55 protein-coding genes (2 of these 55 running past the window's edge) are annotated in these 56529 nt (G+C 71.8%); 33 read left to right on the top strand and 22 right to left on the bottom strand.

Annotation, left to right across the window (positions count from 1 at the left end):
• From DMA15_RS31970 to DMA15_RS31990, 5 genes are all read left to right on the top strand, one after another.
• On the top strand, positions 1–519 hold the 3' portion of the coding sequence (locus tag DMA15_RS31970) for a hypothetical protein (protein ID WP_125516169.1). 336 nt of this gene lie to the left of the window's left edge; only the last 519 of its 855 coding nucleotides appear in the window; its start codon lies beyond the left edge, outside the window; its stop codon occupies positions 517–519.
• Positions 520–626: 107 nt separating this feature from the next.
• Complete coding sequence (locus DMA15_RS31975) at positions 627–1460, top strand: pectate lyase (RefSeq protein WP_125516170.1); 834 nt, start codon at positions 627–629, stop codon at positions 1458–1460.
• A 177-nt stretch (positions 1461–1637) separates the two neighbouring features.
• The gene (locus DMA15_RS31980) at positions 1638–1844 is read left to right on the top strand and encodes a hypothetical protein (protein WP_125516171.1); all 207 of its coding nucleotides are present in this window, start codon (positions 1638–1640) and stop codon (positions 1842–1844) included.
• A gap of 323 nt (positions 1845–2167) precedes the next feature.
• Entirely contained in the window at positions 2168–4603 is a 2436-nt protein-coding gene (locus tag DMA15_RS31985; RefSeq protein WP_240660308.1) for an alpha-L-arabinofuranosidase C-terminal domain-containing protein, read from the top strand.
• A gap of 37 nt (positions 4604–4640) precedes the next feature.
• Positions 4641–5711, top strand: a complete 1071-nt coding sequence (locus DMA15_RS31990) for a glycoside hydrolase family 43 protein (protein ID WP_125516173.1) — start codon at positions 4641–4643, stop codon at positions 5709–5711.
• 36 nt (positions 5712–5747) lie between these two features.
• On the opposite strand, the gene DMA15_RS31995 is transcribed toward DMA15_RS31990, so the two are convergent.
• From DMA15_RS31995 to DMA15_RS32025, 7 genes are read right to left on the bottom strand one after another with little or no spacing between them, the layout of a single operon-like run.
• Entirely contained in the window at positions 5748–6902 is a 1155-nt protein-coding gene (locus DMA15_RS31995; RefSeq protein WP_164551867.1) for an aldose epimerase family protein, read from the bottom strand.
• Positions 6903–6952: 50 nt separating this feature from the next.
• A complete protein-coding gene (gene mmsB / locus DMA15_RS32000) occupies positions 6953–8185 on the bottom strand; it encodes a multiple monosaccharide ABC transporter permease (protein ID WP_164551868.1) in 1233 nt (410 codons plus the stop codon).
• A gap of 7 nt (positions 8186–8192) precedes the next feature.
• Positions 8193–9779, bottom strand: coding sequence for a multiple monosaccharide ABC transporter ATP-binding protein (gene mmsA / locus DMA15_RS32005; RefSeq protein WP_125518140.1), 1587 nt, complete (start codon positions 9777–9779; stop codon positions 8193–8195).
• A 17-nt stretch (positions 9780–9796) separates the two neighbouring features.
• On the bottom strand, positions 9797–10906 hold the full coding sequence (gene chvE / locus DMA15_RS32010; protein WP_125516174.1) for a multiple monosaccharide ABC transporter substrate-binding protein: 1110 nt from the start codon (positions 10904–10906) through the stop codon (positions 9797–9799).
• A 3-nt stretch (positions 10907–10909) separates the two neighbouring features.
• Entirely contained in the window at positions 10910–11932 is a 1023-nt protein-coding gene (locus DMA15_RS32015) for a hypothetical protein (RefSeq protein WP_125516175.1), read from the bottom strand.
• A 52-nt stretch (positions 11933–11984) separates the two neighbouring features.
• On the bottom strand, positions 11985–12998 hold the full coding sequence (locus DMA15_RS32020; RefSeq protein ID WP_125516176.1) for an alcohol dehydrogenase catalytic domain-containing protein: 1014 nt from the start codon (positions 12996–12998) through the stop codon (positions 11985–11987).
• Positions 12995–14161, bottom strand: coding sequence for a mandelate racemase/muconate lactonizing enzyme family protein (locus DMA15_RS32025; protein ID WP_125516177.1), 1167 nt, complete (start codon positions 14159–14161; stop codon positions 12995–12997). Before DMA15_RS32025 ends, DMA15_RS32020 begins: the two co-directional genes overlap by 4 nt.
• Before the next feature lie 176 nt (positions 14162–14337).
• Between DMA15_RS32025 and DMA15_RS32030 the strand changes: the two genes are divergently transcribed.
• Both DMA15_RS32030 and DMA15_RS32035 read left to right on the top strand, forming a co-directional pair.
• Positions 14338–15111, top strand: coding sequence for an IclR family transcriptional regulator (locus DMA15_RS32030; RefSeq protein WP_125516178.1), 774 nt, complete (start codon positions 14338–14340; stop codon positions 15109–15111).
• 47 nt (positions 15112–15158) lie between these two features.
• On the top strand, positions 15159–16022 hold the full coding sequence (locus DMA15_RS32035) for an SMP-30/gluconolactonase/LRE family protein (RefSeq protein WP_240660057.1): 864 nt from the start codon (positions 15159–15161) through the stop codon (positions 16020–16022).
• A gap of 34 nt (positions 16023–16056) precedes the next feature.
• Here the strand turns inward: DMA15_RS32035 and DMA15_RS32040 are convergent, their stop codons facing one another.
• Genes DMA15_RS32040 through DMA15_RS32065 form a run of 6 tightly spaced genes read right to left on the bottom strand, consistent with a single transcriptional unit; the run spans position 16057 to position 22109 of the window.
• Positions 16057–17052, bottom strand: a complete 996-nt coding sequence (locus DMA15_RS32040) for an ABC transporter substrate-binding protein (protein WP_125516180.1) — start codon at positions 17050–17052, stop codon at positions 16057–16059.
• A gap of 60 nt (positions 17053–17112) precedes the next feature.
• On the bottom strand, positions 17113–17886 hold the full coding sequence (locus DMA15_RS32045) for an ABC transporter ATP-binding protein (protein WP_125516181.1): 774 nt from the start codon (positions 17884–17886) through the stop codon (positions 17113–17115).
• Between the two features lies 1 nt (position 17887).
• Positions 17888–18985 (bottom strand): iron ABC transporter permease, encoded by a 1098-nt coding sequence (locus DMA15_RS32050; protein ID WP_206302884.1) that lies wholly within the window; start codon positions 18983–18985, stop codon positions 17888–17890.
• Entirely contained in the window at positions 18982–20250 is a 1269-nt protein-coding gene (locus tag DMA15_RS32055; RefSeq protein WP_240660058.1) for an MFS transporter, read from the bottom strand. Before DMA15_RS32055 ends, DMA15_RS32050 begins: the two co-directional genes overlap by 4 nt.
• Positions 20247–21086, bottom strand: coding sequence for a DUF364 domain-containing protein (locus tag DMA15_RS32060; protein WP_125516182.1), 840 nt, complete (start codon positions 21084–21086; stop codon positions 20247–20249). Before DMA15_RS32060 ends, DMA15_RS32055 begins: the two co-directional genes overlap by 4 nt.
• Before the next feature lie 30 nt (positions 21087–21116).
• A complete protein-coding gene (locus tag DMA15_RS32065) occupies positions 21117–22109 on the bottom strand; it encodes a pyridoxal-phosphate dependent enzyme (RefSeq protein ID WP_125516183.1) in 993 nt (330 codons plus the stop codon).
• A 174-nt stretch (positions 22110–22283) separates the two neighbouring features.
• On the opposite strand from DMA15_RS32065, the gene DMA15_RS32070 reads away from it, so the two are divergent.
• Positions 22284–23282 (top strand): kinase, encoded by a 999-nt coding sequence (locus DMA15_RS32070; protein WP_240660059.1) that lies wholly within the window; start codon positions 22284–22286, stop codon positions 23280–23282.
• Positions 23283–23320: 38 nt separating this feature from the next.
• Complete coding sequence (locus DMA15_RS32075) at positions 23321–23752, top strand: transcriptional repressor (protein WP_125516184.1); 432 nt, start codon at positions 23321–23323, stop codon at positions 23750–23752.
• On the opposite strand, the gene DMA15_RS32080 is transcribed toward DMA15_RS32075, so the two are convergent.
• The gene (locus tag DMA15_RS32080; RefSeq protein WP_125516185.1) at positions 23709–25658 is read right to left on the bottom strand and encodes a heavy metal translocating P-type ATPase; all 1950 of its coding nucleotides are present in this window, start codon (positions 25656–25658) and stop codon (positions 23709–23711) included. The genes DMA15_RS32075 and DMA15_RS32080 overlap by 44 nt on opposite strands.
• A 100-nt stretch (positions 25659–25758) precedes the next feature.
• Between DMA15_RS32080 and DMA15_RS32085 the strand changes: the two genes are divergently transcribed.
• On the top strand, positions 25759–26127 hold the full coding sequence (locus DMA15_RS32085) for a metalloregulator ArsR/SmtB family transcription factor (RefSeq protein WP_125516186.1): 369 nt from the start codon (positions 25759–25761) through the stop codon (positions 26125–26127).
• A gap of 45 nt (positions 26128–26172) precedes the next feature.
• Here the strand turns inward: DMA15_RS32085 and DMA15_RS32090 are convergent, their stop codons facing one another.
• Both DMA15_RS32090 and DMA15_RS32095 read right to left on the bottom strand, forming a co-directional pair.
• Positions 26173–26934: an NAD(P)H-dependent oxidoreductase gene (locus tag DMA15_RS32090; protein WP_125516187.1), complete on the bottom strand. Its 762-nt coding sequence runs from the start codon at positions 26932–26934 to the stop codon at positions 26173–26175.
• 171 nt (positions 26935–27105) lie between these two features.
• Positions 27106–28335: a cytochrome P450 gene (locus DMA15_RS32095; protein ID WP_125516188.1), complete on the bottom strand. Its 1230-nt coding sequence runs from the start codon at positions 28333–28335 to the stop codon at positions 27106–27108.
• A 134-nt stretch (positions 28336–28469) separates the two neighbouring features.
• Between DMA15_RS32095 and DMA15_RS32100 the strand changes: the two genes are divergently transcribed.
• The 8 genes from DMA15_RS32100 (at position 28470) to DMA15_RS32135 (ending at position 36833) form a co-directional block, all read left to right on the top strand.
• Positions 28470–29303 (top strand): M55 family metallopeptidase, encoded by an 834-nt coding sequence (locus tag DMA15_RS32100; RefSeq protein ID WP_125516189.1) that lies wholly within the window; start codon positions 28470–28472, stop codon positions 29301–29303.
• On the top strand, positions 29296–30660 hold the full coding sequence (locus DMA15_RS32105; RefSeq protein ID WP_125516190.1) for a M20/M25/M40 family metallo-hydrolase: 1365 nt from the start codon (positions 29296–29298) through the stop codon (positions 30658–30660). Before DMA15_RS32100 ends, DMA15_RS32105 begins: the two co-directional genes overlap by 8 nt.
• A gap of 26 nt (positions 30661–30686) precedes the next feature.
• Positions 30687–32672 (top strand): LpqB family beta-propeller domain-containing protein, encoded by a 1986-nt coding sequence (locus DMA15_RS37735; RefSeq protein WP_125518144.1) that lies wholly within the window; start codon positions 30687–30689, stop codon positions 32670–32672.
• The gene (locus DMA15_RS37740; protein ID WP_125516191.1) at positions 32669–33610 is read left to right on the top strand and encodes an LD-carboxypeptidase; all 942 of its coding nucleotides are present in this window, start codon (positions 32669–32671) and stop codon (positions 33608–33610) included. The genes DMA15_RS37735 and DMA15_RS37740 overlap by 4 nt, the downstream gene beginning before the upstream one ends.
• Positions 33611–33768: 158 nt before the next feature.
• Positions 33769–35553: a CocE/NonD family hydrolase gene (locus DMA15_RS32120; protein WP_240660060.1), complete on the top strand. Its 1785-nt coding sequence runs from the start codon at positions 33769–33771 to the stop codon at positions 35551–35553.
• A gap of 121 nt (positions 35554–35674) precedes the next feature.
• Positions 35675–35920 (top strand): hypothetical protein, encoded by a 246-nt coding sequence (locus DMA15_RS32125; RefSeq protein ID WP_125516193.1) that lies wholly within the window; start codon positions 35675–35677, stop codon positions 35918–35920.
• A complete protein-coding gene (locus tag DMA15_RS32130) occupies positions 35917–36228 on the top strand; it encodes a hypothetical protein (RefSeq protein WP_240660061.1) in 312 nt (103 codons plus the stop codon). The genes DMA15_RS32125 and DMA15_RS32130 overlap by 4 nt, the downstream gene beginning before the upstream one ends.
• A 41-nt stretch (positions 36229–36269) precedes the next feature.
• Entirely contained in the window at positions 36270–36833 is a 564-nt protein-coding gene (locus DMA15_RS32135) for a GNAT family protein (RefSeq protein ID WP_125516194.1), read from the top strand.
• Here the strand turns inward: DMA15_RS32135 and DMA15_RS32140 are convergent.
• A complete protein-coding gene (locus tag DMA15_RS32140) occupies positions 36822–37163 on the bottom strand; it encodes a DUF6204 family protein (protein ID WP_125516195.1) in 342 nt (113 codons plus the stop codon). The genes DMA15_RS32135 and DMA15_RS32140 overlap by 12 nt on opposite strands.
• 155 nt (positions 37164–37318) lie before the next feature.
• Between DMA15_RS32140 and DMA15_RS32145 the strand changes: the two genes are divergently transcribed.
• Complete coding sequence (locus DMA15_RS32145) at positions 37319–39307, top strand: DUF5107 domain-containing protein (RefSeq protein WP_125516196.1); 1989 nt, start codon at positions 37319–37321, stop codon at positions 39305–39307.
• Between the two features lie 15 nt (positions 39308–39322).
• Here the strand turns inward: DMA15_RS32145 and DMA15_RS32150 are convergent, their stop codons facing one another.
• Complete coding sequence (locus DMA15_RS32150) at positions 39323–39679, bottom strand: VOC family protein (RefSeq protein ID WP_125516197.1); 357 nt, start codon at positions 39677–39679, stop codon at positions 39323–39325.
• Positions 39680–40066: 387 nt separating this feature from the next.
• Between DMA15_RS32150 and DMA15_RS32155 the strand changes: the two genes are divergently transcribed.
• Complete coding sequence (locus tag DMA15_RS32155) at positions 40067–40579, top strand: phage holin family protein (protein ID WP_125516198.1); 513 nt, start codon at positions 40067–40069, stop codon at positions 40577–40579.
• 85 nt (positions 40580–40664) lie between these two features.
• Here the strand turns inward: DMA15_RS32155 and DMA15_RS32160 are convergent, their stop codons facing one another.
• Positions 40665–41762, bottom strand: a complete 1098-nt coding sequence (locus DMA15_RS32160; protein WP_125516199.1) for an enolase C-terminal domain-like protein — start codon at positions 41760–41762, stop codon at positions 40665–40667.
• 482 nt (positions 41763–42244) lie between these two features.
• On the opposite strand from DMA15_RS32160, the gene DMA15_RS32165 reads away from it, so the two are divergent.
• Positions 42245–44092 (top strand): transketolase, encoded by a 1848-nt coding sequence (locus DMA15_RS32165; RefSeq protein ID WP_125516200.1) that lies wholly within the window; start codon positions 42245–42247, stop codon positions 44090–44092.
• A gap of 103 nt (positions 44093–44195) precedes the next feature.
• Here the strand turns inward: DMA15_RS32165 and DMA15_RS32170 are convergent, their stop codons facing one another.
• Positions 44196–44660 (bottom strand): hypothetical protein, encoded by a 465-nt coding sequence (locus tag DMA15_RS32170; protein ID WP_125516201.1) that lies wholly within the window; start codon positions 44658–44660, stop codon positions 44196–44198.
• Positions 44661–45014: 354 nt separating this feature from the next.
• Here DMA15_RS32170 and ligD point away from each other — a divergent pair, with 354 nt between their 5' ends.
• The 12 genes from ligD (at position 45015) to DMA15_RS32225 (ending at position 54458) form a co-directional block, all read left to right on the top strand.
• The gene (gene ligD, locus DMA15_RS32175) at positions 45015–46004 is read left to right on the top strand and encodes a non-homologous end-joining DNA ligase (RefSeq protein ID WP_125516202.1); all 990 of its coding nucleotides are present in this window, start codon (positions 45015–45017) and stop codon (positions 46002–46004) included.
• Positions 46005–46053: 49 nt separating this feature from the next.
• Positions 46054–46377 carry a gas vesicle protein gene (locus tag DMA15_RS32180; protein WP_125516203.1) on the top strand — a complete coding sequence of 108 codons (324 nt, stop codon included), beginning with the start codon at positions 46054–46056 and terminating at the stop codon, positions 46375–46377.
• An 82-nt stretch (positions 46378–46459) separates the two neighbouring features.
• Positions 46460–46891 carry a gas vesicle protein GvpJ gene (gene gvpJ, locus DMA15_RS32185; protein WP_125516204.1) on the top strand — a complete coding sequence of 144 codons (432 nt, stop codon included), beginning with the start codon at positions 46460–46462 and terminating at the stop codon, positions 46889–46891.
• The gene (locus DMA15_RS32190) at positions 46888–47628 is read left to right on the top strand and encodes a GvpL/GvpF family gas vesicle protein (RefSeq protein ID WP_125516205.1); all 741 of its coding nucleotides are present in this window, start codon (positions 46888–46890) and stop codon (positions 47626–47628) included. The genes gvpJ and DMA15_RS32190 overlap by 4 nt, the downstream gene beginning before the upstream one ends.
• Before the next feature lie 4 nt (positions 47629–47632).
• A complete protein-coding gene (locus tag DMA15_RS32195) occupies positions 47633–47878 on the top strand; it encodes a gas vesicle protein GvpG (RefSeq protein WP_125516206.1) in 246 nt (81 codons plus the stop codon).
• Positions 47875–48555: a DNA primase gene (locus DMA15_RS37745; protein ID WP_240660062.1), complete on the top strand. Its 681-nt coding sequence runs from the start codon at positions 47875–47877 to the stop codon at positions 48553–48555. The genes DMA15_RS32195 and DMA15_RS37745 overlap by 4 nt, the downstream gene beginning before the upstream one ends.
• Positions 48548–49762 (top strand): SRPBCC family protein, encoded by a 1215-nt coding sequence (locus tag DMA15_RS32200; RefSeq protein ID WP_240660063.1) that lies wholly within the window; start codon positions 48548–48550, stop codon positions 49760–49762. The genes DMA15_RS37745 and DMA15_RS32200 overlap by 8 nt, the downstream gene beginning before the upstream one ends.
• A complete protein-coding gene (locus tag DMA15_RS32205; RefSeq protein ID WP_125516208.1) occupies positions 49759–50118 on the top strand; it encodes a gas vesicle protein in 360 nt (119 codons plus the stop codon). Before DMA15_RS32200 ends, DMA15_RS32205 begins: the two co-directional genes overlap by 4 nt.
• Entirely contained in the window at positions 50102–50959 is an 858-nt protein-coding gene (locus DMA15_RS32210) for a GvpL/GvpF family gas vesicle protein (protein WP_240660064.1), read from the top strand. Before DMA15_RS32205 ends, DMA15_RS32210 begins: the two co-directional genes overlap by 17 nt.
• Positions 50956–51144, top strand: a complete 189-nt coding sequence (locus tag DMA15_RS32215; protein WP_030789793.1) for a gas vesicle protein — start codon at positions 50956–50958, stop codon at positions 51142–51144. Before DMA15_RS32210 ends, DMA15_RS32215 begins: the two co-directional genes overlap by 4 nt.
• Positions 51145–51216: 72 nt before the next feature.
• The gene (locus tag DMA15_RS32220; RefSeq protein ID WP_240660310.1) at positions 51217–51480 is read left to right on the top strand and encodes a gas vesicle protein K; all 264 of its coding nucleotides are present in this window, start codon (positions 51217–51219) and stop codon (positions 51478–51480) included.
• A 59-nt stretch (positions 51481–51539) separates the two neighbouring features.
• Positions 51540–54458: a hypothetical protein gene (locus DMA15_RS32225; RefSeq protein WP_125516210.1), complete on the top strand. Its 2919-nt coding sequence runs from the start codon at positions 51540–51542 to the stop codon at positions 54456–54458.
• A gap of 34 nt (positions 54459–54492) precedes the next feature.
• Here DMA15_RS32225 and DMA15_RS32230 read toward each other — a convergent pair whose 3' ends face one another.
• Together DMA15_RS32230 and DMA15_RS32235 are read right to left on the bottom strand one after the other, a co-directional pair.
• The gene (locus DMA15_RS32230) at positions 54493–55302 is read right to left on the bottom strand and encodes a methyltransferase domain-containing protein (protein ID WP_125516211.1); all 810 of its coding nucleotides are present in this window, start codon (positions 55300–55302) and stop codon (positions 54493–54495) included.
• Between the two features lie 93 nt (positions 55303–55395).
• Positions 55396–56529, bottom strand: partial view of a bifunctional phosphatase PAP2/diacylglycerol kinase family protein gene (locus tag DMA15_RS32235; RefSeq protein WP_125516212.1) — the 3' portion only. 384 nt of this gene lie beyond the right edge of the window; 1134 of the gene's 1518 nt are visible here — the last part of the coding sequence; its start codon lies beyond the right edge, outside the window — the gene reads right to left on this strand; the stop codon is at positions 55396–55398.

The following is a 56529-nucleotide window of genomic DNA, read 5'->3' on the forward strand; positions in this document are numbered from 1 at the left end:
CCCCGCGAACCGGCCGGCACGCCCGCCACGCCCCCCGCGTCCGGGGCGCCGAAGTCCGGCAAGCCCTCGCCGCCCGCCGATCCGCCGCCCGCCGATCCGTCGCGCGGCGCGAGGACCGTGCCCGCGGCCGAGCTGCTGTGGGCGGACGGCTCGATCGACCCGGGCTCCAGCACGTACTGGTCGCAGAGCGACATCACCGTCAAGGCGAAGAAGCCGCTGACCGCGCTCGCCGTCGAGCTGCGCGTGGCGCGCGGCGGTGAGGTCGCCGACACCGGCAACTGGCGCTCGCTGACCGCCGCCGACTTCGACGTGACGGTGACGGAACGGGGCGGCTTCCTCGTCTACCGGTGGACGCTCAGGGCGGGGCGGACCGTACCCGCCGGCGAGCACGTCTTCGCCGGGCAGTACAACCACCCCGGAGGAGCGCGCGACGCGCACGGCGACCGCTACACGGTCCGGGCGGGCACGGGGGACGAACGGGCCGAGTGGAAGGGCGACTTCGCGCCGAGCGCGGACTGATCGAAAGTCGGCGAAACTGATTCCGTTTACGGGGCAACCCTTCCGCGCGCGGTGGCGACCAGAAGACGCACTCTTCTGTTCACCCTGTCCCCAGAAGGAATCCGGACATGACTTCAACTTCGAACGGGCGCGTACGCCACCGCCGCAGCCACCTCCGGCGCCGCGCCGTCATCGGCGGCGTCGCCGCGCTCGGCCTGACCGGCGCCGCGCTCGTCACCACCTCCCTCATGTCGACCGCGGGGGCGGCGGCCACCGGCTGGCCCGAGGCGAGGGGAGAGCAGGCCGTGCCCAAGACCATCGAGGTCTCCGGCAGCCGTGACGGCGGCCTCAAGCGCTACTACGGCAGCGGCGAACTCGGCGGCGACGGTCAGGGCGAGGGCCAGGACCCGATCTTCAAGCTGAAGGACGGGGCGACCCTGAAGAACGTCATCATCGGCGCGCCCGCCGCCGACGGCATCCACTGCCAGGGCAGCTGCACGCTCCAGAACGTGTGGTGGGAGGATGTCGGCGAGGACGCGGCGACCTTCAAGGGGACCTCGGCGGGATCGACGTACGCCGTCCAGGGCGGTGGCGCGAAGAAGGCCGAGGACAAGGTCTTCCAGTTCAACGGCGCGGGCAAGCTGGTCGTCAACAAGTTCCAGGTCTCCGACTTCGGCAAGCTCGTGCGGACCTGCGGCAACTGCTCCAAGCAGTACCAGCGCCACATCGTCGTCAACGACACCGACATCACCGCCCCCGGCAAGTCGATCGTCGGCATCAACACCAACTACGGCGACACCGCCGCGCTGCGTGCCATCCGCATCCACGGCGACGGCAACAAGAAGATCAAGACGTGTCTGCGCTACACGGGCAACAACACGGGCGCCGAGCCGGTGCAGACCGGCAGTGGGCCTGACGGCACGTACTGCAAGTTCACGGCGTCGGACATCACCTACAAGTAGAGGTCCACAGGGGAGGTGAGGTGCTGACCTCGGGCGCTCCGCCCGAACGGGTGTCGTAAGGGCCGCCCGTTCGGGTGACGTCGTGCTGTGGGGTCGTGTCGAGCGGGGCCGGGCAGTGGGCGTTTCAGGAATGTCTACACGTACCGCTGTACCGGAATCTCTGTTTCAAGGAGACACATGCGTCGCATTGCGATCACTCTCGCCGCCCTCACCGCTGCGGGGTTCCTGTCGGCCGCCCCCGCGGTCGCCGATGACGCCCCGTACAGGGGTGGCTTCTCCTACTACAACATCGGCGGTCAGGACGGGCTCACCGCCGCCGACGGGTACCACCACGGTTCGCGCGGCAACGGCTTCTCCCACCACCTGAACACGAACAACCGCTGACAACGACGGCCTGCCTGAAGCCGCCGCGGAGCCCCGGCCGGGAGATCGGCCGGGGCTTCGGCGTGTGCCGGCCGACGGGTCATAGCGTCGAACTCCTTGCGCGTCAACGCTTTGCGCGGGGTTGGCCCGAGGTGGCACGGGGTTGGTCCCAGGCGTTGACGCGAGATCCCTTGAGTTCCTAAATTTCCGTTCGAAGTATTGACCAACGTCCGGTATTTCGAACGACTGGGGATGGCGTGGCATACAAGCGCGTGGCACACAGGCGCACGGCACGGAGGCGGGGGAGCCTCGCTCTCGTCGTCGGCTCTCTCACCGCCGGAGCCCTGCTGGCCGGCACGCTCGGCGCGGGGCCCGGCGCGGCGGCCGAGCCGACCGACTACACGATCGACGTCGACACGGCCCGCACCGGCGCGAAGATCGACGACTCGATGTACGGGGTCTTCTACGAGGACATCAACCGCGCGGCCGACGGCGGGCTCTACGCCGAGCTGGTCCAGAACCGCTCCTTCGAGTACGAGCCCGCGGACAACCGCTCCTACACGCCGCTGACATCGTGGGAGACCAAGGGCTCCGCCAAGGTCCTGAACGACGCCGGCCGGCTGAACGAGCGCAACCGCAACTACCTCTCCCTGGCGGCCGGTTCCTCCGTCACCAACTCCGGCTACAACACCGGCATCGCCGTCCAGCAGGGCAAGCGCTACGACTTCTCGGTCTGGGCCCGCGCCGACCGCTCCGGCGCGCCGCTCACCCTCACGCTGCACGACGCCTCGGGTGAGCTTGCCGCCGCCCGCCGGGTCACCGCGCGCGGCGGCTGGTCCCGGTACAAGGCGACCTTCACCGCCACCAGGACCTCGGCCGCGGGCCGCCTCACGGTCGCCTCGGGCGCCCCGGCCGCGCTCGACATGATCTCGCTCTTCCCCCGCGACACCTACAAGGGCCGCGAGAACGGCCTGCGCAAGGACCTCGCCGAGAAGATAGCCGCCCTGAAGCCCGGCTTCCTCCGCTTCCCCGGCGGCTGCCTGGTCAACACCGGCAGCCACGAGGCGTACGACGAGAAGTCCGGCTGGCAGCGCGCCCGCTCCTACCAGTGGAAGGACACCATAGGCCCGGTCGAGCAGCGCGCCACCAACGCCAACTTCTGGGGGTACAACCAGAGTTACGGGCTCGGCTACTACGAGTACTTCCAGTTCGCCGAGGACACCGGCGCCATGCCGCTGCCCGTCGTGCCCGCCCTGGTGACCGGCTGCGGCCAGAACAAGGCCACCGACGACCCGGCCCTGCTCAGGCGGCACATCCAGGACACCCTCGACCTCATCGAGTTCGCCAACGGCCCGGCGAGCAGCGAATGGGGCAAGAAGCGCGCACGGATGGGCCACCCCAAGCCGTTCGGCCTCACCCACCTCGCGGTCGGCAACGAGGAGAACCTCCCCGAGGAGTTCTTCGCCCGCTTCAAGAAGTTCCGCACCGCCATCGAGGCCGAGCACCCGGAGATCACCGTCATCTCCAACTCCGGCCCCGACGACAGCGGGGCGGTCTTCGACAAGGCCTGGCAGCTCAACCGCGACGCGCATGTCGCCATGGTCGACGAGCACTACTACAACAGCCCGCAGTGGTTCCTGGAGAACAACGACCGCTACGACTCCTACGACCGGCGCGGCCCCAAGGTCTTCCTCGGCGAATACGCCTCACAGGGCAACACCTTCGGCAACGCCCTCTCCGAAGCCGCGTTCATGACCGGCCTGGAGCGCAACGCGGACGTCGTCAAGCTCGCCTCGTACGCCCCGCTGCTCGCCAACGAGGACTACGTGCAGTGGAAGCCCAACATGATCTGGTACGACAACGACCAGTCGTGGGGCTCGGCCAACTACGAGACGCAGAAGCTCTTCATGCGCAACGTCGGCGACGAGGTCGTCCCCTCCAAGTCCACAGGGACTCCCGCCACTTCGGGTCCGATCACCGGTGCCGTCGGCCTCTCCACCTGGGCGACGAGCGCCGCGTACGACGATGTCTCGGTCATCGGCGCGGACGGCAGACCGCTGTTCTCCGACGACTTCTCCGCCGGTGACGGCAAGTGGACCAAGGCGGCCGAGAAGGGCGCGTGGGCCGTCAAGGACGGTGCGTACGTCCAGTCCGACGAGAGCGCCGAGAACACCCTGGTCACCGCGGGCGACAAGGGCTGGCAGAACTACGACCTCAAGGTGCGGGCCACCAAGAAGTCCGGCAAGGAAGGCTTCATGGTCGCCTTCGGCGTCAAGGACACCGGCAACCACTACTGGTGGAACCTCGGCGGCTGGAACAACACCCAGTCCGCAGTGGAGAAGACCGTCGGCGGCGCCAAGCAGACGGTGCTCCAGGACTCCACCAGGATCGAGGCGGGCCGCAGCTATGACCTGCGCGTCGAGGTGCGCGGCCGCCAGGTGACGCTCTTCCTCGACGGAAAGAAGTGGGGCTCCTTCACCGACGACAAGCCCGCCGAGCCGTTCCGCCAGGTCGTCACGCGCGACAAGGCGACCGGCGACCTCATCGTGAAGGTCGTCAACGCGCAGGCGGTACCGGCCCGCACGAAGGTGAACCTCGGCCAGGGGGCGAAGGTCGCCCCGAAGGCGCGGGTGACCACGCTGACGGCGGACCCGGCCGCCGAGAACACCAAGGACAAGGCGCCGGTGAAGCCCGTCGGCTCGGTCTTCACCGGGGTCGACGACTCCTTCTCGTACACCTTCCCCGCCTACTCCGTGACGTTCCTGAGGATCACGTCGTGAGCGGCTCCGGCAACCCCACCCACGGAAAGGCCGACCGATGAAGCACGGCAGTGAACACCCCGACCGCAGACTGCTGTTGAAGGGAACGCTGGCCGCAGGCGCCGCCGCGACGGGCGCCCTGACCGCCGCACAGGGCAGCGCCCGCGCCGCCACCCCGCGCGCCGCCACCAACCCCCTCGTCCGGCACCGCGCCGACCCCCACATCCACCGCCACCACGACGGCCGGTACTACTTCACCGCCACCGCCCCCGAGTACGACCGCATCATCCTGCGCCGCTCCCGCACCCTGCGCGGCATCGCGACGGCCGAGGAGGCCGTCGTCTGGCGGCGGCACACCAGCGGTGACATGGCCGCGCACATCTGGGCGCCGGAGATCCACCACATCGACGGCAAGTGGTACCTCTACTTCGCCGCGGCCCCCGCCGACGACGTGTGGAAGATCCGCATGTGGGTCCTGGAGAACGCCCACCGCGACCCGTTCAAGGGGACGTGGGTCGAGAAGGGGCGGATCGCCACGGCCTGGGACACCTTCTCCCTCGACGCGACCACCTTCACCTACGAAGGGGCGCGCTATCTCGCCTGGGCGCAGAAGGATCCCGGCGAGGACCACAACAGCGCGGTCTTCCTGTCGAGAATGGCCGACCCATGGACACTGACGGGTCCTCAAATACGGCTCACCACGCCGGAGTACGACTGGGAGCGCGTGGGCTTCAAGGTGAACGAGGGCGCCTCGTTCCTCCAGCGCAACGGGCGCGTCTTCATGACGTACTCGGCGAGCGCCACCGACGCCAACTACTGCATGGGGCTGCTCACCGCCCGGGCGGGCAGTGACCTGCTGGACCCGAGGTCCTGGACCAAGTCGCCCCGGCCGGTCTTCACCAGCAATGACAGGACCAAGCAGTACGGTCCCGGCCACAACTGCTTCACCGTCGCCGAGGACGGCCGCACCGATGTCCTCGTCTACCACGCCCGCCAGTACAAGGACATCGTCGGCGACCCGCTGAACGACCCCAACCGCCACACGCGCATCCAGCGCCTGGGCTGGAAGGCGGACGGCACCCCCGACTTCGGTGTCCCCGTGGCGGACGGGCCGCTCCCGGCGCGCTGAAAGACGCAGTGCTCAGCGCGCCGGGAGCGGTCGGGCTCAGCGCGCTGAGAAACTGTGCACCGTGCTCGACCGGTAGGTCTCGCCGGGCCGCAGCACCGTCGAGGGGAACGACGGCTGGTTCGGCGAGTCCGGGAAGTGCTGGGTCTCCAGGCAGAGGCCGTCGCCCTGGCGGTAGGTGCGGTCCGAGGGGCCGGTCAGGGTGCCGTCGAGGAAGTTCCCGGAGTAGAACTGCACGCCCGGCTCGGTCGTCGCGATCTTCATCGTGCGGCCCGAGCCGGGGTCCCGGAGCGTCGCGAAGTGCTCGGGGCGGTCCGTGATCCCCTTGTCCAGGACCCAGTTGTGGTCGTAGCCCTTGGCGGTCACCAGCTGGGGGTGCGCGACGCGGATGTCCTCACCGATGGTCTTCGCCCGCCGGAAGTCGAAGGGCGTGCCCGCCACCTTCGCCAGCGCGCCCGTGGGGATCAGGCCGGCGTCGGTCGGCGTGAACCTCCCGGCCTTCAGGGTCAGTTCGTGGTCGTAGACGCCGCCGCTGCCCTCACCCGCGAGGTTGTAGTACGTGTGGTTGGTGAGGTTCACGACCGTCGCTCTGTCGGTCGTGGCCGCGTAGTCGATCCGCCAGTCGCCGTGCGCGGTGAGGGTGTACGTCACCTTCACGCGCAGCGTCCCCGGGTAGCCCATCTCGCCGTCGGCGCTGACGTAGCGCATGACGAGGCCGACGCCGGTCGCGTCGGTGAACGGCTCCACGTCCCACACCCGCGTGTTGAAGCCCTTCGCCCCGCCGTGCAGGCTGTTCTCCCCGTCGTTGACGGAGAGCTGGTGGGTCCTGCCGTCCAGGGTGAAGCGGCCGCGGGCGATGCGGTTGCCGTAGCGGCCGATCAGCGCGCCGAAGAAGGTGGTGCCCGCGGCGTACTCCTCGATCGTGTCGTAGCCGAGGGAGACATTGGTGAACCTCCCTCGCCGGTCGGGCAGTTCGAGGGACTGCACGATGCCGCCGTAGGAGAGGACCCTCATCCGTGTGCCGCCGTTCGCCAGCGACCAGCGGTGCACCTTCGTGCCGTCGGCGAGCCTGCCGAAGAGTTCCTTCGTGGGGCGCCGCCCCGCTGTGGCGTGCGCGGTGCCCGCCCCGGCCGCGGTCGCGGCGATCCCGGCGGCGGCCGCCGCCGTGAGGACGGTGCGTCTGCTCGTTTCCATGTACGACTCCAATAGAGAGGAGGGACGAGGGGCTGGGCCGTGTCCGGCGCCTAGCGGCCGACCTTGCGCTTGTTCCAGACGTCGAAGCCGACCGCCGCGAGCAGCACGAGCCCCTTGATGACCTGCTGGTAGTCCGTGCCGATGCCGACGAGCGACATGCCGTTGTTGAGGACGCCGAGCACCAGGCCGCCGATCACGGCGCCCATCACCGTGCCGACGCCGCCGCTCATCGACGCGCCGCCGATGAACGAGGCCGCGATCGCCTCCAGTTCGAAGTTGAGGCCGGCCTGCGGGGTGCCCGCGTTGAGGCGCGCCGCGTACACACAGCCCGCGAGCGCCGCGAGCACGCCCATGTTGACGAAGACCAGGAAGGTGACGCGCTTGTCCTTGACGCCCGAGAGCTTCGCGGCGGCCTTGTTGCCGCCGAGCGCGTACACATGACGGCCCACGACCGCGTTGCGCATGACATAGCCGAGGGCGATCAGCAGCCCGCACATGATGAGCATGACGACCGGCACGCCGTGGAAGCTGGCCAGCGTCAGGGTGAACGCCACCACCGCCGCGGTCATCGCCACACACTTGGCCACCCACAGGCCGGTCGGCAGGACGTCGAGCTCGAACGCCAGCTGCCGCTTGCGGTCGCGCCATTCACGGAAGAGGAGGAAGGCGATGGTGGCGAGGCCGAGCAGCAGGGTGGGGTTGTGGTACTGCGTGTACGGGCCCATCTCCGGGATGAAACCCTTGGCGATGTTCTGGAACCCGTCGGGGAAGGGCGCCAGCGACTGCCCCTCCAGGACGATCTGGGTGAGACCGCGGAAGAGCAGCATGCCGGCCAGCGTCACGATGAACGACGGGATGCCGACGTACGCGATGAAGAAGCCCTGCCAGGCGCCCGCGACCGCGCCGATCAGCAGCGACAGGACGAGGGCGAGCACCCACGGCATGTCGTGCTTGACCATCATCACGGCCGACATGGCGCCCACGAAGGCCACCAGCGAACCGACGGACAGATCGATGTGGCCCGCGATGATGACGATCATCATGCCGATGGCCAGGATGAGGATGTAGCCGTTCTGCTGGATCAGATTGGAGACGTTGTTCGGCAGCAGCAGCGTGCCGTCGGTCCATATCTGGAACAGCACGACGATGAACGCCAGGGCGATGAGCATGCCGTACTGGCGCATGTTGGCGCGCATGCTCTCGATCAGCAGCGCACCGGCCGACCGCGCGGCGGGCCGTGGCGCGGAGGACGAGTCCCGTGGGGGAGTGGTCGTGGTGGTCATGGCGGCCTCAGCTCTTGCTTCTGGTCTTGGTCATATGGCGCATCAGGACTTCCTGGGTGGCCTCCGCGCGCGTGACCTCGCCGGTCAGGCGGCCCTCGGCCATCGTGTAGATCCGGTCGCACATCCCGAGCAGCTCGGGCAGCTCCGAGGAGATGAAAAGGACCGCCTTGCCCTGCGCCGCGAGCTTGTCGATGACGGTGTAGATCTCGTACTTGGCGCCCACGTCGATGCCGCGCGTCGGCTCGTCGAGGATCAGCACCTCGGGATCGGCGTGGATCCACTTGCTCAGGACGACCTTCTGCTGATTGCCGCCGGAGAGCCTGCCCACCTGCTCGAAGACGGTGGGCGCCTTGATGTTCATCGACTTGCGGTAGCGCTCGGAGACCTGCCGCTCGTGATGCTCGTCGACGAAGCCGACGAAGCCGACGAAGCCGCCGAAGCCGCTGAAGCCGCCTGCGCCGCGCCGCCGCATGCCCGGCAGCGAGGCCAGGGAGACATTGCGGTTGATGTTGTCGATGAGGTTCAAGCCGTAGCGCTTGCGGTCCTCGGTGACGTACGCGATACCGGCGTCGACCGCGGCCGGGACCGTCTTGGTGACCACCGGACGGCCGTTCACCGCCACGGTCCCCGCGACGTACTGCCCGTAGGAGCGCCCGAAGACGGACATCGCCAGCTCGGTGCGGCCCGCTCCCATCAGGCCCGCGATGCCGACGATCTCGCCGCGCCGCACGGTGAGCGACACGTCGTCGACGACCGTGCGCTGATGGTCGACGGGGTGGCGCACCGTCCAGCCCGACACGGCCAGGGCAAGCTCGCCCGCGTCGGCGCCCTCGTACGGCGTGCGGTCGGGGAAGCGGTGGTCGAGGTCGCGGCCGACCATGCCCCGGATGATCCGGTCCTCCGACAACCTTGCCTCGTCCGACGGTGCCTGACGTACCGTGAGGGACTCGATGGTCCGCCCGTCGCGCAGGATGGTCACGGTGTCGGTGATCTGCCGGATCTCGTTCAGCTTGTGCGAGATGATGATGCACGCGATGCCCTGCCCGCGCAGCTCCACGATCAGGTCGAGCAGCTTCGCGCTGTCGTCGTCGTTGAGGGCGGCCGTCGGCTCGTCGAGGATCAGGAGCTTCACCTCCTTCGACAGGGCCTTGGCGATCTCCACCAGCTGCTGCTTGCCCACGCCGATGTCGGAGACCGGCGTCTGCGGCTTCTCGCGCAGCCCCACCCTCTTGAGCAGGGCGCTCGCCCGGCGCAGAGTGTCGTTCCAGTCGATGAAGCCGCGCCGGGTCTGCTCGTTGCCGAGGAAGATGTTCTCGGCGATCGACAGGTAGGGGACGAGCGCCAGCTCCTGATGGATGATCACGATGCCGTGGCGCTCGCTGGCGCGGATGTCCTTGAAGGCCATCGGCTCGCCCTCGAAGAGGATCTCGCCGTCGTAACTGCCGTGCGGGTGAACGCCGCTGAGCACCTTCATCAGCGTCGACTTCCCGGCGCCGTTCTCACCGCAGATCGCGTGGATCTCCCCGGGCCGCACGGACAGGTGCACATCGGAGAGCGCCTTGACGCCGGGGAACGTCTTGGTGATCCCGCGCATCTCCAGAAGGGGCGCGCTCACCCGAGCTGTCCCGCCGTGAAGTACCCCTCGTCCACCAGGAGCCGCGTGTTCGACTTGTCGACGCTCACCGGCTTCAGGAGGAAGGACGGCACGGTCTTCTCGCCGTTGTGGTAGTCCGTGGTGTTGTTGACCTGGACCTTCTTGCCCCTGAGGACCGCGTCTCCCATCTTCACCGTCTGCGCGGCGAGCTTGCGCGTGTCCTTGAAGACGGTCTGCGTCTGCTCGCCCCGGATGATCGACTTCACCGACGCCAGCTCGGCGTCCTGCCCGGTGATGACGGGAAGCGGCTGGCTCTTCGACCCGTACCCCGCGCTCTTCAGCGCGGAGATGATGCCGATGGAGATCCCGTCGTACGGCGAGAGCACCGCGTCCACACGCTTGTCGCCGTAGCTCTTGCTGATCAGGTCGTCCATGCGCTTCTGCGCGGTGCCGCCGTCCCACTTCAACGTCGTGGCCTGCGTCAGCCGCGTCTGCTTGCTGCGCACGACGAGCTGCCCGCTGTCGAGGTACGGCTTCAGCACCTTCATGGCGCCGTTCCAGAAGTACTTGGTGTTGTTGTCGTCCGGGTCGCCCGCGAACAACTCGATGGAGCGCGGCTCATCGGAATTCTCGCCGGGTTTGCCGAGCTTCAGCTTGTCGACGACGTACTGCCCCTGGAGCCGCCCCACGCGTTCGTTGTCGAACGACGCGTAGTAGTTCACGTTCTTCGTGCCGAGGATGAGGCGGTCGTACGAGATCACCGGGATGCCCGCGTCCTTCGCCCGTTTCAGTACGTCGGTGAGCGCGGAGCCGTTGATCGCGGCGATCACCAGGAGCCGGTGCCCCTTCGTGATCATGTTCTCGATCTGGGCGACCTGGTTCTCCACCTTGTCGTCGCCGTACTGGAGGTCGGTGTCGTAACCGGCCTTCTTGAACTGCGAGGCCATGTTCCTGCCGTCGGCTATCCACCGCTCGGAGGACTTGGTGGGCATGGCGAGGCCGATCGTGCCGCCCTTGCCGTTGTCGGGTTTGTAGCGGCTGCCGCCCTTGGCCTCCTGGCCGCAGGCGGTCAGCGAGGCGGCGAGCAGCGCGGCGGCGGTGGCGATGCCGAGAGTGCGGGTGCGCATGGGTCAGTCCCCTTCCGGGACGGCGAAGCGGCGCAGCTCACCCGGCAGCCGCGAACCGAGCGGTGACATGCCGCCGTCCGCGCCGTGCCGGGCCAGCAGATCCAGGGCGAGGCGGCCGCGCCTGACCCGTTCCCGGGCCGTGGCGAGGGCATGGTCGCGCACGTGGGCGCCGTAGGGGTAGATGCCGGTGGCCTTCGAGAGGCCGAACTTGACGTACAGCGGGGCGCCGCGCCGGATCAGCTCGGCGACCTCGTACATCCGGATGTAGCCGCCGAGGTCGTCGGGCGCCTCGACGTACATGTCCATGGGGGCCCGGCTGACCCGGCGGATCTCGGTGAGGTGGGCCGGGCTCAGATCGGACGGCACATTGAGGGAGTCGGCGCCGAGACGCTCGTACACCTCGTACGAGGCCGGGTTGACGGGACCCGTCAGCGCGGACAGCTTGAAGGTGGTGTCGGCGGGCAGGACCCCGGCGGCGCGGAGCCTGTGCAGGGTCCACAGCACGCCCTCGTCGGCGACGAGCAGGCACTTCACGCCGAGCCCGGTGGCGCGTACGGCGTCCTCGACGCAGCCCGCGAGCGCGTCGTGTCCGCGGGCGCGCAGGCCCGCGCCGCCGGAGTCGGTGCGGGTGGAGGCGCCGATGTCCCAGGTGCCGCGCGGCCCGGTGAACAGGCACAGCTCGATGTCGCGCGCGGCGCAGGAGTCCACCATCTCGGTGATCTCGACGTCGGTGAGCATCCAGACGCCGCTGCCCTGGCTGATCCGGTGGACGGGCACGTCGAGGCGGGCGCTCTCCTTCAACACCACGGCCAGGGCCTCGGGCCCCTCGACCGAGGGGATCTCGGTGCGCCAGGTGCCGCCGTCGGGGAACGCGTGGGGCGAGGCGGCGGCCGGATCGACGGCGGGCAGGGGGTGCCCGAGCCGGGCGAGGGCGTCGGCGCCGGGGCGCCGGGGGGCTGACGGGGCGGTCACGTTACTCCCATTTCGTGAGGGGGCGCCTCGGTAAGGGGCGCGGGGCTGGAACATGTGCGGCTCCGCCGCGTGGCGCGAGCGGCCACCGGCGGCCCGCGGCTAAGACTCAGGGCGACAGCAGCACTTTCCCGGTCTTGGGGTCACCCCCACCGACCAGGGCGACGGCCTCCCCGAACCGCTCCAGCGGAAACTCGTGGGTGATCAGCGGGGCAGGGTCCAGCAGCCCGAGTCCGAACGCCCGCACCGCGTCCGACCAGGCGGAGGACGGCGCCCCGAAGACGGAGCGCACCTCCAGCTGGCTGAGGGAGAGATGCACCGGGTCGATGCCGACCGCCCCCGCCGTGAACATGCCGGTGAGCACGACCCGGCCACCCCGGCGGGCGAGCAGGCACGACGAGGCGGCGGTGGTCGCCGCCCCCGCCGTCTCCACGACCAGGTCGAAGGAGCCGTTGACGGATTCCGCCTCGGAAGGGGAGAGCGCCGCGGTCGCCCCGAAGCCCAGCGCCAGCTGTCCGCGGGCCGCCCGGGGATCGACGACGGCCAGCTCGGCGGGGTTCGACGCGGCGAGCAGCTGCACCGCCAGCTGCCCTAGCGTGCCCGCGCCGACCACCGCGACGCGCTCGCCGGGGCTCGGTCGGCCCGTCCGCACCGCGGCGGCGATCACCGCGGACGGTTCGAGGAGGGCGGCCGCGCGCAGGTCCGCGTCATCGCGCAGCGGGTGCAACAGCCGCGCCGGTACGGTCAGATGGTCGGCGAAGGCACCCGGCTCGGTGAACCCGGTCTCGGCGTAACCGCCGGTGCACAGGCTGGTCTCCCCGCACCGGCAGCGCTCGCAGACGCCGCACGCCCGGAACCCCTCGGCGACGGTCCCGCGGCCGACGAGCGCGGGGTCGACACCCTCGCCGACCGCCGCCACGGTCCCGGACCACTCATGGCCCGGGACCACCGGGTAGCGGACGTAGGCGGCGTCGCGATGACCGTCGTACACCTCGCGGTCGCTCATACAGATCCCCGCCGAGGCCACCCGGACGAGGACTTCGCCGGGCCCGGGTACCGGGACCTCCCCGGTGACCAGCCGGTGCTCGCCCGGCCGGTCGACGACGATCGCGCGACTGCTCAACTCTTCGCCCCGCCCGGCGCACGCTTCTCCCAGCCCTCGGCCCACAGGTCGAACCGCGCCTGCTGCTGGGGGAATTCGGCGGCGGCGTCGATGTCCAGCTCGACGCCGAGGCCCGGCGCGTGGGACAGCTCGAAGCAGCCCGTCTCCGGATCGACTCGCGGCGCGCCCTTGACGACCTTCTTGATGTCGGCGTCGGCGAAGTCGTTGAAGTGCTCCAGGATCTTGAAGTTCGGTGCGGTGAAGCCGACTTGGAGCGAGGCGGCGGTCAGCACGGGGCCGCCCACGTTGTGCGGCGCGATCAGCATGTAGTGCGTCTCGGCGGTGGCCGCGAGCTTGCGGGTCTCCCAGATGCCGCCGATGTGGCCGACGTCCGGCTGGAGGATGTCCGCCGCCTGGCTCTCGAACAGCTCGCGGAACTCGATCCGGTCGTGGATGCGCTCGCCGGTCGCCACCGGCATCTCCACCTTCGCGGCGACCTTCTCCAGGGCCTTCAGGTTCTCCGGCGGCACCGGCTCCTCCAGCCAGGCGGGGCGGAACGGCGCGAGGTCGCGGGCGAGGCGGATCGCCGTGGCGGGCGAGAACCGGCCGTGCATCTCCAGCATCAGCTCGGCGTCGGGACCGATCGCGTCGCGCACGGCCTCGATCAACGACACCGCGTACAGGCTCTGTTCGTGGTCGAGTTCGTAGTGGCCGGTCCCGAAGGGGTCGATCTTCAGCGCGCGGTAGCCGCGCTCCATGACGCCCCGGGCCGCCTTGTGGTACGCCTCCGGGGTGCGCTCGGTGGTGTACCAGCCGTTCGCGTACGCCTTGACGCGGTCGGTGACCTTGCCGCCGAGCAGCTGCCAGACGGGGACGCCCAGCGCCTTGCCCTTGATGTCCCAGCAGGCCATCTCGATGACCGCGATGCCGGACATCACGATCTCGCCGGCCCGGCCGTAGTCGCCGTACTTCATCCTGCGGACGAGGTCCTCGACCGCGAACGGATCGGACCCGGCGATGTGGTTGGCCTCCGCCTCGCGGAGGTAGCCGATGAGCGCGTCGGTGTGGCCGAGCATGCGCGTCTCGCCGACTCCGGTCAGGCCCTCGTCGGTCTGCACCTGGACGTAGGTGAGGTTACGCCAGGGCGTTCCGACCACATGCGTGCTGATTCCCGTGATGTGCAAGGCAGTTGCCCCTTGACTTGTTCGGTATTTCGTCACACGTTCGAAATGTTGGCGTGACGGTATTCACGGTGGCCGGAAGGTGTCAATGGGTCGCGCGGAACGGTCTTGGGCGCCTAGCCTGTGTTCGTCATATCGATCAGCGGCCGAAGTTTCGGACGCACAGGGTGGGAGGCCTCATGGGACGACTCGTTCCCGCGGTGACCAGGTCGCTGGACATACTCGAACTGTTCCTGGAAGGGGACGGGACGCTCTCCGCGCCCGAGGTGACCCGCAAGCTCCAGCTCCCGCGCACCACCGTGCACGAACTGCTCACCACCCTGGCGGCCCGTGCGTACCTCGTCCAGATCCCGGACCAGCCGGGCCGCTACCGCCTGGGCGTACGCACCTACCAGCTCGGCAGCCGCTACGCCGAGCAGCTGGACCTCGCCGCAGAGGGCCAGCAGGTGGCCCGCGAGGTCGCGGAGACCTGCGACGAGACCGTCCACGTCGCCGTCCTGGAGGACACGGACGTCATCTACATCGCCAAGGTGGACTCCACGCACGCCGTGCGCATGGTCTCCGCGGCGGGCCGCCGCCTCCCCGCGCACTGCACCTCCGTCGGCAAGATGCTGCTCGCCTCGCTGCCGCCGGACGAGCTGGAAACCCGCCTGCGCGACAGGGAGTTCACCGCGATGACGCCCGCCAGCATCACCGATCCGGACGAGCTTCTCGCCGCGCTCGCCGCGGTGCGCGAGCGGGGTGTCGCGGTCGAGCACCGCGAGTCCAACCCGGACGTCGGCTGCGTGGCCGCGCCCGTGCGGGACAGCGCGGGGCGGGTCGTCGCGGCGCTCTCCATCTCCGTACCGATGATCCGCTGGAGCGAGGAGCGCGAGCGGGAGCTGGCCGAACTCGCCGCCAAGGGCGCCGGCGACCTCTCGGTCCGCCTCGGCCACCGCGAAGACGTGCGATGAGAGCCGCGTACGTGAGGGGAGCGGCGTACGTAGGGGGAGCCGCGTACGTGAGGAGAGCCGCGTACGAGGTGGCGGTCCGCGAGCAGGCGCTGCTCGGCGAGGGCCCCACCTGGGACGCGGCCGCCGGACACCTCGTCTGGGTCGACATCCTCGCCTCACGCGTCCATACGTACGACCCCGCCGACGGCCGCCGCACGGTCATGGCCACCGAGCAGCACGTCGGCGCGGCGAAGCCCCGCGCGGGCGGCGGCCTGGTCGTCAACCTCCGCGACGGCATCGGCCTGTACGGCCCCGGCGGCTCGGCCTTCTCCTGGCTGGTGCGCGACCCCGTTCCGGGCCGGCGCGGCAACGACGCCGCCGTGGCGCCCGACGGCGCGCTCTGGGCGGGCACCATGCGCTACGACGAGGCGCCGGGCGGCGGCGGCCTCACCCGCGTCGCCCCCGACGGCACCGTCACCGGGCAGTCCGGCCCCCTCGGCGACGTGGCCGTCAGCAACGGCACGGGCTGGAGCCCCGACGGGCGGCTCATGTACTACGCCGACAGCCCGACCCGCCGCGTCGACGTCCTCGACTTCGACGGACGGCACGCGCGCGACCGGCGCCCGTTCGCGGTGATCGAGGACGGCGCGGGCGACCCCGACGGGCTCACCGTCGACGCGGACGGCTGTGTCTGGGTCGCCCTCTGGAACGGCGGAGCCGTCCGCCGCTACACCCCCGACGGACGGCTCGACCTGACCGTGAACCTCCCCGTGCCCCGCCCCACCGCCTGCGCCTTCGGCGGCCCCGGGCTGCGCGACCTCTACATCACCACGGCCCGCGCGGGCCAGGAGCGCCCGCACCCGCTGGCGGGCTCGGTGCTCGTACTGCCGGACGCGGGCCGCGGACTGCCGGGCACGCCCTTCGCGGGCTGAACCGCGCAGGGACGGGCAGAGGCGGACCACCGGGTCAGCGCTTCAGCTCCCGCAGGTACTTCCCGAACTTCTCCAGACCGTCGATGTTGCGCGGCCCGCTGATGCCCTCGTTGTAGTCGAGGACGAAGAAGTTGTTCTTCTTGACCGCGGGCAGCTCCTTGGTGTGCGGGGACTTCTTCAGGAACTCGATCTTCTTCTTCGCGGGCTGGTCGCCGTAGTCGAAGATGATGACGACCTCGGGCTCCGCCTTGGTGACGGCCTCCCAGTTGACCTGCGTCCAGCGCTCGTCGAGCTTGTCGAAGACGTTCCTGCCGCCCGACGTCTTGATGATGTCGTTCGGCGGGACCTGGCTGCCCGCGGTGAAGGGCTGGTCGGTGCCGGAGTCGAAGAGGAAGACGGGCACGGGGTCACCCTTGGGCGCCTTCTCCTTCACCGCCGCCACCCGCTTCTTCAGCTTCCCGACGACCTCATCGGCCTTTTTCTCGACACGGAAGATCTTCCCGAGCCGCTCCAGGTCCCTGTAGAGGGCGTTGAACGGCGTCACCTTCTGCGGGTGGCCCGGGTAGTTGAAGCAGCTCTCGGTGTGCATGAAGCTCTGGATGCCGAGCTTGTCGAGGATCTTCGGGGTGATGCCGCGCTGGTCGCTGAAGCCGGAGTTCCAGCCCGCGACGACGAAGTCGGACTTGGCCTCGACGACGATCTCCTTGTTGAGCAGATCGTCGCTGAGCATCTTCACCTTGGCGTACTCCGACGCCCAGGGCGACTCGCTCACCGGCGGGTTGGCGGGCGGCATCACATACCCGTGGACGTGCTCGGTCAGGCCGAGGCTGAACAGCTTGTCGGCGCTGCCGCCCTCGTACGCCACGGCGCGCTGCGGGACCTTGTACGAGACGGGCTCGCCGCATCTCTTGACGGTGACCTTCTCGGACGCCTTGGCGGCGCCGTCGGAGTCGACCTCGGCGCCGCAGCCGGCGAGCAGCAGCGTGGCCGTGAGCGCGGAGCCCAGGGCGAGGGAACGGGTGTGGGACATGGGGGAGTCGGTGCCTTCCGATGAGGTGCGGGCGGGGATTCAGAGGGGCGGGCGGAGCGGTCAGAGGGACGGGTGGAGCGAATAGAGCAGTTGCGGGTCACCGGTCAGCGGGTGCGGTACGACGGTCGCCTTGACGCCGAACACGTCGGCGACCAGCGCCTCCGTCAGGACGTCCTCCGGGGTTCCGGACGCCACGAGGCGCCCCTGGGACAACACGCCGATCCGGTCGCAGGCGGCGGCCGCCAGATTCAGGTCGTGCAGCACGACGAGGACGGTGAGCCCGGCGCCGCGCAGATGCGAGAGGACCTCGATCTGGTGGCGTACGTCGAGGTGGTTGGTCGGCTCGTCGAGCACCAGGATCTCCGGCTCCTGGACGAGGGCCCGGGCCAGCAGGACGCGCTGGCGCTCCCCGCCCGACAGGGTCAGGACGCCCCGCTTGGCCAGGTGGCGGATGTCGAGCCGTTCCATCGCCCGTGCGCACAGCTCCCGTTCGCGTCCGGTGAGGGCCTGGTTGCCGCGCTGGTGCGGCGCCCGGCCGAGCGCGACGACCTCCTCGACCGTGAAGTCGAGGTCGACCGCGCCGTCCTGGGTCATGGCGGCGACCAGCTGCGCGCTGCGGCGCATCGGCAGACGGGAGAGGTCGTCGCCGCCGACCCGGACGGTGCCGCGGGCGGGGCGCAGCGCGCGGTAGACGCAGCGCAGCGCGGTCGACTTCCCGCTGCCGTTCGGGCCGACGAGGCCGACCACCTCGCCGCCGCCCACGTCGAGCGACAGCTCCTCCACGAGGCTCTTGCCGTCGATGACGACACCGAGCTTCTCGATGCGCAGGTCCATCTCAACGCCCCCCGAAGACATAGCCCTTGCGGCGCATCAGCGCGATGAACACCGGCACGCCGACGAGCGCGGTGATGACACCCAGCGGCAGTTCGCGCGGGGCGACCACCGTCCGGGAGAGCAGATCGACCCAGACCATGAAGACCGCGCCGACGAGCGGGGCGACGGCGAGGACGCGGGCGTGCCCGGCGCCGACCACCATGCGCACCAGGTGCGGCATGACGAGCCCGACGAAGCTGATGGCGCCGCTCACCGCGACCATCACGCCGGTGATCAGCGAGACGACCACGAGCAGGAACCTGCGGTGCCGGTCGGGGCTGTGGCCGAGGCTCGCCGCGGTCTCGTCGCCGAGCGCGAGCACGTCGAGGGCCCGGCCGTGGCGGTGGAGCACAACGAGGCCGAGCAGTACGACGGCCGCGACGACGGGCAGCGCGCCCCAACTGGCCGCGCCGAAGCTGCCCATGGTCCAGTACAGGACCATGCTGGTCGCCTCGCTGTCCGGCGCGAAGTAGATGATCACGCTCATCACGGCCTGGAAGCCCAGCGACATGGCGACGCCCGTCAGGACGAGCCGCAGCGGCGAGAGCACACCCCGGGTCGACGAGGCCGCGTACACGAGGAACGACGCGACGAGCGCCCCGATGAACGCCCCCGTCGACACGGCGTAGACACCGAGCGCGGCGAGGCCGCCGGTGACGGTCACGCCGACCGCGCCCACCGACGCGCCCGAGGAGACGCCGAGGACGAAGGGGTCGGCGAGGGCGTTGCGCACCATCGCCTGGATGGCGACGCCCACCGCGCTCAGCCCGGCCCCCACCAGCGCGGCGAGCAGCACGCGCGGCGTGCGGATCTGCCAGATGATCTGGTACGTCGTCGTCTCGTCGGCGCCGATCCGCCCGCCGGTGAGCGCCGCCCACAGATAGCGGGCGGTTTCGGCGGGCGTCACGAAGGCGGCGCCGAGCCCGATCGCCACGACGATGGAGGCGAGCAGGACGAGGAAGAGCGCGGCGCAGGTCAGGACCAGGGCCCTGGGGGAGGCGAGCCGGTCCCGCACGGTGGCGCGGGCTTGCGGAGGTGCCACCTCCGCGACGGTGGTCACGGTGCCTCGGCCTCCGTTTCGTCGTCGGTTCGGGACGCGCGCGGCACCAGTACGGCCGCGCCGAGCGCCGCGACGACCAGGGCGCCGAAGACGACGGCGACGCCGGGGTAGCCGGCCAGACCGAGGCCCGCCCCGCCGAGCGCAGCGCCGACGAACACGCCGAGGCTCTGGCCGGCGGCGTTCAGGCTCAGCGCCGAACCGCGCAGCGAGGTCCCGCAGCGCCGCACGATGAGGCTGACCACGCACGCGGCGACGATCGCGTGGCTCGCCGCGTGCAGCGCGGTCATGGCCAGGGCGAGCGGCAGCCAGTGCGTGAAGTAGAAGCCGACGACGGAGACGAGGGCGGCGGCCAGGCCGATGGCGAGCATCCGCTCCGTGCCGACGCGCGGCCGGGCGGAGTTGGTGAGCCGGCCGGTGAGCAGATTGCTGACGAAGAACGACGCGCCGCTCAGCGTCCATACGAAGGCGAAGAGCCCGGCGTCGAGGTCGAACCGCTCCTCGTAGAACGCCGCGAGATACGACAGGTACCCCATGAACACGGCGGTGCGCAGGAACCCGATCAGGAGCAGCGGCACCACGCCGCGCACCGCGGCCAGCGCCTTGAACGAGGCGAGATAGCCGAGGCGTTGCCCGGCGGGAGCCTCACTCGCCGACGCCTGCTTCTCGCGCCGGGCCACGAAGACCACGGCGAGCAGCAGCGACACCACCGTCACGCCGTACAGGTCGCCCTGCCAGCCCCAGAACAGCGCGGGCAGCGCGATGACGGGCGCCGCGAGCATGGCGGTCATCGACTGGGTGGCCGTGACCAGGGTCGCCGCGCGTCCGGCTGCCTTGCCGGTGCCGAAGCGGTCGGCGGCCGCGGCGGTCAGCGCCGGGTTCAGCACGGACGTACTCGCGCCGACGAGCAGGCAGAACACGGCGAGCAGGACGAAGTCGCCGCTGGCGCCGAGCGCCGCCGAGAGGCCGAGCGCGACGAGGGCGCCCGCCGCCGCCCACTCCTTGGGCACCCGGTCGATGAGCGGGGCGAGCGCGGTGCCCACCAGGAGGGCGGCGAGACCGCCGAGGCCGCGCAGGCCGCCCATCGCGGCGACGCCGCTGCCCGCCTCGTCGGCGATCGGCACGAGGTAGGTGCTGAAGACGGTGAAGGGGAGCAGGCCGACCGCGGAGGCGAGCAGGACCGGCCACAGGGTGCGGGCCATGCGCAGATCGCCCGGTATCGGCTCCTCCGCGCTGTCTTTGGTGTCCTTGGTGGTGTCGACGCTCACGTGGCCGCTCCGTTCGGGGCGAGGGCGGCGCGGTAGCGGTACATCGGTGTGGCGTCGGCGCTGAACTGGGAGAACGTGAAGGGCTCCGCGTTCAGCCCGGTGACGCCCGCGCCGAGGAAGGCACGGGCGACGGCGCTGCCGCTCTGGGCGTAGACGGTCAGCGGCACCCGGTGCTCCACGCAGTGCTGCAGGATCAGGTCGAAGGTGCCGTTGCTGAGCGTCATGCCGGTGGCGACGACCGCGTCGGCCTGGGCGAGGACTTCGGTCATGTCGTCGGTGACGGGGTCGCCCCAGGCGGTCGTGCGCAGGTTGAGGTCGCAGGGCAGGCAGACGCCGCCCCGCTCCTTTATCGCCGCGACCAGCGGATTGACCACGCCGATGAGGGCGACCTTGGCGCCGGGGGTGATGTCGAGCAGCCCCGCCACGGCGGCGTCACGGGCCTGGGCGCGGACCTCCGGGGTGCCGGTGGGCAGCATCACGCGCTCGGCGTCGTCGGCGTCGCGGTGCGGGCGCACCCGCGCCAGATAGGCGTCGAGGGCGGCGGTGCGCACCGGCGTCGACTCGTCGCGCAAGAGCTTGTCCAGGGAGTGGCCGGAGGCGTTCTCGCAGAACTGCGGGGCGAGTTCGCCCGCCTCGAAGGAGCAGGCGCCGAAGGAGTCGCCGACGCGGAGCAGCAAGTAGTGGTTGTGGTAGGTGACGTCGCCGCCGGCCAGCCGGGTGGTGTTGTAGAGCCAGAACGCGCTGGTGACGGTCAGTTCGGCGGGGTCGGGGCCGTGGGCGCCCGCCAGGACGGCCTCGGTCAGCTCCGCGACGGTGTGGGGTGTGGGGTGTGACATGTGGGTTCTCTCTGGGATCGCGGGGGTGGTTCAGGAGGTGACGGGGGGCCAGGCCGTGGTGGACCAGGGGTGCTTCAGCTCGTCCAGCGAGGTGATCTCGTGCGGCTTCAACGTGTCGATGTCCAGGGCCTGTCGGTGCCGGGCGTAGGCGCTCTCGACGTAGCGGTGGCCGGTGTCGGCGGCGATGAACACGTACGTACGCGTGTCGTCCCGCCGCCGCTCCCACAGCGCGCTCAGGTACGAGGCGCCCGCCGAGAGCCCGGCGAAGATCCCGCTGGTGCGCAGCAGGCCGACCGCTCCGGAGACGGCGCTGTCGAAGTTGACCCAGTGCACGCGGTCGTACAGCTCGTGCCGGACGTTCTGGAACACGATGGCGCTGCCGATCCCGGCGATGATCATGTCCGGGTCCGCGACGTGCTCGGAGCCGAAGGTGACGCTGCCGAAGGGCTGGACGCCGACGAGTGCGACGTCCCGCCCGGCCTCGCGCAGATACGTGCCGACGGCGCCGGTCGACGCGCCCGACCCCACGCCGCCGACCAGCGCGAGCGGACCCGCCGGAATGGCCTCGTCGATCTGCTCGGCCACCTCGCGGTAGCCGTGGTAGTGGATCGCGTCGTGGTACTGCCGCATCCAGTGGTACGAGGGGTTGGCGGCCAGGATCTCGGCGATGCGGCGCACCCTCAACTCCTGGTCGAGGCGGAGGTTCTTGGAGGGCGCGACCTGCTCCAGGGTGGCGCCGAGTATCTCCAGCTGGACCCGTGTCGAGCGGTCGACGGTCGTGGAGCCGACGATGTGGCACTTCATGCCGTAGCGGTGGCAGGCGAGGGCGAGGGCCTGGGCGTAGATGCCGCTGGAGCTGTCGATGAGGGTGTCGCCGGGCTTGACCGCTCCTGTTTCGAGGAGGTGGCGGACGGCTCCGAGGGCCGAGTAGATCTTCATGGTCTCGAAGCGGAGGCAGGCCAGATCCGGTTCGAGGGATATGAGATCGGGTTTCTTCACCGCTTCGGCGATATGTGCGTGCATGACGAGGACCCCCCGTAGGGACGTGAGAGCAGGAGAGGCCGGGGGGCGAGCGGTCCCCGGGACGCCGAGAGCATCACACTAGATGAAAATGATTGTCAAGACCGAGTAAGCTCGGCACACTGGTTCCGGCGGGGTGCCGAGACGTGTGTGCCCCGCTGTGTCGAGAGGAGTCGCGTGAAGCTGTCCCAGGAGGCCGGAGCGAGGACCGGGGTGGGCACCGCCTTCGGTACCTTCGGTGAGCTGCTTCAGGGGGTGCTGCCGGACGAGGGCGGGGACTTCCTCGTGACGCTGCCGGTCGCCCGCTGGACCATGGCCACCTTCCGGCAGGGGTCCGACTCGGGGGGCCTTGAGGTCTGGCCACCGCACAAGAAGAAGGCGCTCCAACTTGCCCGGATGATCGTGGACTTGGCGCCGCGTGGGACGCGGTCGGCGGGCGGTGGGGTGCTCACCGTCAGCAGTGTGATCCCGGAGGGCAAGGGGCTCGCCAGCTCCTCGGCCGACCTGGTCGCCACCGCGCGGGCGGTCGGCCGGGCCCTCGGCATCGCCATGCCGCCCGCCCGGATCGAACGGCTCCTGGCCCGCATCGAGCCCACCGACGGCGTCCTCTACCCCGCGATCGTCGCCTTCCACCACCGCAGCGTGCGGCTCCGCGCGGTCCTCGGGTCGCTGCCCGCGATGGCGGTGGTCGGCGTCGACGAGGGCGGCTCCGTCGACACGGTGGACTTCAACCGCATCCCGAAGCCGTTCACCGCCGCGGACCGGCGTGTCTACGCCGAGCTGCTCGCCCGCCTCTCCGACGCGGTGCGCGCCCGGGACCTCGCGGAGGTGGGCCGCGTCGCGACCCGCAGCGCCCTGATGAACCAACGCCTGCGCCACAAGCGCCTGTTGGAGCCGGTGCGGGCCATCTGCCGGGAGGTCGGCGGCCTCGGCGTCGCCGTGGGCCACAGCGGTACGACCCTGGGGATCCTCCTCGACGCCACCGACCCCGCGTACACGCGCCGCGTGACGGCGGCGGCCCAGGCGTGCGGCGAGCTGGCGGGCGGCGTCTCGGTCTACCGGACGCTGAGCTTCCCCCACATGTCGTACGGCACGCCGGCCGGCCCCCCGCCGGGGCCCTCCTCGGAGGTGCCCGCCGTGCCCGGGGCCGTGACGGCGGGCGAGGGGGTGTCATGAGGGGCGGGGCGAGCGGTGCCCGGCCAGGAGGTGCCGTGATGGGTGGCGTACGGCGGACTCCGCAGCGTACCGCCGTGCTCGAAACCCTGGGCCGGTGCCGGGAGTTCGTCTCCGCGCAGGAGTTGCACGCCCTGCTCGCCGGGGGCGGCAGTGCCGTCGGGCTGACCACCGTCTACCGCGCGCTGCGGGCGCTCGACCGCGCCGGTCTCGTCGACGTCGTACGGGACGAGACCGGCGAGCGGCTCTATCTGCGGCGGCCCACCGACGAGCACCGGCACTACCTCATCTGCCGCCGCTGCGGCCGCAGCCAGCCGGTCGACGCGCGGGACGTCGAGGCCTGGGCGGAACGCCTCGGCGAGACGACCGGCTTCGCCGAGCTGGAGCACACCCTGGAACTCAGCGGAGTCTGCCGGCCGTGCCGCCGCCCTACTGCCGCCACGCCGAACGGCGCAGCAGACGCAGGCCGTTGAGCCCCACCAGGATCGTCGACCCCTCGTGGCCCGCGACACCGAGGGGCAGCGGCAGATGCCCCGCCAGGTCCCAGACCACCAGGGCGCCGATGCACACCGAGGCGATGACCAAGTTCTGCTTGACCACGCGCCGGGCCCGCCGGGAGAGCGCCACGACCGCGGGTACGGTGGCGAGTTCGTCCCTGACCACCACCGCGTCGGCCGTCTCCAGCGTCAGATCGGAACCGGACCTGCCCATGGCGATGCCGCTGTGCGCGGCGGCGAGCGCGGGCGCGTCGTTCACGCCGTCGCCGACGACCAGGACCCGCTCTCCCCGCGCCTCCCACTCCCGTACGGCCGCCACCTTGTCCTGCGGGAGGAGCCCCGCCCGCACGTCCTCGATCCCCGTCTCCTCCGCGAGCCGCGCGGCGGCCTGCGGGGTGTCGCCGGTCAGCAACACTGGGGTGGAACCGGTGAGTTGACGTAGTTCCGCGACGGCCTCGGCGGCTCCGGGGCGCGGCAGGTCGGTCAGGCGCAGCAGGGCCGAGGGGGTGCCGTCCACCACGACGACGACGGTGGTCAGGGCGTCGTCGTCCGCCACTGCCTCGTGTGACTCGGCGTCCCCGAGGAGCCTGGCCGGGCTGCCCACCTGGACCACGCGGGCCCCGACGACCGCGCGGACCCCGCGCCCGGGAGCGGCGGCGAAGTCCCGCGCGCTCTCCAGCGCCAGCCCGCGCCCGCGGGCGGCGGCGACCACGGCACGGGCGAGCGGATGCTCGCTGGGGTGCTCGGCCGCCGCGGCGAGGGCCAGCACCTCGTCCTCGGTGAGGTCCGTGCCCGGCAGCGTACGGATCTCCGTGACGCGGGGCGCACCCTCGGTGAGCGTGCCCGTCTTGTCGAGGGCGACCTTGGTCACCGCACCGAGCCGCTCCATCACGACCGCCGACTTGACGAGCACGCCGTGCCGCCCGGCGTTGGCGATCGCCGAGAGGAGCGGCGGCATGGTGGCGAGCACCACCGCGCAGGGCGAGGCCACGATCATGAACGTCATCGCCCGCAGCAGCGTCTCGGTGAACGCGGCGCCGAACGCGAGAGGCACCCCGAAGAGCGCGAGGGTGGCCACCACCACGCCCACCGAGTACCGCTGCTCGACCTTCTCGATGAACAGCTGCGTGGGCGCCTTGGTCTCGCTCGCCTCCTCGACCATCGCCACGATGCGGGCGATGACGGAGTCCGAGGGGTCACGGCCGACGCGCACGCGCAGCGCGCCCGTGCCGTTGAGCGTGCCCGCGAACACCTCGTCGCCCGTTTCCTTGGCCACCGGCAGCGGCTCACCGGTGATGGTGGCCTGGTCGACCTCGCTGCCGCCGTCGAGCACGGTGCCGTCGGCGGGCAGCCGCTCACCGGGCCGTACGAGGACGGTGTCGCCGATCCGCAGTGCCTCCGCCGCCACCCGCTCCTCACCGCCCTTCTCGGTGAGCCGCAGCGCCATCGCGGGGGCGAGGTCCAGCAGGCCGCGCACGGAGTCCGCCGTGCGCCGGGTCGCGAGCGCCTCCAGCGCGCCGGAGACCGCGAAGATCACGATGAGCAGGCCGCCGTCGAGGAACTGCCCGATCGCCGCGGCGCCGAGCGCCGCGACCACCATCAGCAGATCGACGTCCAGGCTCCGCTCCCGCAGCGCCTGGATCCCCGCGACGGCGGGCTCCCAGCCGCCCGCCGCGTAGCACAGGGCGTAGAGCGGGCCCCACGCCCAGGCGGGGGCCCCGGCGAGGTCGAGCGGGAAGGCGAGCAGGAACGCGGCCGTGGCCAGCGCGGCCCAGCGCACCTCGGGCAGGGCGAGGAGCCGGGTGCGGCGCGCCGGTGCGGGCGCGGCCGGGGTGGAGGCGGAGGCCGGGGTCGGCCGGTCGCCCACCAGAGCGGAAGACATCGGAGCACACCTCGTGGTCGGAGGATCCCAGGGGTCGGAGGAGCCACCATAACGGAACACATGAAGAGGTCTTCAAGTGTACGACGAGTAGGATTGCCGCATGGGACACGGAGTCGACAGCAAAATCACCCCTGCGACGCACCTCGACGCGGACTCCGCCGCCACGATCGCCGCCACCCTCCAGGCGCTGGCCACCCCGTCCCGGCTGATGATCCTCACCAAGCTGCGCCAGGGCCCGTGCGGTGTCGGCGCGCTCGCCGAGGCGGTCGGCATGGAACAGTCCGCGGTCTCCCACCAGTTGCGCCTGCTGCGCGCCCTCGGCCTGGTCACCGGCTCGCGGCAGGGCCGCCGCATCGTCTACAGCCTCTACGACAACCACGTCGCCCAACTCCTGGACGAGGCCGTCTACCACATCGAGCATCTGCGCCTCGGCGCGCGCGACCTGCCCGCGCGGGACGTCCTCGACTGAGCGGCGCCGCGAGGGCAGGGTGGTGCGGCGGGGGCCGAGGGATCGTCAGCGGTGTACGCCGACCCCGGAAAGTCCCGGCGCGAACCGGGGCCGCAGCACCAGATCCTCGTCGTACGCCCCGCCGTTCTCGTGGCGGAACGGCAGCGGCGGCGTGGCCTCCAGTGTGCGCAGACGCTCGCGCAGGGCCTCCGTGCTCCGGGCGTGCCCGGCTTCCGTGAGCCGGTCCGCGCCGTACACCGCGAACGGCGGGAGCGCGGCGATCCCGGTGTACCAGAAGGTGCCGTGCAGCAAGGGGAACAGCACCTCGTCCAGCTGCCCGTGGATGCCCCGTGGGCCGAAGCCGGACTCCCGGGCGCCGACCGAGGTGACGATCAGCGCGCGCTTCCCGGCGAGGCCGCCTTCGCCGTACCGCAGGGTGCGGCCGTCGGGCCCCTTGATGCCGAATCCGAAGCCCTGCACCAGTACGCGGTCGAACCAGCCCTTGAGGATCGCGGGCGGCCCGAACCACCACAGCGGGAACTGGAAGACGAGCGTGTCCGCCCAAGTGATCTTCTCCTGCTCGCCGCGGATGTCCGCGCTCAACTCGCCTTCGTCATAGGCGCGTTCTTGTGCGGCACCGACGAAGAGGCGTTCGTCGGGCGAGGCGCCGAAGTCGTCGGCGTCCACCACGGCCTTCCAGTTCATGGCGTACAGATCGGAGACGCGGTGCTCGTGTCCGAGCGCCTCCAGCGTGCGAAGCCCCTCGGCCATCAGGGAACCGGCCAGGGAGCGCTGTTCGGGGTGGGCGAAGATCCAGAGAACGTTCATGCCCCGATCCTGCGGGGCCCGTCCCGGCGGTCGCGAGTGGCCAGATGGACGCGGCCCGAAAGGATCTGGCCACGCGGAGAGGCGGCCCGCGCCGCCCTCCTCGACCCCGGCCGGACGGCGACGCTCCGGCCGCGTACCCCGCTGCTGCACCAGGACGAAGCCTGCTGCCTCTCAGGGCCGCAAACGGACCGGCAGGGACCGGTGGCCGTTGCTTATCAGTGACGGGAGTGGCCGCAACTCCGCCACCGGCGCCGCGAGTTCGATCTCCGGGAACCTCTCGAAGAGGGCCCGCAGAGCGGTGGTCACCTCCAGGCGGGCGAGCGGGGCGCCCAGGCAGAAGTGCACGCCGTGGCCGAAGGCCAGGTGTTCCTTGGAGAGGCGGGTGGCGTCGAAGCGGTCGGCCGTCGGGCCGTGCCAGTCGGGGTGGCGGTTGGCGGCGCCGTAGGAGGCGAGGATCGCCTCGCCCTTGGCGATCCTCCGGCCGTCCGGCAGGGGAATGTCCGTGATCGCGAAGCGCAGCGGCAGGTGCTTGACGGCGGGCTCGTGCCGCAGGGTCTCCTCGACGACGTCGTTCCAGTCGGCGCGCCCGGCCCGCAGGTGGGCGAGGTGCTGGGCGTCCGTCAGCAGGGCCGTCACGGCCTGGTCGATGACGTTGACCGTGGTCTCGTACCCGGCGCTGATCATCAACAGCAGCGTGTCGCGCAGCTCGGCATCCGTGAAGCCGCTGCCGTCGCCCTCCTCGTCGCGCGCGGCGATGAGCAGGGAGGTCATGTCGTCGCCCGGCTCCGGTTCGGCGCGTTTGGCCGCGATGAGCCGGTCGAGGGCCTCGTACAGGGAAGCGGCGTTCGCGGCCGCCTGCTCGGCGGTGAGAGTGGTGGAGAAGACGTTGTCGACCAGGCTGCGGAAGCTCTCGCGGCGGCTGTCGGGGACGCCCATGAGGCGGCCGATCACCGCGATCGGCAGCGGGTAGGCCAGGTGCTCGCGCAGATCCACGCTCTCCCCGGCCGGGCGGGACGCGAGAGCGTCGAGGAGCGAGTCGACGATTCCCTCCACGGCGGGGCGCATGGCCTGGACACGCCGGGAGCTGAAGGCCGGGGCGACCATGCGGCGCAGCCGTCGGTGGTCGTCGCCGTAGGCGGTGAACATGTTGTTCACGGCCACCCACAGGGCGAGCGGCCAGGTCGGTACGGTCTCGGCGAAGTCCGGCCAGTGGGCGCGCGCGTCCTTGGAGACCTGCGGACTGTTCAGGAGCTGCTTGAGCAGCTGCGGGTCGCTGATCGACCAGGCGGTCACACCGAGAACGTCCACACGCGAGGCCGGCCCCCGGGCGCGCAGCGCCTCGTGCTCGGCGTGGTGGTCGGAACTGGCGGGATCCAGGACGAGTATGGACTGTTCGGGCACGGGGGCTCCTTCGGAGAGGGCTGGCACGGGCGTCCCCTTACACTCACGCTGCGGCGTAGCCCGGCAACTGATGTCGACGGGTGATGTCAGTGTGAGCTGTTTGGGGCTCAGACCCGAGGGGATGGTGGAAACTTGTGAAGATCCTCATCAGCGCCGACATGGAGGGCGCCACCGGCGTGACCTGGCCCGCCGACGTGCTGCCGGGCACCGCGCGGTGGGAGCGCTGCCGGACGATGTTCACCTCGGACGTGAACGCCGCCGTGCTCGGATTTTTCGACGGCGGCGCCGACGAGGTACTCATCAACGAAGCGCACTGGGACATGCGCAATCTGCTCCTGGAGGAGCTGGACGAGCGGGCCCAGATGCTCACCGGCCGGCACAAGTCGCTGTCCATGGTGGAGGGCGTGCAGCACGGCGACGTGGACGGCGTCGCCTTCCTCGGCTACCACGCGGGCGCCGGCATGGAGGGCGTCCTCGCGCACACCTACCTCGCCAACCAGATCACCGGCGTGTGGATCAACGGCGTCCGCGCGAGCGAGGGGCTGCTCAACTCCCATGTCGTCGCCGAGTACGGCGTCCCCGTGGTGCTCGTCACCGGCGACGACCTGGCCTGCGAGGACGCCCTCGGCTACGCGCCCGGCGCGCTGAAGGTCGCCGTCAAGGACCACGTCTCGCGGTACGCCGCGGTCTGCCGCACCCCCGCCCGCACCGCCGCCGACATCCGCGCGGCGGCCAAGGACGCCGCCGCGCTCGCCGTGCGCCACGAGCCGGTGGTGGGCGGCCCGTTCACCGTGGAGGTCGAGTTCGACGCCGAGCACCTGTCGATGGCCACGACCATCGTGCCGGGAGTGCGCCGTACGGGGGAGCGGAAGGTCGCGTACGACAGCGAGACGATGTACGAGGGGATCCGTACCTTCAAGGCGGTTACGACGATCGCCTCCGCCGCCGTGGAGGAGCAGTATGGCTAGCCAGCAGCAGGACCAGGAGCAGGAGGCCGGGCATCGGTCCCCGGTGGACGCGCGGGCCCTCGACGAGGTCGTCGCGTTCACCTCCGAGCTGATCCGCATCGACACCACCAACCGCGGCGGCGGCGACTGCCGCGAGCGGCCCGCCGCCGAGTACGCCGCCGAACGCCTCGCCGACGCCGGCCTGACCCCGACGCTCCTGGAGCGCACCCCGGGCCGCACGAACGTCGTCGCCCGCATCGAGGGCACCGACCCCGGCGCCGACGCGCTGCTCGTCCACGGTCACCTGGACGTCGTACCCGCCGAGGCGGCCGACTGGAGCGTGCATCCGTTCTCCGGGGAGGTCCGCGACGGCGTCGTCTGGGGGCGCGGCGCGGTCGACATGAAGAACATGGACGCGATGATCCTGTCCGTCGTACGGAACTGGGCGCGCGCCGGTGTACGGCCGAGGCGGGACATCGTCATCGCCTTCACCGCCGACGAGGAGGCCAGTGCCGAGGACGGCTCGGGGTTCCTCGCCGACCGGCACGCCCCGCTCTTCGAGGGCTGCACGGAAGGCATCAGCGAGTCGGGCGCCTTCACCTTCCACGACGGGCGCGGCAACCAGCTCTACCCGATCGCGGCGGGGGAGCGCGGCACGGGCTGGCTCAAGCTGACCGCGCGCGGCAAGGCGGGCCACGGCTCCAAGGTCAACCGCGCCAACGCCGTGAGCAGGCTGGCCGCCGCCATCGCCCGCATCGGCGAGCACCGCTGGCCGCTGCGGATCACCCCGACCGTGCGCGCCTCACTCGTCGAACTCGCCGCGCTCTACGGCCTCGAACCCGACCCCGAGGCACCCGGCTTCGACGTCGACGCCTTCCTGGAGAAGCTCGGCCCGACCGCCGCGCTCGTCGAGGCGACCGTCCGCAACAGCGCCAACCCGACGATGCTCCAGTCGGGTTACAAGGTCAATGTGATCCCTGGGGAGGCTGTGGCCTATGTCGACGGCCGCTTTCTGCCCGGCGGCGAGGAAGAGTTCCGCCACACGCTTGACCTGCTCACAGGCCCTGACGTCGACTGGGAGTTCCACCACCGCGAGGTGGCGCTCCAGGCGCCGGTCCACTCGTCGACGTACGCGAAGATGCGGGCGGCCGTCGAGGAGTTCGCACCCGAGGGGCACGTCGTGCCGTACTGCATGTCGGGCGGCACCGACGCCAAGCAGTTCTCGCGGCTCGGCATCACCGGCTACGGCTTCTCGCCGCTGAGGACACCGGAGGGCTTCGACTACCAGGCGCTCTTCCACGGAGTCGACGAGTGCGTCCCCGTCGACGCGCTGCACTTCGGCGTCCGTGTCCTCGACCGCTTTCTGCGCACGGCCTAGGGAAAATGGGGGAAGTAAAGGACATGATGCAGACCCGGCCGTACGGATCATGGCCGTCGCCGATCGACGCCGAGCTGGCCGCCACCCACGACGGCGCTCCGGGGTACGTGGGCTTCGTCGGCGCCGAGGCGTGGTGGACCGAGCCGAGGCCCATCGAGGGCGGGCGCCGCGCGCTGGTGCGGCGGCTGCCCGACGGCGAGGAGCGCTCGGTGCTGCCCGCGCCGTGGAACGTGCGCAGCCGCGTCGTCGAGTACGGCGGCCGCCCCTGGGCCGGGGCCGACCGCCCCGAGGGCCCGCTCCTCGTCTTCGCGAACTTCACCGACCAGCGGCTGTACGCGTACGAACCCGACGCCCCGGACGCCGAGCCCCGGGCGCTGACCCCGCTCTCGTCCGTGGGCGGCGGACTGCGCTGGGCCGACCCGGTGCTGCGCCCCGAGAGCGGTGAGGTCTGGTGCGTCCTGGAGGAGTTCACCGGCGAGGCGCCCACCGACGTGCGCCGGGTCATCGCCGCGGTGCCGCTCGACGGCTCCGCGGCCGAGGACCGCGCCGCCGTGCGTGAACTGTCCGACGGTGCCCACCGGTTCGTCACCGGGCCCCGCCTCTCCCCGGACGGCACCCGCGCCGCCTGGATCGCCTGGGACCACCCCCGCATGCCGTGGGACGGCACGGAGCTGGTGCTCGCCGAGGTGCGCGGCGACGGCACCTTCGGCGCCGCACGCACCTTCGCGGGCGGCCCCGAGGAGTCCGTCGCGCAGGTCGAATGGGCCCGGGACGGGCGGCTGTTGTTCACCAGCGACCGCACCGGCTGGTGGAACCTGTACCGCGCGGCCCCCGACGACGCGCGTCACGTCCAGGCGCTGTGTCCGCGCGAGGAGGAGTTCGCGGGCCCGCTGTGGCAGGTCGGCCTCAACTGGTTCGCGCCCCTGGAGACCGGGCTCATCGCCGTCGTGCACGGCAAGGGCGCCACCGCGCTCGGCATACTCGACCCCGAGACCGGCGAGGTCGTCGACGCGGCGGGCCCCTGGACGGAGTGGGCCTCGACCCTCGCCGCGCACGGCCCCCGCGTGCTCGGCGTCGCCGCGAGCCCGCGCAGCGCCTACGAAGTCGTGGAACTGGACACGGGCACCGGCCACGCCCGCGTCGTCGGCGCCGCCCACGACGACCCGGTGGACCCCACGTACTACCCCGAACCCCAGATCCGCGCCTTCTCGGGCCCGGCCGGGCGCACCGTCCACGCGCACGTCTACCCGCCCCACCACCCCGGCCACATCGCGCCCGACGACGAGCTGCCGCCCTACGTGGTGTGGGCGCACGGCGGCCCCACCGGCCGCTCGCCCCTCGTGCTCGACCTGGCCATCGCTTACTTCACCTCGCGCGGCATCGGCGTCGCGGAGGTCAACTACGGCGGCTCCACCGGCTACGGCCGCGCCTACCGCGACCGGCTGCGCGAGCAGTGGGGCATCGTGGACGTCGAGGACTGCGCGGCCGTCGCCCTCGCCCTGGCCGACGAGGGCACCGCGGACCGCGCCCGGCTCGCCGTCCGGGGCGGCAGCGCGGGCGGCTGGACCACGGCCGTCTCGCTGACCACCACCGACGTGTACGCCTGCGGGACGATCATCTACCCGGTGCTCGACCTCGCCGCGTTCGCCTCCGGGGAGACCCACGACCTCGAATCGCGCTATCTGGACTCCCTCGTCGGACCGCTCGACGAGGTGCCCGGACGGTACGGGGAGCGTTCGCCGCTGGAGCACGCCGACCGCGTCACCGTCCCCTTCCTGCTCCTGCAAGGCCTCGACGACGTGGTCTGCCCGCCCGCGCAGTCCGAGCGGTTCCTCGCCCGCCTGGAGGGGAGTGGCATCCCGCACGCCTACCTCGCCTTCGAGGGCGAGGGACACGGCTTCCGCCGCGCCGACACGATGGTCCGCGCCCTGGAGGCCGAACTCTCCCTGTACGCCCAGGTGTTCGGGATCGATCTGGCGGGGCCCGTGCCGACCCTGGAGCTCGGCAAGTGAGAGCCCTCGCCCGGCCCGCGCGCCTCATACCCGGCGCGCGGGTGGCCGTCGTCGCGCCGAGCGGCCCCGTCCCGCCGGAGCGGCTCGAAGCGGGCCTGGACATCCTGCGCGGCTGGGACCTGGAACCCTTCGCCATGCCCCATGTGCTCGATGCGCACCCGGAGTTCGGCTACCTCGCGGGGACCGACGCCGACCGCGCCCGAGACCTGGAGCGGGCGTGGTGCGACCCGTCCGTGGCCGCCGTGTTCTGCGCACGCGGCGGGTACGGCGTCCAGCGCATGGTGGACCTCGTCGACTGGGCGGCGCTGCGGGACGCGACCCGGGCGGCCGGTCCCAAGGTGTTCCTCGGCTACAGCGACATCACCGCGCTGCACGAGGCGTTCGCCACGCGGCTCGGGCTCGCGACCCTGCACGGCCCGATGACCGCGGCGGCCGACTTCCTCAAGAACGCGGCGGCCCAGGAGCACCTGCGCACCACCCTGTTCACCCCGGAGGCCGCCCAGGTCATCACCGCGCCGCGGCGCGCGAGGGCGCTGGTCGGCGGCCGGGCCCGGGGCGTCACGCTCGGCGGCTGCGTCTCGCTGCTCGCCTCCGATCTCGGCACACCGGGCGCGCGGACGTCCGCGCGCGGCGGCCTGCTCTTCCTGGAGGACATCGGCGAGGAGCCGTACCGCCTGGACCGGACCCTCACCCAACTCCTGCGCTCCCGCTGGCTGGAGGGCGTCGCCGGGATCGTGCTCGGCTCGTGGCAGGAGTGCGGGCCCTACGACGAGGTGCGGGCGCTCCTCGCCGACCGGCTCGGCGGACTCGGTGTGCCCGTGGTCGAGGAGTTCGGGTTTGGACACTGCGACGGGGCGCTGACCGTGCCGTTCGGGGTGCCGGGGCGACTGGACGCGGACGCGGGCACGGTGACGCTGGACGTACCGGCGCTCGTCTGACGCGCGCCGACCGCCGTCCGGGGCCGTCGGGGCGCGCCCCTGCACGGAATCTCCCGCCAGAAACCGCCGTCACGGTCGTTGACCGTGCTCTGACACGTGTCACACCATGAGCGGGGCCGGTACGTACCAGTCGGTAGCCCCTCAGCGTGGAGGTTCCCTTGTCCCGTCGCCGTGCCCTGACCCTCGCCGCAGCGGCGGCGCTCGCCGCGCCGCTCGCCGTCGCCGCGCCCGCCCCCGCGGACGCCCCCGCCGCCGGAGCGAGGGGCGAATTCACCGTCACCGCGCTGAAGTTCACCGTCGAGGCGGGCGGCCGGAGCTGCACGGTCGACGCCGACCTGTACCGCCCCGCCGGGGTGGACGCGGCGCATCCGGCGCCCGCGGTGCTCTCCACCAACGGCTTCGGCGGCAGCAAGTCCGATGGGTCGACCGCCGCGGCCGGCAAGGCCTTCGCGGCGCGCGGCTATGTCGGGCTCGTCTACTCGGGCCTCGGCTTCGGCAAGTCCGGGTGCCTGATATCGCTCGACGACCCGCGGATCGACGGCAAGGCCGCCTCCGCGCTCGTCGACTTCCTCGCGGGTGAGCGGGCCGCCGACGACGGCACGAGGGCGGACTACGTCACCGCCGACGGCGAGGGCGACCCGCGCGTCGGCATGATCGGCGGCTCCTACGGCGGGGCGATCCAGCTGGCGACCGCCGCCGTGGACCACCGCGTCGACGCCCTCGTACCGATGATCACCTGGCACGACCTGGCGTACTCCCTCGACCCGAACAACGCCGCCGACCGCGAGGTGCCCGGCGCCGCCAAGTGGCAGTGGATGAACGGCTTCTACCTCATCGGCGAGGGCCAGCCGCTGCTCGTCCCCAACCTCGACCCCTCCCGCATCAACCGGCTGGACTGCCTGCACTTCGTCACCAAGGCCTGCGAGACGATCCGCACCCTCAACTCCGGCCGCTATCCGGCGGACAGGACCAAGGCGCTCCAGGAGTTCGCGCGCGGCGTCTCCCCGGTGTCGTACCTGAGCGAGGTGAAGGCGCCGACGCTCCTCGTGCAGGGCCAGGCCGACAGCCTCTTCAACCTCAACGAGGCCGAGGCGACGTACAAGACGCTCAAGGCGCAGGGCACCCCCACGAAGATGATCTGGCAGTCCTGGGGCCACAGCGGCGGCGTGCGCGACGCCGCGTCCGGCGAACTGAACCTGGAGGCGGGCAACTTGGAGACGTCGTACGTCGGCCGGCGCGTCCTCGCCTGGTTCGACCGCTACCTCCACCGGAAGAAGGACGTCGACACCGGCCCCGCCTTCGCGTACTACCGCGACTGGATCGACGACCCGGCCCATACGTACGCGACCGCGTCCCAGGTGCCCGCGCCCCACCGGAAGCTGTACCTCTCCGGAGACGGCAAGCTCGTCGACGACCGCGCGAAGGTGGCGCGCGGCAGCCGCGAGTACCGCAACTGGCTGGTGCCCACGAGCCATTCGGAGTCCTCGCTCGCCGGCATGCTCGGTCTGCCCGACCCCGCCCCGTACGACACCAAGGGCACCTACCTCGACTGGACGACCGAACCCCTCACCGACGCGGTGGACGTGGTCGGCGTCCCCAGGGCGACCCTGAAGGTGCGCTCGCCGCGGACCGAGCGGGTGCAGCACTCCGGGGACGCGGCCGACAAGCTGGTCCTCTTCGCCAAGCTGTACGACGTCGCGCCGGACGGCACGAAGACCCTGGTCCACCGGCTCGTCTCGCCCGTGCGGGTGCCGGACGTGACGAAGCCGTTCACCGTCTCGCTGCCCGGCATCGTGCACCGCTACGAGAAGGGCCACCGGCTGCGCTTCGTGGTGGCGGCGAGCGACGGGGCGTACCTCGGCAACAAGGGCGTCAAGCCGGTCACGGTGACCAGCGAGCCGCGGGACACCGGCGTCCTGGAGCTGCCCGTGGTCGCCCGCTGACGTCACCCGCATGGCCCACCGCCCCACCCCGGAGGCACACCCACCGCGCGCGAACCCGGCCCGGCCACCCATGCTGGTGCCGGGGGAGGCCGGACGTACCTCCGACGGAAGGGTCCACATCATGAGCCCCAACACCTCCACGGGCGGCTCCAGGAGCCGCGGCTCGGGCGGCGGGCTGATGACACCCGGCAGGGTCGCCGTCGCCGCCGTCGCCGTCCTCACCCTGGTCTTCATCTTCGAGAACACCCGCAGCACCAAGATCCGGCTGCTGATCCCCGAGGTGACCATGCCGCTGTGGATGGCCCTGCTCGGCACGGGACTGATCGGCGCCCTGTGCGGGGCCTACTTCATCGGGAGGCGCAAGTGAGGGTGCGGTTCCAGCGGGCGGGCGTGATCGCGGGCGGCGCGCTCGCCGCGACCGTCATGACGGTCACCACCGCGGCGGCGGGCCCGCCGATGCCGGATTTCCGGGGGCGGGGCCTGGTGCACGTCTTCTCGACGCTCGACTACCGCACCCGCGTCGACGTCCATGACGTCAGCGGCTACCACCGCACCGTGCTGTGGCCCCTCAACTGGAAGGTGTGCTCCCAGTCCCCGGCCGCGGGCCGTCAGCTCAACGGGCAGGCCGTCACGATCGGCGTCGTGAAGAAGAGCGAGCGATGCCCCGGGAAATGACCCGGGGCCGGACCTCCGCGCCGCCCGGATAGCGTGGCCCGATGCCCGACAGCACCACATATCTCGCCGAAGGCCCCCGCGTGGGCATACGCCACTTCGCCGCCGCGGACTCCGCCGAGTTCACCGCCCGTACGCGCGAGAGCCGGGCGTTGCACCGCCCCTGGCTCTTCCCGCCCTCCTCGGACGACACCTATCGCGCGTACGCGGCGGCGCTGAACGAGGACCCGGCCAGAGCGGGTTTCCTCGTGTGCGAGCGCGACAGCGGGGCCATCGCCGGATTCATCAACGTCAACAACATCGTCCGGGGCGGCTTCCGCAGCGGGGCCCTCGGCTACGGCGCGTTCGCGCACGCCGCGGGGCGGGGTCTCATGCGCGAGGGACTCGGGCTCGTCATGGCTCACGCCTTCGGGGAGCTGCGGCTGCACCGCCTGGAGGCCAACATCCAGCCGGGCAACGCGCCTTCGATCGCCCTCGTGCGCGGCCGGGGCTTCCGCCTGGAGGGCTTCTCGCCGGACTTCCTCTACGTCGACGGGGCCTGGCGCGACCACGAGCGCTGGGCCGTCACCGCCGAGATGGTGCCGGACGCGGGAGGCTCAGCGGCGTGACGGTTTGCGGTTGATCTTCATGGTGTCCATGTCCGTCACCGTCGACCGCAGGTCCCGGAAGCCGTGGCCCGCCTCCCTCAGCCGCGTCTCGGCCTCCTCCTCGGCGAGCGCCGCCGCCATCTCCTCGCCGTCCTCGGCGTCCGAGAGCAGTTCGTAGCGCAGCGAGAAGTGCTTGAGCGCGCGGTCGTAGGTGAGGGTGCCCTCGGGGGTGAACTTCATCTGGGCGAGGCCGTGTTCCTCTACCTCCGCGAGGAGCGCCGCGCGCGACGCGTCCGTCAGCTCGTCCCACGTACCCCGGACGATGACTCGGTAGGTGTGCTGCGTGCCCATGTCCTCGCGCTCTTCTCTCTCGCTTGCAGGTCCACGGCCGAAGGCGGCCGTCGAAAGATCCAGCGTACGGCGCCTCCGAGGGCGGCGTCCTTGGGAGGTCTTTGCGCAATCCTGACCCGAAGGCCCCCTGGGCGGCGCCTCCTTGACCGTGTTCCATGGTGATCGTGAAGACCACCGTGCGCCGTGACGAACTGACCCTGCCCGTCGCCCCCACCGGTCCCGAGAACCCCCTGCCCCCACTGCGCCCCCTCGGCGACACGCACACCCTGGACGAGCGCGCCAAGGACGGCCTGCCGCGCGACATGGCACGCCAACTCGCGTACGAGCCACTGCGCAGCCTCCTGCCCGTGCGCCTCCTCGACGGGTACGGGCGCGAGCGGACCGACACGCGCCTCGACACGCTCGTCATCGAGAACGACCGGCTGCGCGCCACCGTCCTGCCCGGTTACGGCGGCCGGGTCCACGCCCTCTTCCACAAGCCGACCGGACGCGAACTGCTCTACCGCAACCCGGTGTTGCAGCCCGCGAACCTCGCGCTCAACGGCGCCTGGTTCTCCGGCGGCATCGAGTGGAACATCGGCGCCACCGGCCACACCACCCTCTCCTGCGCGCCCGTCCACGCCGCGCGCGTGACCGCACCCGACGGCGGCGACATGCTGCGCCTGTGGGAGTGGGAGCGGCTGCGCGACCTGCCCTTCCAGGTGGACCTGTGGCTGCCGGAGGGCTCCGACTTCCTCCACGTCGGAGTGCGTGTGCGCAACCCGCACGAGAAGGCCGCGCCCGTCTACTGGTGGTCGAACATCGCGGTGCCCGAGCAGCGCAGGGTGCTCGCCCCGGCCGACGAGGCCTGGCGGTTCGCGTACGGGGGCGGTCTGCGGAAGGTGCCGGTGCCCGAGTCCGACGGCGCCGACCGCACCTACCCGCCGCGCAGCGAGTACCCCGCCGACTACTTCTACGACGTGCCGGACGGCGCCCGGCGCTGGATCGCCGCACTCGACGAGGACGGGCACGGGCTCGCGCAGACCTCCACGGACCTGCCGCGCGGCCGCAAGCTCTTCGTCTGGGGCACCGGCAGCGGCGGCCGGCGCTGGCAGGACTGGCTCACCGAGCCCGGCACCGGGGGCTACGCGGAGATCCAGTCGGGCCTCGCGCGCACGCAGCTGGAGCACGTACGCCTGGACGCCGAGGCCGAGTTCAGCTGGCTGGAGGCGTACGGGCCGCTGTCCGCGCGGGCCGGTCTCGTGCACGGCGACTGGGCGGACGCGCGCGGCGAGACCGAGGCGCGGCTCGCCGAAGCCCTGCCCAGGGAGGCCGTCGACGCCGCGTACGAGGCCTGGCTGGCCTGCGCCGACAACGAGCCGGGGGAGGTGCTCGCGGTGGGCTCCGGCTGGGGCGCGCTGGAGGTTCTGCGCGCCCGGCACAAGTTGCCCGGCACGCCCTTCGACGAGTCCACGCTCGGCCCCGAACAGGCGCCGTGGCTCGAACTGCTGCACTCCGGGGCCGTCCCGGAGCCGCGCGAGGCCGCGCCGCCCGGGCCGACACTCGTGGCACGGCACTGGCGCGACATGCTGGAGACCGCGCCCGCACGCCCGCTCACCGAGTACCACCTGGGAGTCGCCCAGTGGCACGCGGGCGACCGGGCGCAGGCCGTACGCAGCTGGGAGCGGGGCCTCGAACTCGCCTCCTCCCGCTGGCCGTTGCTGCGCTGCCTCGCCGTCGCGGACAGTGTCGAGGGCCACCTGGAGCGGGCCGCCGACCGGTACGCGGAGGCGTTCGACGACCTGTGCGATGGCCTGGGCGAGGAGCGGCGCGACGACGGTGCCGACTGGACGGCGGCGACGGCCGCGCTCGGCCGGGAGGCGATCTCCGCGCTGCTCGCCGCGGACCGCCCGGAGGCGGCGCGCGCGGTGTGGAACCGCCTCCACGCGACCACCCGCGCCGAGGGTCGCTTCCGCCTGGTCGAGGCCCAACTCCTCTATGCCGAGGGAGACATGGCGGCGGTGCGCGCGGTCTTCGACGAGGGCTTCGAGGCGGCGGACCTGCGGGAGGGCGCCGAGACCGTGGGCGACCTGTGGAAGGCGGCGACGGGCGGCGAGGAGATCCCGGCGCGCCACGACTTCGGGATGCGGCCGCCGGGGGAGTGAGGGGCCACTCGGATCTCAGGTCGCGGTGACGCGGCGGTCCGCGTACTCGAAGACGGCGCCGTCGGGGTGGATCGCGATGAGGTTGCGCCCGGCGGGGGTGGGGACGGGGCCCGCGATGACACGGGCGCCGGACGCGTTCAGTACGGCGTACGCCTCGTCCACGTCCTGCACCGCGATGGTCGCCGAGACCTTGCGGAGGATCTCCAGCTCCTGCTCCGGGCCGCTCATCAGCAGAAAGCAGCCGATCGCGGCCACGGAGACGCCGCCTCGTTCGAAGCGCATCGCCTTGCCGCCCGCGAGGCGCTCGTAGAAGGCGACCGAGGACTCCAAGTCCTCGACGCAGATGCGCAGCGTGGTTCCCAGGATCTCCATGATTGGAACGCCCTCACCTCTGTGGCCTGCCAACGGCTCCGCAACGATTTCATGATTGCCCGCTCCCTCGCCACCGTCTCCGCATCCGCGAGCAGGAGGGCGGCACCGTCCGGTGCCGCCCTCCTGTCGTGATCCGTCGCCGGTCGCCCTTCGTCAGGACTGGGGACGGCTGCCGTGGTTCGCGCCGTTCTTGCGGCGGGCCTTCTTCTTGCGACGTCGCTTCGAGGACATGGATACCTCCGTGGTTCGGGTGGTGCTTCCCGGGTGCGAACCCAGGCGATCATGCGCCGCCTACCCAAGGGGTGATCCCGTTATGGTGTGGCCTGCGTCACACCGCGTGGGGCGGTGTGTCGTTACCCGCCGCGCGCGCCGGGTACCCGGGACTTCATGACTGGCTTCGAGAAACCACTGACCGGCCTCGACAAGCAGCCGTTCGACAAGGCCCTGACCGACGAGCTGGTCCGTACGATCCGCAGCGAACTGCGGGAAGAACTGCGGAAGGAATTCCGTGAGCAGACCCGGAAGCAGCGGCGCAAAGCGGCGTTCTACGCCGGGTCCGGTGCCACCGCGTTCTACGCGGGCGCCGCGGTCGCTCTGGCCGCGGGCCTCGCGCTCACCCTGGTGCTGCCCGACTGGGCGGCGGCCCTGATCGTGGGTGCGCTGCTCGCCCTCGCGGCGGTGCTGCTGCGCAACGCGGCGCGCCCTGCGGTGCCTCAGGCGGCTTCCGCTCCCTACGGGGATCCGGCGGGGTCTGCCGGAGCAGCGGGGGCAGCCCCGGCCGTCCCCCCGGGCGGCCCCGCCGTGCCCGCGCCGCCGCCGATGCCGCCCACGGTGCCTGCCGTGCCCGCAAGGGGCCCCGAGGTGCCGGGGGCGAGGGGCGGGGAGCGCGGACAGCACTGAGAGGGTGCCTCCAGGTGCCGGCCAAGGCAAGCGCAGCGCACGCCCAAGGGGGGCCCCGCGAAGCGGAGGCGCGGAGCCGGGGCTCTCACACCACCCGGAACTCCTCGACCTCGTCCGTGCGCAGCTCAAGACCGTGCCCGACGCCCCCCTCCGGGCGGACGACACCGCCGGTAGGGTCGAGCGCCCCGGCGAAGAACATCGACTCGATCCGCACATGGTCGTGGAACCACTCGACGTGCCGCAGATTCGGCACGCACGCGGCGACCGCCGCATGCGCGTGCGGCGCGCGGTGCGCCGAGACCTCCAGGCCGTGCGCCTGCGCGAGGGCCGCCGCGCGCAGCCACTCGGTGAGGCCGCCGCAGCGCGTGGCGTCCACCTGCAGACAGTCCACGGACGGGATCATGCGCGCGAAGTACGGCAGGTCGTAGCCGTACTCGCCCGCCGTCACGTCACACACCAGCGCGTCCCTGACCAGCGCGAGGCCCCGCAGGTCGTCCGACGACACCGGCTCCTCGAACCAGCCCACGCCGTATTCGGCGAGCACCCTGCCCACCCGTACCGCCTGCTTGCGCGTGTAGCCGCCGTTCGCGTCGACGTACAACTCGGCCTGGGGGCCGATGACTTCACGCGCGGTGCGCACCCGCGACACGTCGCGGCCGGCCTCCCGGCCCCACCCCTCGCCGATCTTGATCTTGACGCGCGGGATGTGCTGGCCGTGCACCCAGCCGTTGAGCTGCGCCGCCAGATGGGTGTCGTGGTACGTCGTGAAGCCGCCGCTGCCGTAGACGGGAACCTCGTCGCGGGCCGCGCCGAGCAGCCGTACGAGGGGCAGTTCAAGGAGGCGGGCCTTCAGGTCCCACAGGGCGATGTCGACGGCCGAGATCGCGCAGCCGGCGGCGCCGGGGCGGCCGGTGTCGCGCACCGCCTTGGTCATGGCGTCGTGGGCGGCGGGGATGTCGAGGGCGTCCCGCCCCAGGACGGCCGGGGTGAGCTGCTCCTCGACCAGCGCGGCGACGGAGGCGGGCGCGTACGTCCAGCCGGTGCCCGTCGCGTCGCCCGCGGTGATCTCGGCGATGACGACCGTCGTGGTGTCCCAGGCGAAGGTGCCGTCCGCCTCGGGTGCGTCCGCGGGCACCGTGTACGCGGAGACGACGGGCCGTTCGATCGCGACTGCGTCCTTCATCTGGGACTTCCTCGGTTCGTGGTGCGGGTGGGGCTCCGGGGGTGTGCGTACGGGAGCGGGGCCGCGCAGCGCGCGGTGGCCGGAGGCAGGGGGATGCGTCTCCGGTGCGTCGGTGGGAGCGGGGTCGGATACGGCTCCGGGTAACCCTGAGACGCCGTGACAAACGGTCTCCGAACGCCGCCGGACCTCGGATTTCGGCCTGCCCCTTGGCGCCCCCGCCCCCGGAGTTTGCCGTGCGCCGCGCCCGGGCACGCGGGAGGTTCCGACCCCCGTCCGGAGGCACAGAGGCACACCATGAGCCGAGTCCTCAAGCACGGCCGCCCCCGGGTGGCCATGCCGGGCGAGCGCGTCCGGCGCGCCGCAGACTGGCTTCTGGACGCCGAACCGCCGCCGGAACGTACGGCCCGGCCCGGCCCGCTCGTCCCCGCTGTCAGCGGACCCCGCGGTCCCGCGCCACGCCCGCACAGCCAAGGAGAACCCCGATGACCAGCAATGACCTCGCCACCCTCGCCCAGCAGCTGCGCGTCGACTCGGTCCGCGCCGCGGCCGCCGCCGGCTCCGGGCACCCCACCTCGTCGATGTCCGCCGCCGATCTGATGGCGGTGCTCATGGCCCGCCATCTGCACTACGACTTCGACCGCCCCGACCATCCGGGCAACGACCGCTTCATCCTCTCCAAGGGCCACGCCTCACCGCTGCTCTACGCGACGTACAAGGCGGCGGGCGCGCTCACCGACGACGAACTGCTGACCTTCCGCAAGGAGGGCAGCCGCCTCCAGGGCCACCCGACGCCCCGCGCCCTGCCGTGGGTGGAGGTCGCCACCGGTTCGCTCGGGCAGGGCCTGCCCGTCGGCGTCGGCATGGCCCTCTCGGGCAAGCGGCTCGAACGCATCCCCTACCGCGTCTGGGTGCTCTGCGGCGACAGCGAGCTGGCCGAGGGCTCCGTCTGGGAGGCCGCCGAGCACGCCGGGTACGAGCATCTCGACAACCTCACCGTGGTCGTCGACGTCAACCGCCTCGGCCAGCGCGGCCCCACCCGCCACGAGTGGAACCTGAAGGCCTACGCCGACCGCTTCCGGGCGTTCGACTGGCACGTCGTCGAGACCGACGGGCACGACACCGACGCCATCGACCGCGCATTCCAGGAGGCGGCCTCCACCGCCGGGCAGCCCACCGTCGTCCTCGCCCGCACCCTCAAGGGCAAGGGCGTCGCCTCCGTCGAGAACCGCGAGGGCCTGCACGGCAAGCCGCTGCCGGACGCGGAGTCGGCCATCGAGGAGCTGGGCGGCGTACGCGACGTACGCGTCGAGGTGCGCAAGCCGGCCGCGGCGCGCACCCTGCACGCGGAGCGCGCCGGGCATCTCGAACTGCCGCGCCACGAGGTCGGCGAGGACGTCGCCACCCGTGACGCCTACGGCCAGGCGCTCGCCGCGCTCGGCACGGCGCGCGGCGACGTGGTCGCCCTCGACGGCGAGGTCGGCGACTCGACCCGCACGGAGTACTTCGCCAAGGAACACCCCGACCGCTACTTCGAGTGCTACATCGCCGAGCAGCAACTCGTCGCCTCCGCCGTCGGCATGGCCGCGCGCGGCTGGGTGCCGTACGCGTCGACGTTCGCGGCGTTCCTCACCCGCGCCCACGACTTCGTACGGATGGCGGCGATCAGCGGCGCGGGCATCAACCTCGTCGGCTCCCACGCGGGCGTCGCGATCGGCGAGGACGGCCCCTCCCAGATGGGCCTCGAAGACCTCGCGATGTTCCGCGCGGTGCACGGATCGACGGTCCTGTACCCGTGCGACGCCCACCAGACCGGGCGGCTCATCGCCCAGATGGCCGAACTCGACGGCGTGCGCTATCTGCGTACGTCACGCGGCGCCTCGCCCGTCATCTACGGGCCGGGCGAGGAGTTCCCCATCGGCGGCTCCAAGGTCCTGCGCTCCTCCGACGCCGACCGGCTGACCCTCGTCGCCGCCGGGGTGACCGTCCACGAGGCGCTGTCCGCCGCGGAGTTGCTGGCGGGCGAGGGCATTCCGGTGCGCGTGATCGACCTGTACTCCGTCAAGCCCGTCGACCGCCACACCCTGCGCGAGGCGGCCACGCAGACCGGGTGCCTGGTCACCGTCGAGGACCACCGAGAGGAGGGCGGCCTCGGCGACGCGGTACTCGACGCGTTCACCGACGGCGGCCCGGTGCCGCGCCTGGTCCGGCTCGCGGTACGTACGATGCCGGGCTCGGCGTCCCCCGAGGAGCAACTGCGCGCGGCGGGCATCGACGCCCAGTCGATCGCGGCGGCGGCGCGGCTGCTGGTGGAGGAGGCGGTGGTGCGGTGACCTCGCGGGACGCGTGACGCCGGCCCCGCGCCACCGGCGCCCGGGGGCTCAGCTCCCTCGGCCGAGGTCCTACCGGGCGCCGCCCCGGCGCAGACGCGAGGGGTCACCGTCTCGCCGTCTTGAACCAGGCGTTCGCCGCGGGGCGGAACATCAGGACCACCGCCGTCAGCACCGCCGCCAGATGCAGCACACGGCTCGCGCCGAAGAGGACGTCCACGGCGTTCAGGTCACGGAGCGCGTCCCCGAGCGAGTGACCGGCGGCGAGCCAGCGCGCGGGCTCGATCACCAGGGACAGCGTCCCGAAGACGCCGAGTACCACCGCCAGGGTCAGCCGCGCCCCGTTCCCGCCGCGCCGCATCCGCACCGCGACCAGGACGGCCGCCGAGTACACCGCCACGCGTAGGGCCAGGCCACCCGCGAGGCCGCCGAGGGACGCCTCGCCGTCGGCCACCGCCCCGATCACCGCGAGCACCGTCTCGAAGACGCCCGCGGCGACCGCGGTGAGCCAGAGCGCGAAGGCCGCCCTGACGGGGGCGGGGGCCGACGGGCCGTCCGCCCCCGTGAGCATGCGGGGCAGCGGCGCCGGACGCCGGGAGCGAGGGTGCGGACGGGGGCGGGACGGCGTGGGATGTGAATCGGAACGTACGTCGCAGTCGTGCGTCATGGCAGGCCTCGCTCAGATTCATGGATGGGGGAGCGTCGCGGATGCGGAACGGCCGGTGGTCGACCGGTGCCTCGATCCTCCCGGCCGGATCGCCGCTGGACACGCCCGCCGTCCCCCGCCTTTCGGGTGGTGCCAGCCACCCCTCCCGACCAGGGTGAACACCACCGTGCCCGGGCGGCTACGGCGACTAGCGGGGCGGTCCACGGGTACCCGAGGGGTCCGTCCGACCCCGAGGGAACCGAGCGGAAGGAAACGCCGATGAGCGACGTACGGACGGTGCGGGCGGGCCGCCGCACCGTGGAACTGCACCGGCCGGAGAAGGTCCTCTTCCCGGCCGGTGACGGCGACGGCAGCGGCAAGGAGCGGAGCGAAGGCGCGGCCGAGGCGCATACGAAAGCCGAGGGCCATGCGGAAGCCAAGGCCTACACGAAAGCGGACCTCTTCGACTACTACCGGTCCGTCGCCCCCTTCATGCTGCCCCACCTGCGCGGCCGCCCCCTCATGCTGGAGCGCCACCCGGACGGCCTCGACGGCCCCCGCTTCATGCAGAAGGACACCCCGGACCACTACCCGGACTGGATCACCCGCGCCGAGGTCGCCAAGCAGGACGGCACCGTCACGCACACCGTGTGCGACGACACGGCGACCCTGCTCTTCCTCGCCGACCAGGCGTGCCTGACCCTGCACCGCTGGCTCTCCCGCACCGGCAGAACCGACCGACCCGACCGGCTGGTCTTCGACCTCGACCCGGCGAAGGACGACTTCGGCGCCGTACGGGACGCGGCCCGGCTCCTCGGTGAACTCCTCGACCACATGAGCCTGCCGTCCGCCCTGATGACGACCGGCTCACGCGGACTGCACGTCGTCGTGCCCCTCAACGGCAACCACGACTTCGACGACGTGCGCGACTTCGCCAAGGACGTCGCCGACACGCTCGCCGCGGCGCATCCCGAGAGGTTCACCACAGCCGCCCGCAAGGAGGCCCGCGGCGACCGGCTCTACCTCGACGTGCAGCGCAACGGGTACGCGCAGACAGCGGTGGCCCCCTTCTCCGTGCGGGCCGCGCCCGGCGCCCCGGTGGCCGTCCCGCTTGCCTGGGAACAGCTGGACGACCCCGCGGTGCACGCCCGCCGCTGGACCATCGAGGACGCCGTCGAACAGGCCCGCACCGACCCATGGGCCGGCGTCCTGCGCAACGGACGCGCCCTTGGACCGGCCCGCCGCAAGCTGCGCGCCCTGCGCGGCTGAGGCGAGGTTTGGCCAAGGGACACCGGGACACACGTATCGGGAGGTGGACATGGCCAATACGTCACGTAAGACCACAGACTCCAAGACAACGGACACCGAGCAGAAGGAGCAGCCGGGCCCCATGGCGGTCCTGCGGGCCGCGCAGACCCAGCTCGCCGAGCTGACCGGCATGACAGCCGAAGCGGTGTCGTCCTTCGAACGCACCGAGGAGGGATGGCTGCTGGAGATCGAGGTGCTCGAGCTGGCCCGTGTCCCCGACACGATGAGCCTGCTGGCGAGCTACGAGGTCCGGCTCGACCCCCAGGGCGAGCTGACCGGATACCGGCGGATGCGCCGCTACGAACGCGGACGTTCGGACCCGCACAACAAGTAGAGCCGCACAGAAGAACCACGCTCCACAGCAAGCAAGGGAAGCAAGACAGACAAGGCAGCCAAAGCAAGGAGGCTCAGTCGGCATGACCGTAGTCCCGGCACAACAGTCCGGCGGCGGAGGCGGCACCAGTGGCCTGTACGACGTCGTGGAACTCATCCTCGACCGAGGACTCGTCATCGACGCCTTCATCCGCGTCTCACTCGTCGGTATCGAGATCCTGAAGGTCGACGTCCGTGTCGTCGTCGCGAGCGTCGACACCTATCTGCGGTTCGCCGAGGCGTGCAACCGCCTAGACCTGGAGACCGGACAGAAGAAGGACCCCGGCGTGCCCGACCTCTTGGGCGAGATCACCGAGTCCGGCGCCAAGGGCAAGTCCAAGGGCGCCCTCTCCGGAGCCGCCGAGACCATATCGGACGCCTTCAAGCAGTCCCGTGAGGAAGGCGAGCGCCAGAGCGAGGAGCGCCCGCGGGCCCGGCGCTCCACGACGTCCCGCCGGAAGGAGGAGAAGGAGTGACCACCTACGTCTACGGCATCGCGAGCAGCTCCCACCCGTCCCTGCCGGACGGCATGGAGGGCATAGGGAAGCCGGCGTGCGCCGTGCGCATCCTGAAGCAGGGTGAACTCGCCGCGATCGTCAGCGATGCCCCCGAGGACCTCAAGCCCAAGCGGCGCGACCTGCTCGCGCACCAGAACGTGCTGTCGGAGGCGGGCGCCGCGGGCTCCGTGCTGCCGATGCGCTTCGGCAGTCTCGCCCCGGACGACGAGACCGTCGTATCCGTACTGGGGGAGCGCGCCGACCACTACACGGAACGCCTGCGCACCCTCGACGGCAAGGTCGAGTACAACGTGAAGGCCTCCCACAACGAACAGGCCGTGCTGCACCAGGTCCTCGCGGAGAACCCGGAGCTGCGCGCCATGGTGGAGGCCAACCAGCGCCAGGGCGGCGGCAGCCACGAGCAGAAGCTGCAGCTCGGTGAGGCGGTCACCTCCGCGGTGCGGGCCCGGGAGGCGAGCGACGCCGTCGAGGTGCGGCGCGCGCTGGAACCGACGGCCGAATCGGTCGCCGAGGGGCCCGAGGGCACCGGCTGGCTCGCCAACATCTCGTTCCTGGTGAGCCGCAAGTCCGCCGAGGGCTTCGTCGCCGCGGTGGAGGAACTGCGCACCACCCAGCCGCACCTGGAACTCAAGGTGCACGGTCCGCTGCCCCCGTACAGCTTCGTCGACCCGGGACCCGCCGAACCGGCGGCGTGACGGGATGGGACTGATCGGCGAACTGCTCCTGCTGCCACTGGCCCCGGCCCGTGGCTCCCTCTGGGTGCTGAACCAAGTGGTCGACGAGGCGGAGCGGCAGTACTACGACCCCTCGGCCATCCGTCGTGAGCTCGCCCGCCTCGAGGAGCGCCTGGAGGCGGGCGAGATCGACGAGGACGAGTTCGAGCGGGCCGAGGACGAACTCCTCGACCGGCTGCAGCACAGCACAGGACAGGACTTCAGACAATGAACCGACTGGCAATGGGCCTTGCCGTGGGCGCGGGATACGTGCTCGGCCGCACGAAGAAGGCGAAGTTCGCGTTCGCCGTCGGCACGATGGTCGCGGGCAAGAAGCTGAACCTGAGCCCGAAGGCGCTGGGGTCGCTCGTGACCCAGCAGCTGGAGAACAACCCGCAGTTCAAGGAGATAGGCGACCAGCTGCGCGAGGATCTGCGGGGCGTGGGCAAGGCCGCTACCGGCTCGCTCCTCAACCGGCAGCTCGAAGGCCTCGCCGACCGCCTGCACGACCGCACCCTCGACGTCCAGGACCGCATCTCCGGCGTGGTGCCGGACGAGGTCAAGGGCGCCGACAGGGATGACGAGGAGGCGGTGGAGGCCGAGGACGCCAAGAGCGCCGACTCCGAGGACGAGGACCAGCCGGCCGGGCGGCGCAAGAAGGCGGCGGCCAAGAGGCCGTCCGCCCCGAAGTCCGGCTCCAGGTCGCAGTCCCGGTCCGGCTCCCGGTCGGAGGGGAAGACGGACACGGAGTCCGAGCCCAAGACGGCCGCGAAGAAGACCGCGGCGAAGAAGAGCACCGCCCGCAAGACCGCCCAGAAGAAGTCGGCTTCCGCGGCGCGCGGCACCGCCCGCAAGACGGCATCGGCGGCCCGCACGGGCGGCCGGGCGAAGGGAGGCGACCGTGGCTGAGTCACCGCTGAGCAACATCACGCGAAGCCCCGCCGCCGACCGTCTGAAGGAAGAGGCGCAGGCCTACCTCATGGCGCAGGTCGAGCGCATGCTCGTAGGCGTGGGCCACCGCCTCGGCGACGCCACCGTGAAGCTGAACGACATCGCGGACGGCAAGAGCCCCGGCTTCGGCAAGCTCGCGCTGAACGCGGGCAAGAAGGTCGCCGAGGGCAAGGGCCCGGTGCGCAGCGCGCTGGAACTGGGCGGAGGCCACCTCAAGGACAAGGTCACCGATGCTGTCAAGGGCATCGGCGGCGGCAAGCGCAAGAAGGGCGGCGCGGGCCAGAAGCCCACGGTCATCCTGGAGTACGTCGACGTCGGCGTCCCGGTCCGCGAGGCGTACGACCAGTGGACCCAGTACCAGGAGTTCTCCACTTTCGCGAAGGGTGTCCAGGACGCCACCGCCGCGAGCGACACGGACACCGACTGGAAGCTCAAGGTCTTCTGGTCCAAGCGCAGTTGGAAGGCGCACACCACCGAGCAGGTGCCGGACCAGCGGATCACCTGGACGTCGGAGGGAGCCAAGGGGGCGGCCAAGGGCGCCGTCACCTTCCACCCGCTCGCGGAGAACCTCACCCGGGTCCTGCTGGTCATCGAGTACTACCCGAAGGGCCTCTTCGAGAAGACCGGCAACATCTGGCGCGCCCAGGGCCGCAGGGCACGCCTGGACCTCAAGAACTTCGCCCGGCACATCACGCTGCGCGGCGAGGCGAGCGACGGCTGGCGCGGCGAGATCCGCGACGGCGAGGTCGTCCGCAGCCACGAGGACGCCGTGGCCGAGGAGGAGGACGAGCGCTCCGAGGACGAGCACGCCGAGGACGAGCGCCTGGAGGACGAGTACGAGGAGCAGGACGAGCCCGAGGACGAGTACGACGAGGAGGAAGACGCCCGCGAGGACGAGCCGGCGGCGGAGTACGAGGACGAGGACGAGCCCGAGGAAGAGGTCGACGAGGAGACCGAGGGCGAGCCCGAGGACGAGTACGACGACCTCGACGAAGACGCCGAGGCCGAAGACGAGGTTGACGACGAGGCCGAGGCCGAGGCTGACGACGAGGTCGCCGCCGAGGACGATGACGACGTCGACGAGGTCGATGAAGAGGCCGACGCCGACGAGGAGAAGCGGCGCGAGTACGCCGAGTCGGCCGACGGCGGCCGGGGCAGCCGATGACGGGCTCCCCGAGCGGCGGTCTGCCCGGCCCCTACGGCAACAGCAGTGGAGGGGCCAACCTCGCGGACATCCTCGAACGCGTCCTGGACAAGGGCATCGTCATCGCCGGCGACATCAAGATCAACCTGCTCGACATCGAACTGCTCACCATCAAACTGCGCCTGATCGTCGCGTCGGTGGACAAGGCCAAGGAGATGGGTATCGACTGGTGGGAACAGGACCCGGCGCTCTCGTCCGGAGCGCGCCACAAGGAGCTCTCCCAGGAGAACGCCGAGCTGAGGCGGCGGCTGGAGGAACTGGAGTCCCAGGGGGTCCTGGAACCCGCCGAGAAGGAGTCACGTGAGCCTCGCAAGTGAGGAACTGCGTTACGTCTACGCGGTCTGCCGTCCGCTGGACGCACCGCTCGCCGCCGACCTGACCGGGGTCGGCGGCGTGCCGCCCCGGCAGCTCGCCCACGAGGGCCTCATCGCCCTCGTGGGCCCGGTGCCGGAGCGGGACTTCGCGGAGGAGCCGCTGCGCAGGCATCTGGAGGACCTGGACTGGCTCTCCGACACGGCCCGCGCGCACCAGCGGGTGATCTCCGCGCTCACCAGCGTCACCTGCCCGCTGCCGCTGCGGCTCGCCACCGTCTTCCGGGACGACAGCGGTGTGCGCGCCATGCTGGAGGAGGGCGCGGACCGCTTCCGCCGGGTCCTCGACCGGATCGACGGGTGCGTGGAGTGGGGCGTCAAGGTCCATCTGGAGAGCGAGGAGTCGCGGGAGCGGCCCGCCGAGGCGCCGACGCAGGACAAGCCGCGTTCGGGACGCGACTATCTGCGCCAGCGACGCAGCCGACAGACGGCCCAGGACGAGAGCTGGCAGCGGGCCGAGGTTTTCGCCCAGGCCCTGCACGAGAAGCTGTCGCGGCGCTCCGACGACTCCCGGCTGCACGCCCCGCAGAACTCGTCCCTCTCCAAGGCGCCCGGGCGGAACATCCTCAACGCCGCCTACCTGGTGCCCCGCGCGCACTCGGAGGAGTTCGTCGAACTCGTCGACGGCACCAAGGACGAGGGGCAGGAGTCGTCCGGCCTGCGGGTGGAGCTGACGGGCCCCTGGGCGGCCTACTCCTTCACCGCCGACGACCCGGGCACCGAGGGCACGAGGGCCGACGGCACCGACACCGGCACCGGCGCCGACCAGACGGAGCGCTCGCGATGACAGTCGTGGAGCGCCGCGAAATAGCCCTGGTCGACCTGCTCGACCGCCTTCTCGCGGGCGGGGTCGTCATCAAGGGGGACATCACGCTGCGGATCGCGGATGTCGACCTCGTACGCATCGACCTGAACGCCCTGATCAGCTCGGTGAACGAGCAAGTGCCCTCACCGTGGCCGGAATTGGAGTGACCCATGGAGCCCAGTGAACCCGCTGAGCCCAGTGACCTCGCGGCGGACAAGGGCCGCGGCGACCGCAAGCGCATGGACCTCGACCCGGACACCGTGGAGCGGGACCTGGTGAAGCTGGTCCTGACCATCATCGAGCTGCTCCGGCAGCTCATGGAGCGCCAGGCGGTGCGCCGTTTCGACACCGGCGACCTGACCGAGGACCAGGAGGAGCGGATCGGGCTGACGCTGATGCTCCTGGAGGACCGGATGGCCGAGCTGCGTGACCGGTACGGGCTGCGGGCCGAGGACCTGAACCTGGACCTCGGCCCGCTGGGCCCTCTGCTGCCGAGGGAGTAGCGGCCGACTGACCTCAACCGGCTTACCCGCAAGAGGGGTTGTGCGAGACACTCCCTGAGATGGATGAGCTGACGGGCACGGTAGCCGACGCGGAGGACGGCGCGGCCGACGACGCGGAGGACGGCGGGGCGCGCCCGGAGCTGGGGCGGCACCGCCGGACCTACCGCCCCCGGCGCGCGACGCCCTCCGCGTACGCGCTGCTCCTGCTGGCCCTGACCCCCGTAGCGGCCCTGGCCTGCCTCGCGACGGTTCTCATCGGCGCGATCTTCGACTGGGCGGGCGGCCTTACGCCCGCCGTGGTCGGCGGGTTCGCGCTCCTGTGTCCGTTCGCCGTCCGGGTGTGGTGGCGTCGGCGGCACACGAGAGTGGAGTTCCGCCTCTACGACGAGGGTCTCGTCGCGATCGCGGCCGACGGTACGGAAGCGGTCTACCTCTGGCGGACGGTCGCCCTCTACACGGACAGCGCGAACCGCTACAAGCTGTGCGGCCCCGAGGGGACGGTCGTCACGCTCGGGGCGGCGCGCCGCGGCGTCGCACTCGGCGGGGAGAGGATCAGGGGCCTGCGCACCCGGACGGTGATCAGGGGCGCCCAGCTCCCTCAGGAGGAGGAGTGGGGCCCGGCGATCCGGCAGCGGATCCGGGACGCGCAGCTGGCCGCGGCCGCCGAAACGGTGCGGGGCGGGGGTGAAGTGCCGTTCGGGGACCTCGTGTTGAGCCGGGAGGGCCTGACCGTACGGCGCAGGCGCGGCCGGGACGACTTCACCGCCTGGGCGGACGTCGTCACGCTCTCCCTCACGGCTGAGGGCGATCTCGTGATCACCTCGCGCGGCAGCGACTTCCCGACGTATTTCGTGCGGCCCAGGTACCGGATACCCAATCTGGAGATCTTCCTCGACATCGCCCGTCGGCTGCACGCGCGCGGCTCGCGGGCCGCGGCCACCCCGGCCGCACCCACTCCAGAGCCCCCGACGCCGCCCGACCCCGCCTTGTCCGATCCCGCCCCGTCCGACCCCGCCCCGCCCGACCCCGCACCGGCCGCAGGCGATGACCGGGAGCCGCTGATCGAGGTGCCGGAACTCCTCGCCCTGTACGTCACCTTCGGGGTGGGCGCCTGGGCGGCCTGGAACCTGGGCACCGGGCACGAGATCGACGGGCCGGGATCCGCGCTCCTCGCCGCCGTCAGGGCCGCCCTCGGCGGAATCATCGGGGCGGTCGCGGGCGTCGGCCTCGCGGCAGCCGTCATGGCCACGCCGGAAATAGTGGGCGGGCTGATCGTCGAGCCCGTGATCCGCTGGTTCCGGCACCGCCGGTACGTCGCCGCGGCCGTCCTCGCGCTCTGCGCGGTCGTCCCGCCGGTGGCCCTGCTCCTCGTCGTGTTCCGCGCGTTCCCCTCTCGTCTCGTCCCGCTGGTGGTGCTGCTGTTCTTCGGCGGCTGGACGCTGCTGCTCGCCGTGAAGCGGTGCGGTGTGTCCGAACGCCTGATCGTGCGGCACCTGCCGGACCTCCCCGGTGTGTGCCTCGCCTACCTCGCCGTCGAGCAGCTCGTCTCCGGCGACGTACTGACCCTCGCGCCGGCCGCCGGATTCTTCTTCCCGCTCGCCCTCTGGCTCTCCTGCCGCGGCTGGCGGAAGCTGAAGGACTCGACGCGGCCGACGGTGCAGGCGGCGGCCGACATCGTCCTGTCCGTGCAACTCGGCCTGGTGCTGAGCGTGTTCATGGTCTGGCTGGCCAACGTGCTGTCGTTCACCCCGCCCCAAGTCGACGTGGTGCGCGGCGCGGTGGAGAGGATCCAAGGGCTGACCGAGGTGCACTGGCTGTACTGGTTGGCGGTCTACACCGTGCTCGCGCTCGGCAGTTACGCGGTCCTGCGCTGGCCGGACCGCGTCGCGCGGGCCAGGGGGCGCTTGCGCCCGGCGCGCTTCAGCGAGTCCCGGCTGCCGCTCGGCATGACCGCCAACTTCGCACGGCGGTCCCTGTCGGGGATCAACGTCGGCATCATGGTCGCCCTGCTGTTCCTCGTCGCCCTGGTCCCCGTCTCCGAGGGCGCGTGGAAGAGGCCGGTGGCCGAGAGGTACGCGCTCGAAGTCCAGCGACGGCAGTACGCCGAGGGCGCCACGGCCGCGTACAAGGAGATCCATCAGCAGGTCACGGCGCACCCCCGGTCCGCCGCCCGCCTGAGAGACGTGATTCTCGCCGTGCACCGGGCCGCCCCCTCGCCACCCGGGGAGCCCGTGAACCCGGCGGCGCTGGACATCGCCCGGCAGGTCGGCCGCTACCAGGCCGCCACACTCGGTGTCGACGACCCGGCTCCACCACCCGGCCAGGACCCCGCACCGCAACCCGACGAGGACCCGGCCCCACCACCCGACCCGGCCCCGGCCCCGGACGCCGACGACCTCGACGGGCGGCTCGATCAGCTCGACGAGACCCAACGGCGCACCGCGGAGCGGGAGCAGCAGGCCGACCGGTTCGCGGAGCTCTCCTCCCTGGCGATCACCCGCACCTTCGACGCCCTCGACCTCGGCGACAACCAGGCCGTACAACTCGTCAAGGAGTATCTCGGCGGGCTGGTGGAGGACGGACCGGTGAAGAAGATCTTCCACCGGTGGGGCGAAGGCATCGGCCGCCCCTCGCCCGACGGGGACCGACCCCCGCCCGATGGCGACCAGCCCCCGCCCGACGGAGACCAGCCCCCGCCCGACGGCGGCCGCCTCCTGCGCATCGACGTCCGCCACCTGACGGCGGTGGCCTACGAACGCACCCACGCGGCAGTCGCACGCGCCGACGCGGGCCTGCTCATCTTCTACGGCCGGTTCGGCATCGGCGTCCCCGCCGAGGAGACCTCGCTGAGGCCCGCGGTCGATCTGGCGAACCAGCACCGGTACCTGCGCCAGGGCACCGGCCCCTGCTCCGGCTGTGTCGGCTCCACGACCGGCGGTTCCGGCACGGGCGGAGGCGGAGGCGGCGGGCGCCGCTGAGCGCCCGCCGGGCCCGCGGCGGGACGTACTGCCGCTACTTGCGGCAGAGGATCTCGCCGTGCAGCACCACGAACCACCCGTCCTCCTCGCCGCCCCACGCCCGCCACGCGTCCGCGATGGCCCGCAGCCGCTCCGCGTCCGCGTGCCCGCCAGAGACCGCCCGCTCGGCGTAGGAGGAGGCGACCGTGCGGTCCGCCCACAGCCCGCTCCACCAGGCGCGCTCCTCGTCGGAGGAGTAGCACCACGTGCCGGCGCTCGCGCTCACGTCCGTGAGACCGGCCTCCAGGGCCCAGGACTTGAGTCGGCGCCCCGCGTCGGGCTCGCCGCCGTTGGCGCGGGCCACCCGCAGATAGAGGTCGAGCCACTCGTCCAGGACGGGCGCGTGCGGATACCAGGTCATCGCCGAGTAGTCCGCGTCGCGGGCCGCGATGATGCCGCCCGGCTTGCAGACCCGCCGCATCTCGCTCAGCGCCCGCACCGGATCGCCCACGTGCTGGAGCACCTGATGGGCGTGGACGACGCAGAAGGTGTCGTCGGGGAAGTCGAGGTCGTGCACGTCGGCGACGGCGAACTCCACGTTGCCCAGGCCGCGTTCGGCGGCGGTGGCACGCGCCGTGCCGAGGATGCCCGGCGCGTGGTCGACGCCCGTCACATGGCCGTCCGGGACCAGCTCCGCCAGGTCGGCGGTGATCGTGCCCGGGCCGCAGCCGATGTCGAGGACCTTCATGTGCGGCTTCAGCGAACCGACGAGGTACGCGGCCGAGTTGGCGGCGGTGCGCCAGGTGTGGGAACGCAGCACGGACTCGTGGTGCCCGTGCGTGTAGACGGCGGTCTCTTTCGGCATGGCGGAACTCCTCCGGGTTCGCTGCGCGCTTGCTGCGGTACGCCGAAGTTACGCCGTCATGCCGAATAATGAGACCCTGGTATCAGCATGTGGTCAGCCGATGAGGGGGAGCGGACGGTAGACGGTCAGCGCCTCCGGGAGCTTGTCGAGCGTCAACGCGCCCCGGACCTCGGTGACTTCACCGTCGTACGCCGCCACCGTGCCCGGACCGGTGTCGTCCACCCGCAGACTGCGCAGCCGCACCGCCGCCTGGACGGGCGTGCGGACCGCGGAACCGGCGAGCGCGGCGGCGAGCAGCCGCACGCCCGGCTTCCGGCCGCCGTGCACGATGCGTACGTCCAGCAGCCCGTCCGCCAGATCGAGCCGGCGGCCCGGCGCCAGACCGAACCGGTGGTACGAGCCGTTGCCCGCGAAGAGCAGCCACACCGGCCGCCTGCGCCCCCGGAACTCGGCGCTCATCGGCGCGGGCTCCGAGCGCAGCGTCCGCAGGGCGGCGAGGGCCGCGGCGGGCCGGTCGCCCAGACGGCGCGCCCAGCGGTCGCTGCGGCGGACCGTCTCCGGGTGAACACCGAGGCTGAAGGTGTTGAGGAAGATCCCCTCGGTCCGGTCCTCCCCGGCGACCTCCTCCGGCGTGCTGAAGCGGCCCACGTCGACCGCCACCGCCCCGCCCGCCTCCACGGCACGGCACAGGTCGCGCGCGTCCTCCACGCCGATGTCGTACGCGAAGTGGGCCGGCGGGCCGCCGGGCAGCACCGCGAGCGGCAGCCCGTGCCGCAGGGCGACACCGGCCGCGGCGTTCACGCAGCCGTCGCCGCCGCACACCCCGAGCGCCCGCGCCCGGCCCGCCGCCTTCTCCAGCTCGGCGGCCAGGTCGGCCGGTGCGCAGGTGATGACCTCCGCGAGGGGCAGGGCCGCCCGCAGGGCCTTCACACGCTCACCGGCACGTTCACCGGCGCGCCCGCCGGACTCGACGGCCAGGATCAGCCCCTCGCCGCCGGGCAGCGCGGGGGCGTCGGCACGCGGCCTGCCCGGGACGGGCAGCTGACCGCGGGTCGGCGCGAGGCCGCGCACCGCGAAGGCCGCGCCCGCCCCCAGAGCCGCACCCGCGAGGACATCGCTCGGAAAGTGCACGCCGGTGTAGACGCGGGAGAGCGCCACCGCGCCCGCCACCGGCGCGACCCCGGCGCCCCAGGCCCGCGACTCCAGCGCCACCCCGGTGGCGAAGGC

The sequence above is a fragment of the Streptomyces sp. WAC 01529 genome, from assembly GCF_003945545.1.
Classification (GTDB): Bacteria; Actinomycetota; Actinomycetes; order Streptomycetales; family Streptomycetaceae; genus Streptomyces; species Streptomyces anatolicus.

What these genes read in the sequence shown, in the direction of transcription:
- DMA15_RS37745 (WP_240660062.1), top strand. Translation starts at nt 47,875, where the DNA reads ATGAACCGACTGGCAATGGGCCTTGCCGTGGGCGCGGGATACGTGCTC.
- DMA15_RS32205 (WP_125516208.1), top strand. Translation starts at nt 49,759, where the DNA reads ATGACGGGCTCCCCGAGCGGCGGTCTGCCCGGCCCCTACGGCAACAGC.
- DMA15_RS32225 (WP_125516210.1), top strand. Translation starts at nt 51,540, where the DNA reads ATGGATGAGCTGACGGGCACGGTAGCCGACGCGGAGGACGGCGCGGCC.
- DMA15_RS31980 (WP_125516171.1), top strand. Translation starts at nt 1,638, where the DNA reads ATGCGTCGCATTGCGATCACTCTCGCCGCCCTCACCGCTGCGGGGTTC.
- DMA15_RS32215 (WP_030789793.1), top strand. Translation starts at nt 50,956, where the DNA reads ATGACAGTCGTGGAGCGCCGCGAAATAGCCCTGGTCGACCTGCTCGAC.
- mmsA (WP_125518140.1), bottom strand. Translation starts at nt 9,779, where the DNA reads ATGCGCGGGATCACCAAGACGTTCCCCGGCGTCAAGGCGCTCTCCGAT.
- DMA15_RS32030 (WP_125516178.1), top strand. Translation starts at nt 14,338, where the DNA reads ATGGGACGACTCGTTCCCGCGGTGACCAGGTCGCTGGACATACTCGAA.
- gvpJ (WP_125516204.1), top strand. Translation starts at nt 46,460, where the DNA reads ATGACCGTAGTCCCGGCACAACAGTCCGGCGGCGGAGGCGGCACCAGT.
- DMA15_RS32155 (WP_125516198.1), top strand. Translation starts at nt 40,067, where the DNA reads ATGACTGGCTTCGAGAAACCACTGACCGGCCTCGACAAGCAGCCGTTC.
- DMA15_RS31995 (WP_164551867.1), bottom strand. Translation starts at nt 6,902, where the DNA reads ATGGAAACGAGCAGACGCACCGTCCTCACGGCGGCGGCCGCCGCCGGG.
- DMA15_RS32075 (WP_125516184.1), top strand. Translation starts at nt 23,321, where the DNA reads ATGGGTGGCGTACGGCGGACTCCGCAGCGTACCGCCGTGCTCGAAACC.
- DMA15_RS32230 (WP_125516211.1), bottom strand. Translation starts at nt 55,302, where the DNA reads ATGCCGAAAGAGACCGCCGTCTACACGCACGGGCACCACGAGTCCGTG.
- DMA15_RS32090 (WP_125516187.1), bottom strand. Translation starts at nt 26,934, where the DNA reads ATGAACGTTCTCTGGATCTTCGCCCACCCCGAACAGCGCTCCCTGGCC.
- DMA15_RS32105 (WP_125516190.1), top strand. Translation starts at nt 29,296, where the DNA reads ATGGCTAGCCAGCAGCAGGACCAGGAGCAGGAGGCCGGGCATCGGTCC.
- ligD (WP_125516202.1), top strand. Translation starts at nt 45,015, where the DNA reads ATGAGCGACGTACGGACGGTGCGGGCGGGCCGCCGCACCGTGGAACTG.
- DMA15_RS37735 (WP_125518144.1), top strand. Translation starts at nt 30,687, where the DNA reads ATGCAGACCCGGCCGTACGGATCATGGCCGTCGCCGATCGACGCCGAG.
- DMA15_RS32165 (WP_125516200.1), top strand. Translation starts at nt 42,245, where the DNA reads ATGACCAGCAATGACCTCGCCACCCTCGCCCAGCAGCTGCGCGTCGAC.
- DMA15_RS32160 (WP_125516199.1), bottom strand. Translation starts at nt 41,762, where the DNA reads ATGAAGGACGCAGTCGCGATCGAACGGCCCGTCGTCTCCGCGTACACG.
- DMA15_RS32065 (WP_125516183.1), bottom strand. Translation starts at nt 22,109, where the DNA reads ATGCACGCACATATCGCCGAAGCGGTGAAGAAACCCGATCTCATATCC.
- DMA15_RS32195 (WP_125516206.1), top strand. Translation starts at nt 47,633, where the DNA reads ATGGGACTGATCGGCGAACTGCTCCTGCTGCCACTGGCCCCGGCCCGT.
- DMA15_RS32080 (WP_125516185.1), bottom strand. Translation starts at nt 25,658, where the DNA reads ATGTCTTCCGCTCTGGTGGGCGACCGGCCGACCCCGGCCTCCGCCTCC.
- DMA15_RS32040 (WP_125516180.1), bottom strand. Translation starts at nt 17,052, where the DNA reads ATGTCCCACACCCGTTCCCTCGCCCTGGGCTCCGCGCTCACGGCCACG.
- DMA15_RS32045 (WP_125516181.1), bottom strand. Translation starts at nt 17,886, where the DNA reads ATGGACCTGCGCATCGAGAAGCTCGGTGTCGTCATCGACGGCAAGAGC.
- DMA15_RS32125 (WP_125516193.1), top strand. Translation starts at nt 35,675, where the DNA reads ATGAGCCCCAACACCTCCACGGGCGGCTCCAGGAGCCGCGGCTCGGGC.
- DMA15_RS32140 (WP_125516195.1), bottom strand. Translation starts at nt 37,163, where the DNA reads ATGGGCACGCAGCACACCTACCGAGTCATCGTCCGGGGTACGTGGGAC.
- DMA15_RS32085 (WP_125516186.1), top strand. Translation starts at nt 25,759, where the DNA reads ATGGGACACGGAGTCGACAGCAAAATCACCCCTGCGACGCACCTCGAC.
- DMA15_RS31975 (WP_125516170.1), top strand. Translation starts at nt 627, where the DNA reads ATGACTTCAACTTCGAACGGGCGCGTACGCCACCGCCGCAGCCACCTC.
- DMA15_RS32145 (WP_125516196.1), top strand. Translation starts at nt 37,319, where the DNA reads ATGGTGATCGTGAAGACCACCGTGCGCCGTGACGAACTGACCCTGCCC.
- DMA15_RS32150 (WP_125516197.1), bottom strand. Translation starts at nt 39,679, where the DNA reads ATGGAGATCCTGGGAACCACGCTGCGCATCTGCGTCGAGGACTTGGAG.
- DMA15_RS32220 (WP_240660310.1), top strand. Translation starts at nt 51,217, where the DNA reads ATGGACCTCGACCCGGACACCGTGGAGCGGGACCTGGTGAAGCTGGTC.
- DMA15_RS32060 (WP_125516182.1), bottom strand. Translation starts at nt 21,086, where the DNA reads ATGTCACACCCCACACCCCACACCGTCGCGGAGCTGACCGAGGCCGTC.
- DMA15_RS32135 (WP_125516194.1), top strand. Translation starts at nt 36,270, where the DNA reads ATGCCCGACAGCACCACATATCTCGCCGAAGGCCCCCGCGTGGGCATA.
- mmsB (WP_164551868.1), bottom strand. Translation starts at nt 8,185, where the DNA reads ATGACCACCACGACCACTCCCCCACGGGACTCGTCCTCCGCGCCACGG.
- DMA15_RS31990 (WP_125516173.1), top strand. Translation starts at nt 4,641, where the DNA reads ATGAAGCACGGCAGTGAACACCCCGACCGCAGACTGCTGTTGAAGGGA.
- DMA15_RS32015 (WP_125516175.1), bottom strand. Translation starts at nt 11,932, where the DNA reads ATGTTCCAGCCCCGCGCCCCTTACCGAGGCGCCCCCTCACGAAATGGG.
- chvE (WP_125516174.1), bottom strand. Translation starts at nt 10,906, where the DNA reads ATGCGCACCCGCACTCTCGGCATCGCCACCGCCGCCGCGCTGCTCGCC.
- DMA15_RS32170 (WP_125516201.1), bottom strand. Translation starts at nt 44,660, where the DNA reads ATGCTCACGGGGGCGGACGGCCCGTCGGCCCCCGCCCCCGTCAGGGCG.
- DMA15_RS32180 (WP_125516203.1), top strand. Translation starts at nt 46,054, where the DNA reads ATGGCCAATACGTCACGTAAGACCACAGACTCCAAGACAACGGACACC.